General features: G+C 48.1%; 60 protein-coding genes (1 of these 60 running past the window's edge). 57 read left to right on the top strand and 3 right to left on the bottom strand.

What is annotated here, in order from left to right; translation table 11 throughout:
* The 24 genes from srtB to GKG41_RS12245 form a co-directional block, all read left to right on the top strand.
* Positions 1-594 carry the 3' portion of a class B sortase gene (gene srtB / locus GKG41_RS12360; protein ID WP_154259041.1) on the top strand. It extends 195 nt beyond the left edge of the window, so the window shows 594 of its 789 coding nt (coding positions 196-789); the start codon falls outside the window, past its left edge; it ends in the stop codon at positions 592-594.
* Between the two features lie 33 nt (positions 595-627).
* Positions 628-2,430, top strand: a complete 1,803-nt coding sequence (locus tag GKG41_RS12355; protein WP_154259039.1) for a CHAP domain-containing protein — start codon at positions 628-630, stop codon at positions 2,428-2,430.
* A gap of 210 nt (positions 2,431-2,640) precedes the next feature.
* A complete protein-coding gene (locus tag GKG41_RS12350; protein WP_154259037.1) occupies positions 2,641-3,612 on the top strand; it encodes a helix-turn-helix transcriptional regulator in 972 nt (323 codons plus the stop codon).
* Positions 3,613-3,731: 119 nt separating this feature from the next.
* Entirely contained in the window at positions 3,732-4,694 is a 963-nt protein-coding gene (locus GKG41_RS12345; protein ID WP_154259035.1) for an ABC transporter permease, read from the top strand.
* Positions 4,691-5,482 carry an ABC transporter permease gene (locus GKG41_RS12340; RefSeq protein ID WP_154259033.1) on the top strand — a complete coding sequence of 264 codons (792 nt, stop codon included), beginning with the start codon at positions 4,691-4,693 and terminating at the stop codon, positions 5,480-5,482. Before GKG41_RS12345 ends, GKG41_RS12340 begins: the two co-directional genes overlap by 4 nt.
* Positions 5,482-6,276 (top strand): ABC transporter ATP-binding protein, encoded by a 795-nt coding sequence (locus tag GKG41_RS12335; RefSeq protein WP_154259031.1) that lies wholly within the window; start codon positions 5,482-5,484, stop codon positions 6,274-6,276. Before GKG41_RS12340 ends, GKG41_RS12335 begins: the two co-directional genes overlap by 1 nt.
* Positions 6,258-6,956 (top strand): ATP-binding cassette domain-containing protein, encoded by a 699-nt coding sequence (locus GKG41_RS12330; protein ID WP_243133838.1) that lies wholly within the window; start codon positions 6,258-6,260, stop codon positions 6,954-6,956. The genes GKG41_RS12335 and GKG41_RS12330 overlap by 19 nt, the downstream gene beginning before the upstream one ends.
* Before the next feature lie 30 nt (positions 6,957-6,986).
* The gene (locus GKG41_RS12325; RefSeq protein ID WP_154259029.1) at positions 6,987-8,612 is read left to right on the top strand and encodes an ABC transporter substrate-binding protein; all 1,626 of its coding nucleotides are present in this window, start codon (positions 6,987-6,989) and stop codon (positions 8,610-8,612) included.
* A gap of 72 nt (positions 8,613-8,684) precedes the next feature.
* The gene (locus tag GKG41_RS12320; RefSeq protein ID WP_154259100.1) at positions 8,685-10,442 is read left to right on the top strand and encodes an ABC transporter ATP-binding protein; all 1,758 of its coding nucleotides are present in this window, start codon (positions 8,685-8,687) and stop codon (positions 10,440-10,442) included.
* A complete protein-coding gene (locus GKG41_RS12315; RefSeq protein WP_154259027.1) occupies positions 10,439-12,184 on the top strand; it encodes an ABC transporter ATP-binding protein in 1,746 nt (581 codons plus the stop codon). The genes GKG41_RS12320 and GKG41_RS12315 overlap by 4 nt, the downstream gene beginning before the upstream one ends.
* Before the next feature lie 54 nt (positions 12,185-12,238).
* A complete protein-coding gene (locus tag GKG41_RS12310) occupies positions 12,239-12,622 on the top strand; it encodes a metal-dependent transcriptional regulator (RefSeq protein ID WP_149888172.1) in 384 nt (127 codons plus the stop codon).
* A 472-nt stretch (positions 12,623-13,094) separates the two neighbouring features.
* Positions 13,095-13,547: a sigma-70 family RNA polymerase sigma factor gene (locus tag GKG41_RS12305; RefSeq protein ID WP_161213487.1), complete on the top strand. Its 453-nt coding sequence runs from the start codon at positions 13,095-13,097 to the stop codon at positions 13,545-13,547.
* 233 nt (positions 13,548-13,780) lie between these two features.
* On the top strand, positions 13,781-14,455 hold the full coding sequence (locus GKG41_RS12300) for a response regulator transcription factor (protein WP_149889477.1): 675 nt from the start codon (positions 13,781-13,783) through the stop codon (positions 14,453-14,455).
* Positions 14,439-15,803: a HAMP domain-containing sensor histidine kinase gene (locus tag GKG41_RS12295; RefSeq protein ID WP_199884592.1), complete on the top strand. Its 1,365-nt coding sequence runs from the start codon at positions 14,439-14,441 to the stop codon at positions 15,801-15,803. The genes GKG41_RS12300 and GKG41_RS12295 overlap by 17 nt, the downstream gene beginning before the upstream one ends.
* A 308-nt stretch (positions 15,804-16,111) precedes the next feature.
* A complete protein-coding gene (locus tag GKG41_RS12290) occupies positions 16,112-16,501 on the top strand; it encodes a BlaI/MecI/CopY family transcriptional regulator (RefSeq protein ID WP_072849258.1) in 390 nt (129 codons plus the stop codon).
* Positions 16,485-17,450 carry a M56 family metallopeptidase gene (locus tag GKG41_RS12285; protein ID WP_075877483.1) on the top strand — a complete coding sequence of 322 codons (966 nt, stop codon included), beginning with the start codon at positions 16,485-16,487 and terminating at the stop codon, positions 17,448-17,450. Before GKG41_RS12290 ends, GKG41_RS12285 begins: the two co-directional genes overlap by 17 nt.
* 52 nt (positions 17,451-17,502) lie before the next feature.
* Positions 17,503-18,381, top strand: a complete 879-nt coding sequence (locus GKG41_RS12280; protein WP_161213486.1) for an ABC transporter ATP-binding protein — start codon at positions 17,503-17,505, stop codon at positions 18,379-18,381.
* Positions 18,374-19,135 (top strand): hypothetical protein, encoded by a 762-nt coding sequence (locus GKG41_RS12275; RefSeq protein ID WP_149889371.1) that lies wholly within the window; start codon positions 18,374-18,376, stop codon positions 19,133-19,135. Before GKG41_RS12280 ends, GKG41_RS12275 begins: the two co-directional genes overlap by 8 nt.
* Positions 19,132-19,767 carry a hypothetical protein gene (locus GKG41_RS12270; protein WP_154259026.1) on the top strand — a complete coding sequence of 212 codons (636 nt, stop codon included), beginning with the start codon at positions 19,132-19,134 and terminating at the stop codon, positions 19,765-19,767. The genes GKG41_RS12275 and GKG41_RS12270 overlap by 4 nt, the downstream gene beginning before the upstream one ends.
* A 331-nt stretch (positions 19,768-20,098) precedes the next feature.
* A complete protein-coding gene (locus GKG41_RS12265) occupies positions 20,099-21,439 on the top strand; it encodes an FtsX-like permease family protein (protein WP_154259024.1) in 1,341 nt (446 codons plus the stop codon).
* A 15-nt stretch (positions 21,440-21,454) separates the two neighbouring features.
* Positions 21,455-22,717, top strand: a complete 1,263-nt coding sequence (locus tag GKG41_RS12260) for an FtsX-like permease family protein (RefSeq protein ID WP_154259022.1) — start codon at positions 21,455-21,457, stop codon at positions 22,715-22,717.
* A 40-nt stretch (positions 22,718-22,757) separates the two neighbouring features.
* On the top strand, positions 22,758-23,462 hold the full coding sequence (locus GKG41_RS12255) for an ABC transporter ATP-binding protein (protein ID WP_154259020.1): 705 nt from the start codon (positions 22,758-22,760) through the stop codon (positions 23,460-23,462).
* Positions 23,462-23,881 (top strand): hypothetical protein, encoded by a 420-nt coding sequence (locus GKG41_RS12250; RefSeq protein WP_243133836.1) that lies wholly within the window; start codon positions 23,462-23,464, stop codon positions 23,879-23,881. Before GKG41_RS12255 ends, GKG41_RS12250 begins: the two co-directional genes overlap by 1 nt.
* 81 nt (positions 23,882-23,962) lie before the next feature.
* Entirely contained in the window at positions 23,963-24,136 is a 174-nt protein-coding gene (locus tag GKG41_RS12245; protein ID WP_149889430.1) for a cysteine-rich KTR domain-containing protein, read from the top strand.
* Between the two features lie 50 nt (positions 24,137-24,186).
* Here GKG41_RS12245 and GKG41_RS12240 read toward each other — a convergent pair whose 3' ends face one another.
* Complete coding sequence (locus tag GKG41_RS12240) at positions 24,187-24,519, bottom strand: helix-turn-helix transcriptional regulator (protein WP_087168760.1); 333 nt, start codon at positions 24,517-24,519, stop codon at positions 24,187-24,189.
* A gap of 517 nt (positions 24,520-25,036) precedes the next feature.
* Between GKG41_RS12240 and GKG41_RS12235 the strand changes: the two genes are divergently transcribed.
* From GKG41_RS12235 to GKG41_RS12130, 22 genes are all read left to right on the top strand, one after another.
* Positions 25,037-25,489 (top strand): sigma-70 family RNA polymerase sigma factor, encoded by a 453-nt coding sequence (locus GKG41_RS12235; protein ID WP_102269064.1) that lies wholly within the window; start codon positions 25,037-25,039, stop codon positions 25,487-25,489.
* A 154-nt stretch (positions 25,490-25,643) separates the two neighbouring features.
* Positions 25,644-25,832 (top strand): helix-turn-helix domain-containing protein, encoded by a 189-nt coding sequence (locus GKG41_RS12230; RefSeq protein WP_075877473.1) that lies wholly within the window; start codon positions 25,644-25,646, stop codon positions 25,830-25,832.
* Positions 25,825-26,526 (top strand): response regulator transcription factor, encoded by a 702-nt coding sequence (locus GKG41_RS12225; protein WP_154259016.1) that lies wholly within the window; start codon positions 25,825-25,827, stop codon positions 26,524-26,526. Before GKG41_RS12230 ends, GKG41_RS12225 begins: the two co-directional genes overlap by 8 nt.
* 2 nt (positions 26,527-26,528) lie before the next feature.
* A complete protein-coding gene (locus GKG41_RS12220) occupies positions 26,529-27,452 on the top strand; it encodes a HAMP domain-containing sensor histidine kinase (protein ID WP_154259014.1) in 924 nt (307 codons plus the stop codon).
* Between the two features lie 105 nt (positions 27,453-27,557).
* A complete protein-coding gene (locus tag GKG41_RS12215; RefSeq protein ID WP_154259012.1) occupies positions 27,558-28,325 on the top strand; it encodes an ABC transporter permease in 768 nt (255 codons plus the stop codon).
* A 12-nt stretch (positions 28,326-28,337) separates the two neighbouring features.
* Positions 28,338-28,763, top strand: coding sequence for a DUF3887 domain-containing protein (locus GKG41_RS12210; protein ID WP_075877469.1), 426 nt, complete (start codon positions 28,338-28,340; stop codon positions 28,761-28,763).
* A gap of 17 nt (positions 28,764-28,780) precedes the next feature.
* Entirely contained in the window at positions 28,781-29,704 is a 924-nt protein-coding gene (locus GKG41_RS12205; RefSeq protein ID WP_154259010.1) for an ABC transporter ATP-binding protein, read from the top strand.
* Entirely contained in the window at positions 29,697-30,428 is a 732-nt protein-coding gene (locus GKG41_RS12200; protein WP_154259009.1) for an ABC transporter permease, read from the top strand. Before GKG41_RS12205 ends, GKG41_RS12200 begins: the two co-directional genes overlap by 8 nt.
* Before the next feature lie 12 nt (positions 30,429-30,440).
* The gene (locus GKG41_RS12195; RefSeq protein WP_154259006.1) at positions 30,441-31,172 is read left to right on the top strand and encodes an ABC transporter permease; all 732 of its coding nucleotides are present in this window, start codon (positions 30,441-30,443) and stop codon (positions 31,170-31,172) included.
* A 64-nt stretch (positions 31,173-31,236) separates the two neighbouring features.
* Entirely contained in the window at positions 31,237-31,596 is a 360-nt protein-coding gene (locus GKG41_RS12190) for a response regulator (protein ID WP_075877466.1), read from the top strand.
* A 444-nt stretch (positions 31,597-32,040) separates the two neighbouring features.
* Positions 32,041-32,490: a sigma-70 family RNA polymerase sigma factor gene (locus GKG41_RS12185; RefSeq protein WP_161213485.1), complete on the top strand. Its 450-nt coding sequence runs from the start codon at positions 32,041-32,043 to the stop codon at positions 32,488-32,490.
* 611 nt (positions 32,491-33,101) lie between these two features.
* The gene (locus tag GKG41_RS12180) at positions 33,102-33,632 is read left to right on the top strand and encodes a type II toxin-antitoxin system PemK/MazF family toxin (protein ID WP_154259004.1); all 531 of its coding nucleotides are present in this window, start codon (positions 33,102-33,104) and stop codon (positions 33,630-33,632) included.
* 9 nt (positions 33,633-33,641) lie between these two features.
* The gene (locus tag GKG41_RS12175) at positions 33,642-33,878 is read left to right on the top strand and encodes a helix-turn-helix domain-containing protein (protein WP_044933357.1); all 237 of its coding nucleotides are present in this window, start codon (positions 33,642-33,644) and stop codon (positions 33,876-33,878) included.
* Between the two features lie 61 nt (positions 33,879-33,939).
* A complete protein-coding gene (locus GKG41_RS12170; protein WP_154259002.1) occupies positions 33,940-35,172 on the top strand; it encodes a site-specific integrase in 1,233 nt (410 codons plus the stop codon).
* Positions 35,173-35,315: 143 nt separating this feature from the next.
* On the top strand, positions 35,316-36,515 hold the full coding sequence (locus tag GKG41_RS12165) for a site-specific integrase (protein WP_154259000.1): 1,200 nt from the start codon (positions 35,316-35,318) through the stop codon (positions 36,513-36,515).
* A 139-nt stretch (positions 36,516-36,654) separates the two neighbouring features.
* A complete protein-coding gene (locus GKG41_RS12160) occupies positions 36,655-37,323 on the top strand; it encodes an HAD family hydrolase (protein ID WP_154258998.1) in 669 nt (222 codons plus the stop codon).
* Positions 37,316-38,104 carry an HAD family hydrolase gene (locus GKG41_RS12155; RefSeq protein ID WP_154258996.1) on the top strand — a complete coding sequence of 263 codons (789 nt, stop codon included), beginning with the start codon at positions 37,316-37,318 and terminating at the stop codon, positions 38,102-38,104. Before GKG41_RS12160 ends, GKG41_RS12155 begins: the two co-directional genes overlap by 8 nt.
* On the top strand, positions 38,104-38,367 hold the full coding sequence (locus tag GKG41_RS12150) for a glyoxalase (protein WP_154258994.1): 264 nt from the start codon (positions 38,104-38,106) through the stop codon (positions 38,365-38,367). The genes GKG41_RS12155 and GKG41_RS12150 overlap by 1 nt, the downstream gene beginning before the upstream one ends.
* Before the next feature lie 117 nt (positions 38,368-38,484).
* Entirely contained in the window at positions 38,485-39,891 is a 1,407-nt protein-coding gene (locus tag GKG41_RS12145; RefSeq protein WP_154258992.1) for an FAD-dependent protein, read from the top strand.
* A 181-nt stretch (positions 39,892-40,072) separates the two neighbouring features.
* On the top strand, positions 40,073-40,654 hold the full coding sequence (locus tag GKG41_RS12140) for a hypothetical protein (protein WP_154258990.1): 582 nt from the start codon (positions 40,073-40,075) through the stop codon (positions 40,652-40,654).
* A 32-nt stretch (positions 40,655-40,686) separates the two neighbouring features.
* Positions 40,687-41,871, top strand: a complete 1,185-nt coding sequence (locus tag GKG41_RS12135; RefSeq protein ID WP_154258988.1) for an iron-containing alcohol dehydrogenase — start codon at positions 40,687-40,689, stop codon at positions 41,869-41,871.
* Positions 41,872-41,954: 83 nt separating this feature from the next.
* Positions 41,955-43,325, top strand: a complete 1,371-nt coding sequence (locus GKG41_RS12130) for an aldehyde dehydrogenase (RefSeq protein WP_154258986.1) — start codon at positions 41,955-41,957, stop codon at positions 43,323-43,325.
* A gap of 59 nt (positions 43,326-43,384) precedes the next feature.
* Here GKG41_RS12130 and GKG41_RS12125 read toward each other — a convergent pair whose 3' ends face one another.
* Positions 43,385-44,593, bottom strand: coding sequence for a uroporphyrinogen decarboxylase family protein (locus GKG41_RS12125; RefSeq protein WP_154258984.1), 1,209 nt, complete (start codon positions 44,591-44,593; stop codon positions 43,385-43,387).
* A gap of 243 nt (positions 44,594-44,836) precedes the next feature.
* Between GKG41_RS12125 and GKG41_RS12120 the strand changes: the two genes are divergently transcribed.
* The 5 genes from GKG41_RS12120 (at position 44,837) to GKG41_RS12100 (ending at position 50,190) form a co-directional block, all read left to right on the top strand.
* Positions 44,837-45,961 (top strand): sugar diacid recognition domain-containing protein, encoded by a 1,125-nt coding sequence (locus tag GKG41_RS12120; RefSeq protein WP_154258982.1) that lies wholly within the window; start codon positions 44,837-44,839, stop codon positions 45,959-45,961.
* Positions 45,962-46,158: 197 nt separating this feature from the next.
* Positions 46,159-47,241 (top strand): TRAP transporter substrate-binding protein, encoded by a 1,083-nt coding sequence (locus tag GKG41_RS12115; RefSeq protein ID WP_154258980.1) that lies wholly within the window; start codon positions 46,159-46,161, stop codon positions 47,239-47,241.
* A gap of 18 nt (positions 47,242-47,259) precedes the next feature.
* Positions 47,260-47,781, top strand: coding sequence for a TRAP transporter small permease (locus tag GKG41_RS12110; protein ID WP_154258978.1), 522 nt, complete (start codon positions 47,260-47,262; stop codon positions 47,779-47,781).
* Between the two features lie 2 nt (positions 47,782-47,783).
* Positions 47,784-49,067 (top strand): TRAP transporter large permease, encoded by a 1,284-nt coding sequence (locus GKG41_RS12105; protein WP_154258976.1) that lies wholly within the window; start codon positions 47,784-47,786, stop codon positions 49,065-49,067.
* 97 nt (positions 49,068-49,164) lie between these two features.
* Entirely contained in the window at positions 49,165-50,190 is a 1,026-nt protein-coding gene (locus tag GKG41_RS12100; protein ID WP_154258974.1) for an MtaA/CmuA family methyltransferase, read from the top strand.
* Between the two features lie 61 nt (positions 50,191-50,251).
* On the opposite strand, the gene GKG41_RS12095 is transcribed toward GKG41_RS12100, so the two are convergent.
* Positions 50,252-50,944, bottom strand: coding sequence for an HAD-IA family hydrolase (locus GKG41_RS12095; RefSeq protein WP_173015602.1), 693 nt, complete (start codon positions 50,942-50,944; stop codon positions 50,252-50,254).
* Between the two features lie 150 nt (positions 50,945-51,094).
* On the opposite strand from GKG41_RS12095, the gene GKG41_RS12090 reads away from it, so the two are divergent.
* From GKG41_RS12090 to htpG, 6 genes are all read left to right on the top strand, one after another.
* On the top strand, positions 51,095-51,799 hold the full coding sequence (locus GKG41_RS12090) for a lantibiotic protection ABC transporter ATP-binding protein (RefSeq protein WP_154258970.1): 705 nt from the start codon (positions 51,095-51,097) through the stop codon (positions 51,797-51,799).
* A 1-nt stretch (position 51,800) separates the two neighbouring features.
* Positions 51,801-52,538, top strand: coding sequence for a lantibiotic immunity ABC transporter MutE/EpiE family permease subunit (locus GKG41_RS12085; protein WP_154258968.1), 738 nt, complete (start codon positions 51,801-51,803; stop codon positions 52,536-52,538).
* A complete protein-coding gene (locus GKG41_RS12080) occupies positions 52,535-53,290 on the top strand; it encodes a lantibiotic immunity ABC transporter MutG family permease subunit (protein ID WP_173015601.1) in 756 nt (251 codons plus the stop codon). The genes GKG41_RS12085 and GKG41_RS12080 overlap by 4 nt, the downstream gene beginning before the upstream one ends.
* A 56-nt stretch (positions 53,291-53,346) precedes the next feature.
* On the top strand, positions 53,347-54,009 hold the full coding sequence (locus GKG41_RS12075) for a response regulator transcription factor (RefSeq protein WP_154258964.1): 663 nt from the start codon (positions 53,347-53,349) through the stop codon (positions 54,007-54,009).
* Positions 53,997-55,379 carry a HAMP domain-containing sensor histidine kinase gene (locus GKG41_RS12070; protein WP_154258962.1) on the top strand — a complete coding sequence of 461 codons (1,383 nt, stop codon included), beginning with the start codon at positions 53,997-53,999 and terminating at the stop codon, positions 55,377-55,379. The genes GKG41_RS12075 and GKG41_RS12070 overlap by 13 nt, the downstream gene beginning before the upstream one ends.
* Before the next feature lie 134 nt (positions 55,380-55,513).
* Positions 55,514-57,574 (top strand): molecular chaperone HtpG, encoded by a 2,061-nt coding sequence (htpG, locus tag GKG41_RS12065; RefSeq protein ID WP_154258959.1) that lies wholly within the window; start codon positions 55,514-55,516, stop codon positions 57,572-57,574.
* Positions 57,575-57,671 lie beyond the last annotated feature (97 nt).

Below are 57,671 nucleotides of genomic sequence, written 5' to 3'. Positions count from 1 at the left end.
CAGGAGCCGGAAGAACTCACGGCCTTTGAGAAATATGCGGATGTGTACGCCCAGAACAGCGACCTGGTGGGCTGGATTTCCATTCCCGGCACCCGGATTGATTACCCTGTCATGCAGACCAAGGATAACCCCAACTTCTATCTGAAACACGCTTTTGATAAGTCGTACAGCAGCTATGGGGTGCCCTATATGCAGGAAAACTGCGACGTCGGCATTTCCGACAATCTGGTGCTGTACGGCCATCACATGAACAACGGCAGTATGTTCTCCGACCTGTGCAAGTACGAGAGCGAGGATTTCTACCAGGAGCACAAGACCATCCGTTTTGATACCCTGGACAGCTTTGGCGAATATGAGGTAATTGCCGCCTTCAAGACGGTGGCCTATTCGGAGGAAGGGTTCAAGTATTACCACTTCGTCCGGGCCGAGCAGGAAGAAGATTTTGACGAGTTTATTGCCAAGTGCAAAGAACTGGCGCTCTATGATACGGGTGTGACTGCGGAATATGGCGACCAGCTTATCACCCTTTCCACCTGCGAGTATTCCCGGACCAACGGGCGGATGGTGGTTGTGGCCAAGCTGCTGGAGGAATAAGGGCGGCCCCGCCCTGGGAAGGAGGTGAAGCCCATGGGCAAGGGCATTAAAACAAGAGTTTCTGAGAAAAAAGGCATTAAAGCGATTGATAAAGCGGCGGTTGCTTCTGAACGGATGAAGGAGGCGTATATCCGCACCAAGGATAAGGCCGACCACAGCCTGTATGCGGAGGAAAGCTCCCCCGGTGAGTATGCGTCCGACCGTCTTTCCGCTGGGGTGGATAACGTCACCCATGAAGCGGTCCACCAGTTTGATAAACAGGGCCGCAAGGGGGTTCAGACAACCAAGGAGAACATCTCCAAGGTCAAGGAGAAAATCCAAAAGCGGAAAGCCGCAGCCGAACAGCCGAAAAAACAAGCAGAGAAACAGGCGGCTCGGCAGGCTGGTCAGCCTGCCACACGCTGGAGCGGGCGTCAGGCAACAGATACGGTTTCCGAGCCGGCCAAGGCGGTCCGTCAGGAGCGTGGGGCCATCAAGACCCTGGATCGCGGCAAGAAAGGCATTAAAACAGTGGACAGGGGCCGAAAAACCATCAAGCAGGCTTCTTCCACGGCCAAGGGGACCATAAAAACCACCAGCAAATCCATTAAGACGGCGGAAAAGACTGCCAAGGCCAGTATCAAGACCAGTCAGCAGGCGGCCAAAGCCGCCCAGCGCACTGCCCAGGCCACGGCGCGGGCTGCCAGAGCTGCGATCCATGCCGCCCGTGCAGCAGCCATCGCCACTGCTCATGCGATCAAGGCTGCAGCCAAAGCCACCGCCGCGGCGGTGAAGGCCATCATTGCGGCAACCAAGGCGCTGATTGCGGCTATTGCTGCGGGCGGTTGGATTGTCGTGCTGATAATAGTGGTAATTTGCCTCATCGGTATGATTATTGGTTCCTGTTTCGGGATTTTCTTTTCTGGCGAAGATTCCGGCACCGGGCAGACCATGCAGACTGCCGTACAGGAGATCAATACGGATTACCAGGAGAACCTGGATGAGATCAAGGCGTCCCACAGCTATGATGTGCTGGAGATGTCCGGTTCCCGCGCTGTATGGAAAGAGGTATTGGCGGTTTACGCCGTCAAAACCACCACCGACCCGGACAACGCCCAGGAAGTGGCCACCATGGACGATGAGAAGCTGGAGCTTTTGAAGGACATCTTCTGGCAGATGAATGAGATCTCGTCCAGCACGTCCACCCAGACGGAAACGGTGATTGAAACATCCGACGATGGCAACGGCAATATCGTGGAAACGGAAACCACGGTCACGCAAACCTATCTGTATATCACTGTCAGTCACAAGACTGCGGAGGAAATGGCCGACCAGTTCGGCTTTAACGAGGACCAGCGGGAACAGATGGCGGAGCTTCTGGCCGATGAGAATAATTCCCTTTGGTCCCAGGTGCTTTACGGCATTACCGGAGGGGACGGCGAGATCGTCACGGTGGCGCTCTCCCAGGTGGGCAATGTCGGCGGCGAACCGTACTGGAGCTGGTACGGCTTTGGCAGCCGTGTGGAATGGTGCGCCTGCTTTGTAAGCTGGTGCGCCAATGAGTGCGGTTATATCGAAGCCGGCGTGATCCCGAAGTTTGCGGCCTGCGCGTCCCAGGGTGTTCCCTGGTTCCAGGAGCGCGGGCTGTGGCAGTCGGGCAGCTATGAGCCGCGTTCCGGTGACATCATCTTTTTTGATTGGGATGGCGATATGTCAGCCGACCATGTGGGTATTGTGGAAAAAGTCGAGAATGGCCGTGTCTATACCGTAGAGGGCAACTCCGGCGATTCCGTGCGCCAGAACAGCTATCCTATTGGGTATTCTGATGTGCTGGGCTACGGTTGCCCGGCCTATTAACTCCCTCAAAAAAAGAAAAAAACCAGCCGCGTAGTCGGCTGGGTACATAACAGAGATACAAAATTCAAATTTGCACGTCATAATGCGCAGTTCAGCCATAATATGAATATCCATTTATGTTAGCGGTAAAAATAGACTTTCCTCTGTGATTGTGTTAATATGATATTGAGTTATATGCAGCTAACCACTGGAAGGGGGATATTTTCCTAAATGCAGTTAATGGAAAACGCAGAAATAGTAAAGCCAGATGTTTTTGGACCCAAAGCAAAAGTTATGGAAGAAAACGAAAATGAAACTAAATACCAAATGCAATGCGACACACCAAACGGATTTATGCACTGCTACCATCTATTTCCCGGCATTGATTTAGCATATTCCACTTTTGAGGCTTCCTCATGCCGTATGAGAAATAGAGCGATGCCAAACATTTTGGAAATAGCATATTGTCGTGCCGGAAGATTTGAGTGTGAGTATAAGCATGGGTTTGTTACATACTTGGGTGAAGGGGATTTCGCTGTTAGTCTCCTATCTCCCGAACGAGAACCACCAGAATTTCCGATTGGATATTACGATGGAGTTGCGTTTATAATCGACTTAGATATAACCGGATTGATTTTTGAAAATGTTGTGGAGGGTGTTTCAATAAATCTGAAAGAATTGATAGACAAATTCTGTGTCGGACACTGTTGTTCGGTTATTAAGACACCTCCCAATCTACATCATGTGTTTCAAGAGATCTGCGAAGCACGAGATACAGTTCCTATGGGATACTTACGGTTAAAAGTATTGGAAAGTCTATTCCTGCTTTCCCAGATGCTCCCGCAAGAGAATTTTGAGACTGCTGCATACTATTCTGCCAACCAAATCAAAAAGGTTAAAGCACTAAAATGTGAGCTGGCAAACCAATTAGATAGCCGGGAAACATTGAAAAGTATCGCAGATAGATACGGAATGAGCCTTACTGCTTTGAAAGACTGCTTTAAGGCGGTCTACGGGAAACCGATTCACGCATTTCAGCGCGAATACAAAATGCAGACAGCTACCAAACTCTTGGTTACAACAAAGCTGTCAATAGCGGAAATAGCAGGAATGGTCGGATACGAAAATCCCAATAAGTTTTCCGCTGCTTTTAAGGAAATTATAGGGCAGTCTCCCAGCGAATACAGAAAGAGCAGAAATTGATTGGCTTTTTGGATAGATTGAGGCTTCTTGGAGTGGAGCAATAATTGAATATGGGGTATTATAAGCTTTGCGGTTAGCGATGTCTAACTACAAAGCTTATTTTTTTAGGAGGGAAACGAATGAGCAAGGCAACAAGGCGATTTATCGTCAATAAAGTCCTTGAAATGCTTATAACGCTCGTTGTTGTCACGCTGATTTCTTTCCTGCTTGTGCGCCTATCGCCCATTGATCCGGCAGAAGCGTATGCTCGCCGGTCATTTGCCGCATTTAGCTTTACGGATGAGCAGATGGAGGCGCTGCGGGAAGATATGGGCCTCAATGACCCGCTGCCCGTACAGTATGTGACTTGGGTACGGGATGCGCTCCATTTAGATTTTGGGGAATCCTTTGTAAGCGGGCAGCCAGTGTTTGAGAAAGTCACAACAGCTATTGGCATTACCGTAACGATTGTATTGATTTCTGCCATTATTCAAGCAGTTTTCATTCTTCTGTTCGGCTGTCTTTGTTATCTGACAAGAAAAAGAATGATTGGCCATGCGATGATTTTTCTGTGTATTGCAGGAGTGTCCATCCCATCCTTTTTCTTTGCCAGTTCCTACCTCGATATTTTTGCTGTCAAGCTCGGTTTGACATCGGTGGTAGGAAACACGGGACTGATGCGGTACCTCCCGGCAGCGGTCTGTATCGCCATTGGGTGTATCGCCCTGTTTTCGCCCATGCTGGCGAATAACATTCAAAAAGAAATGGAGCAAGACAGTGCTTTCTACGCTCGTTGCAGAGGTTTATCTGAAGGGAAAATCCTGTTACGATACGCACTTCCCAGCGCGGTTGTAACACTTCTACCCAGCTTCTGCCAGATGCTCGGACTTTGTATGGCTGGTTCTGCGATTGTAGAGCGCGTGTTTTCCCTGCCGGGGCTTGGTTACTTAATCATTGACAGCGTGCTGTATCGGGATTCGCCTGTTATCCACGCAACAATTCTGTTCCTTGCGTTTTCGCTGGTAATGTTCAATATTCTTTCGGATATACTACGGCGAATTTTGCAACGGGATGCTTCTGCGAGAGAGGGGGCCAGACTATGAGCCGGACAAAACATATTCTCTCGTATGCAATTCCGATTGTAATATTGCTGTTTTTCCTGTTCGGATCGTTTTTTGCTCCTCACGATCCGACGGCCACAAATATTCGGGACAAATATCTACCCAGCAGCGCAGAATATCCGTTTGGAACAGACGATTTCGGCCGCTGCGAGTTTTCGCGTATCCTTGAAGGAGGGAAAACAACTTTAGGTATTGTGCTGGTCGGATCGGCCATTGTCATTTTACTTGGTATCCTCTTTGGCATCTTACTGGCAAAGACAGGCCGCCGCAGAAATATTCTTGCAGAAAGTATTTTGAACGCAGTTACAGCGATACCGCCGGTGGCTTATCTGATTATCTTCATCGGTATTTGGGGGAACAGTATCCCCACCATGCTGGTGGCACTGACGGCATCTTTAATCCTTCGGATGATTAAGCTGGTCAAAACTTTGATTGAAGTTGAGTATGACAAAGCATACATCATGTGCGCGATTGCCTGCGGTGCAAGCAAGGTGCGGATCATGCTGGTACATATCCTTCCCAATATTATCCGTGACATCGTGCAATTTATCTGCCTCTCCTGCGCAGAAATGATTATTGCGATTTCCGGTTTCTCATTCATCGGCCTTTCTCTGGGCGATGATGTAATTGATTGGGGTGTTATGCTTTCCGATGCAAGGGCATTGGCCGGAACTCATCCGCAGTTGCTCCTTTATCCGATCCTCTTTATCTTTATCAGCTCCCTCTGTTTCAACTACTTGGGGCGGCTTTTGGAAAAGGAGGGTGCCTGATGCTTGAGATCAAAAAACTGACCGTGAAAGTAAAAAATAACGCACCGATTTTAACCGATGTTTCATTGTCTATTGACGAAGGGACTTGTATTGGACTGACTGGAGCCAGCGGCTCCGGAAAAACAACTTTGATTAAATCCATTATGGGGATGAACGGCGGCGATCTGGAAATCCCACAGGGTCAAATTCTCCTGGATGGAGACAATTTGCTGACGCATAGTGCGAAGGAGCGCCGAATGCTTTGCGGGGAAACGATTGGATTTATTCCGCAAAACCCAATGACAGCGTTTTTCCCACACGCAAAGATGGAGCGGCAGATCATTGAAACGCTCCGTATGCACACTGGTTTGGATAAAAAACAGGCCCACGCGCTTGCGGAAAATGTGCTGCGGAAAGTCAACCTGACCGATACGAAGCGAGTGCTGAGTGCATATCCTGGAGAGTTATCCGGTGGTATGCTTCAGCGGATTGCTATGGCGCTGATTTTGGGGACGAAGCCTAAATATGTTTTGGCAGACGAACCGACCAGCGCCCTTGACGAAGCAAATCGGGATTTATTACTGGAGTTACTGAGGGAATATCAAGAAACAGCAGCGATTTTGTTCATCTCCCATGATACTGAGGCAATGAAAGCCCTATGCCCTATCACTCATGTGATGGAACATGGAAAAATTATTGAAACACAGGCGACTGAGCAGCTATTCATTCACCCGCAGCAGCCGTGGACCAAACGATTTGCCGAAGCTGCCTGTCACCGGGAGGAGGTGAACTGGAAATGGACCGCATTGAATTAGATAACCTCACCAGAACCTACTATGATGCGCAGGGGGAAACATTTTGTGCATTGGATCACGCCTCACTGATATGGGAGCAGGGCCATAGCATCGCCATTATGGGCGAAAGCGGCAGCGGAAAAAGCACCCTGGCTCGATTGATGATTGGACTGGAACGCCCCTCTGAGGGACGTGTCCTTATCAATGGCGTTGATACCACAAAATGGGGTCTGCGTGAATGGAGAAAATATCGGGGCAAGATCCAAGCGGTATTTCAGGATGCTGGCGGAACACTAAATCCATCATGGAGTACATCCAAAAATGTAGAGGAAGCCCTTGTAAATCTGACTGATCTTTCTCCGTCGCAGCGAAAAAACCGTATTGCTGAATTGATGGAACAAACCGGTTTATCCAAAAGCCTCCTTGATACTCCGGTCCGAAAACTGTCCGGCGGGGAACAGCGGCGGCTTGCATTGCTGCGCTCCCTGTCTATATCACCGGAATTTCTAATTCTGGACGAAGTAACCGCAGGCCTTGATTTGATTTCAACAGAAGCGGTCCTTCAACTTTTGGAAAAATATGAGCAGGAGCATGACTGCGCCTACTTGGTCATTACCCATGACATTCAAGTTGCCTCGCGGCTCTGCGAGGTCATTTATGAGATCGAACACGGCAAATTTACTAAAAAGGCCGTTCGATAAATATAAAATCACAGAAAGGAACGAAACGAGATGAAACGAACCAAACGTGTTTTGGGCCTCGCTCTTGCCGCTGTTATGTGTATGGGTCTGCTTGCCGGCTGCGGCGGAACCCCCAGCAACAGCGACACCGCAGATGAAACAAGCGGAACGGAAACGAGCGAAAAGGTCTTGAACATCGCCACGATTGGCGAAACAACAACCCTTTCTCCCCTCTATATGATTGCGGATAACCGCCCCACTCAGAAACTGCTTTATGAGGGTCTTGTGAAATATGTGGATGGGGAGATCCAACCGGTGCTGGCGGAAGATTGGGAACTGAGTGAAGATGGCACACAGCTTACCTTTTATCTACGTCAGGGTGTGACCTTCCATGATGGAGAACCTTTTAATGCAGAGGCAGCGATTGCCAATATTGAGTCCTGGCATATCAACCCGTCTTTCGCATCGCTGCCCGGTGTTGTCAACTATACCAATATTGAGGCGGTGGATGAATACACCATCCGTCTGACCTATGACACGCCATACTTTGCATACATCAACGATTTTTGCTGGCCGGATGTCTGCACTATGATTTCTCCGAAACTGATTACCCAGGGAGACTTCCAGACGGTCAACGGTTATGCCGGAACCGGTCCTTATGTCTATGATGAATATGTGGCGGGCCAGTACACCACCTTTGTCCGCAACGAAAACTATTGGGGTGAGCAGCCCTACTACGACAAAATCGTAGCGAAGTACATTCCTGACAATGCCTCCCGTGTGCAGGCATTACAGACCGGTGAGATTGACCTGATTTACGGCTCCGCTGAGTTGAGCTATGAGGACTATAACCAGGCCACCGCCATTGAGGGGATTGAGGGCAAGTTTGCGCCTTCCGGCTCGACGATCCGCAATATCATTTTGAACTTCAATGGGAATCTGGCTGATTTGAGCGTGCGGCAGGCCCTGGCGTATGCCATTGACAAAGGTGCAATTTCCGAGGGCCTAACCTATGGCTATGAGCCTGTGGCTGACACCATTGTACCTGATGGAACTCCCTACTCGGATATTTGCGGCACGATAGATTATACCTACAATGTGGATCGTGCCAATCAGCTTCTTGACGAGGCAGGATGGGCTATGAACGAATCCACCGGAATCCGGGAAAAGGATGGAACACCGCTTCATATAGTCTTTACCTGCCCCACGGATGACAGCACCATCGGCTCCATCGCCACTTTGATCCAGAGCCAGCTTGCAGAAGTTGGAATTGAAGTTGAGATCAAGAGCATGGAAAAGATGGAATGGTACGCAAGCTATATGGAACCCACGGGATGGGATATTACCGCTATGACCGCAGGTTTCTTCAACTATGCTATGCCGCAATGCTGGTTCTCTGCAATGATGGCTCAGATGCCGGAAGATGTTTCCATCCCTCTGTTGGATAATTCCGATGAGTTTATTTCCGCATTGAGCGAGTTTAAGACCTGCAACGATGATACCCGGCTGCGGGAGTTGTTTGAACTGCTCATCAATACAGATCTTGACCAGGTGCTGGATGTTCCTCTCACTCACCAGATGGATATGATCGTCTATAACACGGACAAGATTGCAGATTATAACTTTGCTTCTGATTATGCTTTCCTGGATGTGACACAGATCACTCCGGCAGAATAACACAGCTTGGCGATGCGGGGTGGTCGGGAGGGGCCGACTGCCCCGTATTGCTTTTATGGAGGGTGAGAGATGATGAAACAAACACCATCACCAGTCAAGCGGTTATGGGAGCTGGCTGGCGCACATCGGAGAGCCTACGCGCTCTCCATCATCCTGGCTATCTTAGGTGTGGCTTGCGGGATGGTCCCATACTTCGCCATCGCTTATATCATGCTCTGTCTGATCGATGGCGTGACTGCCCTAAACACTTATGCGCTTTGGTGCGGCATAATATTGCTTGGTTTCACACTAAAACTGTTTTTTTCTACCCTTTCAACAACCGTATCTCATACAGCGACATTCCAGACTTTGAAAGAAGTCCGTATTAAAATTGCCGACAAACTCTCACGGGTGCCGATGGGTTACATCATGGATCAATCCTCTGGCCGGTTCAAGGATGTCATCGTTGATCGGGTAGAGAGCATGGAGCCGATCCTCGCACATCTGGTGCCGGAGATGACATCGAATCTGTTCGTCCCGCTGTGTATTATTGTCTATCTGTTTATTTTAGACTGGCGCATGGCACTGGCTTCTCTTGTGACCCTACCCATTGGTTTTCTGTGCTATATGGGAATGTCACGGGGATATAGCGAACGATTTTCCGGCTTGATGAAACGGGTTCAAAAAATGAACGCCACGATTATTGAGTATGTAGGCGGTATTGAGGTTATCAAGGCATTCAATCAGTCGGCCAACTCTTATCAGAAGTATTCCGACGCGGTCAATGACGATGCCCGTTATGCGGTTGACTGGATGAAGGATACGCAGTTGTTTATGTCTATGAGCAATACGATCTGGCCCAGTGTTTGGTTGGCGGTTCTTCCCATTGGTGCAATTTTGTATCAACATGGAACCCTGTCCGCTCCGGTTTTTCTGACTATTATGATTTTGTCCCTGGGTATTGTCGGCCCGATTTTGGGAGCGATTAAATTTACTGACAATATTTCGCAGCTTGGCACGATTGTTGGAGAGGTTGGAAATCTGCTGGATGCACCGGAAATGGTGCGGCCGGACCACAATGCTGATATTCACGACCTGTCTATTCACTTCCAGGATGTTTCCTTTTCTTATGACCTGAAGGACCCGAAGCCCATATTGGATCATATCAATCTGACAATACAACCTGGAACGATGACAGCTTTAGTAGGGCCTTCCGGTTCTGGCAAGTCAACGATTACTAAATTGATTACCGGCTTTTGGGAGGCAACATCCGGCGTGATTACTCTTGGCGGGGTGGATTTGAAGAAGATTCCCCTGTCGCAGCTTTCCTCTTATGTGTCTTATGTATCGCAGGATAATTACCTCTTTGATGAAAGTATCCGTGAAAACATCCGTATGGGGCGATTGTCGGCCACCGATCAGGAAGTAGAAGATGTTGCCCGAAAGTGCGGTTGTCATGACTTCATCATGGGTCTGGAGCATGGGTATGACACGATTGTGGGCGGTGCAGGCGGCCACTTGTCGGGGGGGGAGCGGCAGCGAATTGCCATCGCCAGAGCCATGCTGAAAGATGCCCCTATTATTATTTTCGATGAGGCAACAGCTTACCTTGACCCTGAGAATGAAAGTCTGGTTCAAGAGGCTATTTCTAAATTGGTACAGGGCAAGACTCTGATTATGGTCGCTCATCGACTTTATACAGTGACAGGCGCAGATCAGCTTGTGGTGGTGAATCAAGGGCGGATCGAGGCAACCGGAACACATGAGGAACTTCTGCAAAATTGCCCGCTTTACAAAGAAATGTGGCAGGCCCATATTGGGAGCCGTGATGAAGGAGGTGCAACGGCATGATTACTGCCTTAAAGAAAATCTATGCTTTTTCTGGCCGCTGGAAAAGGGTTCTGAAAAAGTCAGTGGTGTTCAGCCTGCTGCACTCAATCTTTGATATGTTTCAGATCGGCGCTCTTTTTCTGATCCTCAATGAACTGGTGGAAGGAACCAAAGGGCGGGATATTCTGTTCGCTTTTCTGCTTCTTTTGGCAGGGGTGATTGGAAAAATCGTTTGCAGCTATATTTCAGACTTTTCACAAACAAGAGTTGGCTATTTTATGTGCGCGGATAAGCGCATCCATGTGGGCGACAGGATGAAGTATATGCCGATGGGCTACTTTAACAGCCATAGCCTGGGGGACCTGACCTCCACTGTCACCACGACAATCAGCGATGTGGAGAATAATGCGCCATCGGTTCTAATTACAGTAATCCACGGTTTTATCCATGTAACGGTTATTACCATTGTGATGTTTTTCTTTGACTGGAGGATTGGTCTGCTGGCTTGCCTGGGGATTGCGCTGTTTTTGCTCTGTAACTCCGCACTTCAAAAGAAATCACAGGAAGTATCTCCTAAACGGCAGGCGGCACAGGAGGACTTGGTAGGCGCCACACTGGAATATATCCAGGGGATGGGTATTGTAAAGTCCTTTAATCTCGGTGGCGGATCGAATCAGAAAATGAAACAGGCCATTGAGGAAAGCCGAGCACGCAATACCAAACTGGAAACCGTTTTCGGACCTTACGGAATGGTGCAACTGTTTGTTTTGCGATTGGCGAGTGTGGCAATCATGTTTTGCTCTATCCTGTTCTATCTGCAAAGCAGCATGACACTGGTGTACTGCCTGCTGATGTGTGTTGCCTCCTTCCTGATTTTCAGCGAACTGGAGGCCGCGGGAGGAAAGTCCTTTGCCCTTCGGTTAATCGAAAGTTCCATCGACAAGGTGGACGCTATTGACGATACACCAGTAATGGACTTGTCCGGCAAAGATATTACTCCGAAAGATACCACGATTGAATTGCAGGATGTTGGCTTTTCTTATGGCGATCACCGAATTTTGAACCATGTCAATCTGACGATCCCCGCAAAAACCACTACGGCGATAGTCGGTCCGTCTGGCTCTGGTAAAACGACATTGTGCAGCTTGATTGCTCGTTTTTGGGATGTAGATGAAGGGTGTATCAAACTGGGAGGCACCGACATACGGGAGTATAAGCTGGACAGCTTGCTTTCCAATATCAGCATGGTCTTTCAGAATGTTTTTCTCTTTGCGGATAGCATTGAGAACAACATCAAGTTTGGTAAACCGGATGCCACTCACGAAGAAGTTGTCCGAGCTGCAAAGAGTGCGTGTTGCCATGATTTTATCATGGCACTGCCAAACGGTTATGATACCGTCATTGGCGAGAGCGGCGCTACTCTATCCGGCGGCGAAAAACAACGGATTTCGATTGCGCGGGCTATTTTGAAGGATACCCCTATCATCATTCTGGACGAGGCAACAAGCAGTGTGGACCCGGAAAATGAGGCGGAACTCCAGCAGGCCATTGAGAAACTAACAGAAGATAAGACTGTTATCATTATTGCTCATCGGCTGAAAACGGTTCGCAATGCCCAGCAGATTGTTGTTATTGCAAACGGCGGAATTGTCCAACGAGGTACACATCAGGAGTTGATGGAGCAGCCCGGCATTTATGCCGATTTTGTGAATGTTAGAGAAAAGGCAATCAACTGGAAGCTGTCCGGTGATAAAACACAGTAACAAAAAGGAGCCAATATGTTTTCTTTGCTGGTACGAATGGCATGGGAGGAACACATGGAGAAAAAGCAACATACCACCGCATCCGGTGAAGATTATCTGGAGGCCATCCTTGTTCTCCAAAAAAAATGCGGTCTGGTGCGCTCCGTAGATGTGGCCCGGCACATGGAGGTGTCAAAGCCCAGCGTGTGCCATGCGGTGGCTACCTTGCGGGACGGCGGCTTTCTCACAATGGACGAGGATCACTTTCTCCATCTGACCGATGTGGGTCGCGAGGTTGCCGAAAAAATCTATGAGCGCCATTGCTTTTTTACCGAGCAGCTTATCGCCGCAGGTGTTGACCCCAGGATTGCGGAGGCCGATGCCTGCCGGATTGAACACATTATCAGCGATGAGAGCTTTTCACGGCTGAAAGAGGCAGCCGCACAAGAGCAAGAATAAACCGAATAAGACAAGCTATCCTGCCCCGCTAAACGGGGAAAGAAAAAAACCGTTGCGGGGCAGGTAGCTTCGTGCGCCCATAATGGATTTTCAGGGTACTGCGGCGGTTTTGAGTACATCAAGGCCGCCGTTCCTTATGCCCTCGACAAAGGAGTGACGCCTATACGCTGATACGAACACGACGGCTTTAGGAGGGAGCCGCCGTGGAGGAAAAAGCGTTTCGACATAATGTGACAGAGCGTAAGCCATTAAAAAAGCCTCTTGCTGTTCACAGTGGCTTTATGCCCTTCACGCTGAACTATCATGCCATGATTTACACGAACTAAAAAGAAACGCACTTGCTGTTAGGGCTGTTGTCCCATTCTGCAGGTGTGTTTTTCTATATAGAGGAACCCCATCATTCCCACGTTGTAGGGGGCCGCCCGACCAGTCTGAATTTCTCGCAATTCAGACTGATCGGAGGTAAAACAGCGTGGACGCTGATAAAAAAAGAATATGGATTCGCGGCCAATATGTCGAGGTCACGGATGAAGTGTACCGGGCCTACATGCAGGGCGACCGGAAAATGCGCTATTTTGAGAACGATTTGAAAACCGAGCGGTTCGTTCTCGGAAAGGAGGGCCAAGTGGTGCAGATCATCCCCAGCCGCGAAGATTCTTTGGACCGGCTGGTGGATGAAAATGCCCAGCAATTCTCCGATGAGCAGGAAAGTGTGGAGAGCGTGGTGCTTCACAAGCTGGAAGTGGACAAGCTACATACCGCGCTTTCCCTGCTGACTCCAGAGGAACGTGCGCTGATCCAGGCGCTGTTCTTTGAGGAAAAGACAGAACGGCAATATGCAGATGAACTTGGCGTGTACCGCAATGCTGTTCATGTTCGGAAAATAAAGGTCCTCAAAAAGTTGAAGCTCTTATTGGAGAGTTAAATCTAATGCCCCTCACCTGGATATTGTTGGGTGAGGGGCATTTTTGACTTCCTCAAATAGAAACAGCCTGTCATACAATCTCGTGCTATGAGGATATACAAAATTCAAATTCGCACACTTTTTCTGGCATTGTAGTTCAGGTATAATATGAACAGAGGGATTTTTCAAAAAAAGCCCCCTTCTCCACCTAAACTCCACCTTTGTATGCTACACTATCTTTGGAGGTGCAAGCAATGTCAAAAATGATTTTGATTATAGAGGATGAAGAATCCATTCAGAATATTATCAAGGCGTTCCTGGAGGACGCAGGCTACACGGTGGTCCTGGCTGCTGATGGCCTGGACGGGATCGAACAGTTCCGGGCGAACAATCCCGACCTGGTGCTTCTGGATTTAATGCTCCCGAAAATTGACGGCTTTGCCGTGTGTGAGATCCTGCGGAAGGAGAGCCGGGTTCCCATCATCATGCTCACCGCATTGGATGATGACGACAGCCAGATGAAGGGCTTTGACGCCCTGGCAGATGATTATATCACCAAGCCCTTTTCCATGCCGGTTGTGATGAAGCATATCGAAGCGGTGCTGCGCCGGGCTGAACAGGGCGGCGCTGCGCCCAATAACGTGATCCGCTATAAGGAAATCACGGTGGACACGGACAGCCTTACCGTCCTTGTGGGAACAGAAAGCGTTTCCCTTACCACCAGGGAATTTGAGATTTTGAAGCTCCTTCTGGAGAACCAGGGCCGGGTGGTGTCCAGGGAAAGGCTGCTGGACACGGTTTGGGGCTACGACTATATTGGCGATGAAAAAATCGTGAATACCCACATCAAGAACATCCGTAAAAAGCTGGGTGTGGACTACATAGAAACCATGAGAGGGGCGGGATATAAAATTGAGAAGGAAGATTAGTCAAAGCATTCAGGCCAAAACCTTCCTCAGTATGCTGGCGCTGCTGGTGGTCTGTTGCATTATCATTTACGGCATGGTGATGATTTTCCTGCCGAGAAATTACCATACGGAACTGGAGGGACAGGTCACTTCCGATTTTTATGACTTGGTGGAAGTTCTGGAGCGGAATGGCTGGGAGGCCAGTTCGGACAGTCTGATGGAATTTTCCATGACGAACAACGCCTCGGTGGAAGTCAACGATAATTATGGGAATAATCTGTTCTCCGTGAATTTTGCCGACATGGAGAACATGGACACTTCTGCTCCCTCTATGAGCTGTTCTGCTACATTCCAGCAAGGCGGGCAAACTTACCATGTATTTGCCAATGCCGCCCTTGTCGCGGTGGCGCAGTCCTATGACATCCTGCTGAAGCTCATCCCCTTTATAGCCGTTGTGATTCTGTTGATTTCCGTCATTGGGGCGGTGGTTTGTTCCCGGTACTACTCCAAGCCGCTGGTCAGTATCAGCAACGTGGCAAAGCGGATGACCACCTTGGATATGACCTGGAAGTGTGAAGTCAACCGAAATGACGAGATCGGCGTGCTGGCCGCCAGCCTGAACGAGATGGCGGAGCAGCTCAGCAATGCGCTGGCCAGTTTGCGCTCGGCAAACTGGCAGTTGAAGAAAGATATTGAGCGAGAACGAGAACAGGAAAAGCAGCGCGTGGAATTTTTTACCGCCGTGTCCCATGAGCTGAAAACCCCCATTGCCATCATCAAGGGGCAACTGGAGGGCATGATCTATCAGGTGGGCGAATACAAAGACCGGGATACTTATCTGCGCCGGTGCATGAAAACCACCAATGACATGGAGGCGCTGGTCAAGGAGATTTTGTCGGCGGCGCGGATGGGCGGCAGCGATTTCCATCTGGAGCGCACCGACCTGGACATCAGCCAAATGCTGCGAAAGGTCTGCCAGCAGTTCCGTGGCCGGATGGAAGATAAACAGATCGAGCTTCGCATGGACATCCAGCCGGAATACCACTACCAGGGGGACAGGCGGCTTATGGAGAAGGTGTTCACCAATGTGATCGGAAATGCCGTGGCCTATTCGCCGGTGGGCGCGGTGATTACTGTCATCCAAAAGGACGAGGTGTTTTCCGTGGAGAATACCGGCGTCCACATTGCTGAGGAAGATTTGGAGCGTATCTTCACTCCTTTCTACCGGGTGGACAAATCCCGGAACCGGAACAGCGGCGGCAGTGGCCTGGGGCTGTATATCACTAAAACCATCCTGGACCACCACGAAATCATCCACAACATGGTTAATACGGAAAACGGCGTGAAGTTTACGGCGTTTTTGTGGTGATGGCACTATAAACTCTTATGAAAAAAAGCGTTGGGTGTGTAGCTAACAGTTACCATGCCCAACGTTTTATGGATTTCCCTACAGATTTAGAAGCGCTCTCTGGCGAGGATTAGATAATCTGTCCTGCCTTGTCCATCGACCATGCCGGGAAACCCCGAAATAGCGGGCTTTTCAGTGGCTTAAATGCGTAGACAGGCATAATTTTCCGTTTAATTTTACGTATAGATATTCTATGCAATGGTTGACACTATGTAGTTCCAATGCTATAATAGAATAAACTACACAGCATCAATCAAAGGAGGCGCTTTATGGAGCAGCAACTTTCTATTTCAGAGTCAGAGTGGCGAGTAATGAAGATTGTTTGGAGTAATTCTCCACAAACACTTCCCGAAATATTAGACAGGTTAAAAGAAACAGGTTGGAGCAAGACGACTATTCAAACATACCTTGCCCGTTTGGTAAAAAAAGGAGCATTGACTACAAAACGTCAAGGAAAGGGATACTTATATTATCCAGCAGTATCAGAAAGTGAATGCCAGCTTGCGGAAAGCCGCAGTTTTCTAAGCCGCGTATATGATGGTTCCCTGTCTAAGATGGTAATGGGATTTGTCAAAAACGGCAATCTTTCGTCTGATGAATTGCATGAGCTAAAGAGCTTGATCGAGCAGCAGGAGAAAACAGATGCAGATACTCGGTAACATTTTCAATGCGATTATTTTTGTATCTGCTATTGGCGGTATATTTTGTGTTTTATCTCTTTTTATCAATCACATTCTGCGTTGTACGCTGCCGCTATGGTTTCCGCTTTGCGGTATGATCCTTTTTTGCGTTCCATTCCTTTCACCGGATGTGTTTCTCATATCACCAGAAACACAGGAATGGTTAAATGGATTTTATATTGCCTGTTGGGTATGGGTGTGTGGGTGCGGTATTCTTTTCGTCTATGATACGATACGCTCTATAATGGCAAAGCGGGCATTGAAAGGATACCAGATATGTAGCACTGAGCGTCTAAATGCTCTTTGCTTACAATGTGCGGAAATTGTCGGCTTAAAAAAAGTGCCTGCACTATATTGGGGGACTTTGGATAACCCCATTTGCGTTACCGGCGCAATCCGCCCAGCAATTATCATGAGCAAAACAGTTATAGAAAAGCTGACCGATGGCGAATTATCCGCTGTCTTTATCCATGAGTTGACCCATATTAAGCGGAAACATATTCTTTTGGAGCGTATCTATGATTATGTTTGCATATTAAACTGGCTCAACCCTTTTGCGTGGATTGCTAAAGGAGATTTTTCACTACATTGTGAAACGGATTGCGATTGCAATGCCTTAAAATTTTCGCAGGGAAAAGTCACAGAAACAGAATATGCTGCGGCTATTATCCGACTGCTGGAACTGTCTACGGTTCAAGCTACAAAACCCGGTAAAGGGATTGGCGCACTCAGTTTTGTGTTGACAAAACGTAGAATCAAACGGATCACCACAAAATCATCAAAGATCAGGGACAGGATGATAACGGCTATTCTGGCTGTTTCTCTGATACTTACGGTTGCTTTTTCCGTACAATTCAGCAGAGAACATTTCTATCCTTATCCGGCCTATAATACTGGTACAGAATATGGTGCGGGTTACAATGAGTAACCCGTATCATTAAAGTCTATAAATCTACGATTGTAGTTAAATGGAGGAGCGTATGAATACAAACATTGAGATTAGTCACATTACTAAAAAATACAAGAGCGGCGTGACCGCCCTTGATGATGTCAGCTTTCGTGTTGGCAGCGGTGTTTTTGGCCTGTTGGGACACAATGGTGCCGGAAAAACTACGCTGATGAAGGCATTGGTTACGGTATTAACCCCATCAGCAGGCATAATCCGCATTTGCGGTTTTGATACCGTGAAACAGGGAAATGAGGTCAGAGCAAGGATTGGGTATTTGCCACAGGAACTTGCCATGTACCCCTCTCTTTCTGTATTTGACTTTGTAAATTACATGGCAGAACTCAAAGGCATTCATAACAAAAAAGCTGTCAGTAGCGTGTTGGAGCAAGTTGAAATGCTGGAATTTTCCAAACGCAAAATAGGGCAGCTTTCCGGCGGCATGAAACGGAGGGTTGGCATCGCGCAGGCGCTGATTGGCAATCCTCAAATTCTTGTTGTTGACGAACCGACAGCCGGTCTTGATCCAGAAGAACGGGTGAGGTTCCGCGGCCTATTGTCAAGATATGCAAGAGAGGGCCGCACCGTTTTGCTCTCTACGCATATTGTCGAAGATATTCACCAGCTATGCGAAGAACTTGCTGTTCTGCGGAAAGGGCATCTATTTTATGCAGGTACATCTGCCGCCCTATTAGAACGGGTAAAAGATAAGGTAAAAATCCTACATTTAGAAAATGAAAACCAGCTTATCGAGCTTCAAAAGAAATCTGTAGTATTGTCGACGACATACGAGAGCCACGGATTGACTGCGCGAATAATGGACGAAAGCGGGCTTTTCTCACAGGCCACACCTGTCACGGCGACTTTGGAAGATGCTTATGTGTATTGTATGGGAGGGAAAGCCCATGCGTAAAATGTTTTCTGTTCTCCATTATGAATATAAAATGCAGTTCAAGCGTCTGGTTACATGGGGTGTACTTCTTGTAGCGACGGCACTTTCTTTACTTGACAATTTCCCCTCTGCTGGGAATTTAGCTCGGTTGGAGTTTTTGAATGAGCCAGCATACTTTGTTTATCGGATTGTGAGCCTCGACAGCCTTGTTTTATTGTTCGGTCTGATGTTCTTATTGGCAGGACGTATTCCGATAGATACTAAGACAGGAATGAAATCTTTGCTGATGTCATCGGCCTTACGAAAATGGCAATATGTGTTGGGAAAGCTGTTGGGCGGATTTCTACATGTTTTCTCCATGCAGTGTATTTTTCTTTTACTTAACACGACAATTTATTTTATTGCTGCGCCGTTTGAAATTTCCCGGATTGAATGTATTGTCCCGTTGGTAAAAGCAATCTTTGTTTCTTTAGTTCCAGTGAGCTTATTTGTCAGCTTTTGCTCGATTGCCTTGCCGGGGATGATTGACATTCGCTTATTCTATATTCTGGCTGCAATATTGTTTGGGTTTAATGCCACCTATGTAGGCTCGGCAGAGGCAATGCCGTTTTACTTGATTACTTCCGGCGATTTAGTCCGTTTGATATGGGTGCATCCGAGATGGCCGTTTGTTGATATGGGAAGCGTTATTGCAAATGGATTTTTCCTTGTAGGAAGCGGTCTTGTGTGTGGTAGCCTGCTGTTTTTGAAACACAAGTTTTGGAGGTCAGAATGATAGCGCAAATTGAAAGCGAAGTAAAAATTTTCGGGATAAATTTCTTTATTGTATCAGTGACCTTTACGGTTGCGATGATTGTTCTTTCTATCATAGCCGGAGATCTGCTTGATTTTTACCCGGTCAGCTTTGAAGTGGTATTCCCGTTTTTTGTGACAATCGTTGTTGGTGAATGGGGAAAGACAAGAGCAGACAGTAATTTTGATATTATTGCCGCACAAAGTAAATCTCTTTTCAAATGGGTATTGTTACGTTACATAATCGCTTTCGCAATATCCAGCTTATTCGCGGTTTTTAGCATGGCAGGCGCGTCAGTTGTGCGATACGAAATGCCAATATGGGAATTGATTGTGCTGTATTTCCCACCAACATTCTTTTTATCGTCGCTGTGTGCCTTGTTAGGAATTATATGTAGGCAAGAACATATTGCAACATTAGTTTGTGGGGTTATATGGCTGATAATCTTATTGACACGAAGCCTGTTAAGATTTCCTGGGTTAGAATATGTCTACTTGTTTATCCGATTTGCCGGAGATCAAAATAATATTTGGCTATGGAACAAAGGAATTATTACTTTGGCAGGTCTATTTTTATGGTGTGTTATTTACTGGAAATGCAAAAGGATTGATTGAGGTGTAAGAAAAATAAATATCGTTTTTATCTGCCCCGCCAGACGGGAAAAGAAAAAAGCCGTTGCTCAGCAGGTAATCGTCACGTCCTACGTTTGACTATACGGCGGCTTTGAATAAATCAAGGCCGCCGATTTTTTTACACCTTATCGCCAACTCCACCTAAAAAATATCTCAACTCCACCTCAACTCCACCTTCGTAGTGTACCATAAGGGTGTTCCCAGCAGACGGGAGCACCACCGGGGCGGTAACACGGCCCCGGCGAAAAACTACGTTAGGAGGTACACAAGTGAACCCACTGGTTTTACTCGAAGGAAATGAGGTGGCTCAGACATGAACTTGTGCAAACGGGCCTGCCTGTATTCCATCCGCAAAAAGGGCAAGACCCTCACATTGCTGGCGTTTCTGCTGGTCATGGCCACGCTGATGCTGACCTGCCTTTCCATCCAATCGGCCACGGAAACAGCCAACGCCAATATTAAAAAAGCCCTGCTGGGCTATTTCACCATCAACGCCAAGACGCTGGAAAACGGCATCCCGGAGGATACGGTGAGCCAGATTCTTGATGTGGATGGCTTGAGCGGCAGGTACACCCTGCGCTCCTATACCTATGCTACTTATTTTGACGCAGACGGGAACGGTCTTACGATCAACACCGAGGGCGCTGCCCAGGTGCCGGATGGCTATGAGAACGCCGGACGGGTAGTGGCAAACTCCAATTCCCAGGAGGACAGCTATTTCACCGATGGCGGCTTTGAGATGGTGGAGGGCAGCCCCATCACTACCGAAACCGGCAGCCAGGTGTTGATCCACGAGAAATTCGCCCAGCGCAACGGCTTGTCTGTGGGCGACACCATGCTGCTGGGGAATGTGGAGGACAAAGATAAGACTATCCCCGTGACGGTGGCCGGGATCTTCACCAATACCGAGGAACAGGATTCCATCGGCATGGCCCCGTCCTATGACCTTTACGACAATATCGTTTTCACCGACCTCTCCACCGCCTCTTTCCTGCTCTACGGCACCGAGGGAACCACCAATGTCCAATACGGGGATTTTTATGTGAACGACCCGGACGAACTGGAGCGCATTATGACCGATGTGCAGGAACTGGAAGGCGTGGATTGGGAAAGCTGCACCCTGACCCGCTACGACAACGACTATCAAAACGCCAAGGAATCCCTGGAGGGCTTGCAGAACATCGTCTTTATCGCCATCGCTGTGGTATCGGTGATCTGTTTCCTGGTGCTGGCCCTGTTCCTGACGCTGCGGCTCCGTGGGCGAATCCATGAAACCGGCGTCTATCTGGCCATGGGCATTTCCAAAGGCTCGGTGCTGCTGCAATACCTGCTGGAAGTGATCCTTGTGGCGGCCATCGCCCTGGTGATTTCCTTTGGAACCAGCACAGCCATTTCCCATCAGATCGGGAGCAGCCTGCTCTCCCAGGTGACAAGCGAAACCTATGAAACGGTGAACTTGACCGGGGAAAGCGAAGCTGCGGAAGAAGAACCCACCGAGGATTTGGGCCTTGCCGAGATTGAGGTGGCTGTTTCCGCCGAGGATTACGCACTGGTGTGGGCTTTCGGCATGGTGCTGTGTGTGGCCTCTACCGCACTGGCGGCCTACCCGATCATGAAGATGAAGCCCAAGAGTATTTTATCGCAGATGAGTTAAGGAGGTGCAGGCGATATGAATTTAGGAATACGGGCGATTTTTTATAGCGCACGAAAGTGGAAAAAGACACTGCTGGTGTTCTGTTTGCTCCTGGCCATTACCACTTTGGTGCTGTCCGGCCTTGCCATAGCTGACGCACAGGAAGAACAGGCTGAGGAAGTCCGGGGAACCACCGGGGCCAGCTTCACGGTGGAGCGAGACATCTCTACGGGCGGCTGGAACGGTAATTACAGCACACAGGAATTTATGTCCGAGGACATGATCCAGCAGATTGCCGCAGTGGATGGCATTGCGGGGTATGACGCCACTTTGATTACCCTGCCCCGTATCTTCAATGATAAGGGCGAGGAACTGGCCCATGAGAATTACAGCTTCTACAACTACGGCTCCTACAATTCCCAATACCATGAGCTGTTTCTGTCGGGCCGGTTTGAACTGGTGGAAGGCACCCACATCACCGATGATATGACCAATAGCATTATTATCAGCCGGGAACTAGCTGAGTGGAACGGGCTGAAGGTTGGGGACACCTTGACAGGCGTTTACTACCCGGAGAATAACACCCCGGAAGTGGATATGGAGATTGTGGGTATCTTCGATGTGGTGGCGGATAAGAACGACCAAGTGAATATGTATGATGATGCGTCCTATTACGCCTATTCCAGCTATGTTTTTTGCAGCATGGACGCAGCCGAGGGCCTGATTAAGGGCTGGGGCGAAGATGGCGAGGGCATTTCCGAAGCCTACTACTATGTCACGGACGCCGCCCAATTAGAGAATGTGATTCAGGAAGTGCAGAGCATTTCCTCTATCAACTGGAACAACTACAAAATCACCGCCAATGACGAGGTGTATCAGAATATTTCCAGCGCCCTTTCTGACACCGGCACCCTGATTACCACCCTCATCATTGTCATTACCGCTGTGAGCATGGTTTTGATTATCCTCATTCTCTCCATGTCCATCCGCAGCCGGAAACGGGAAACCGGCATTTTACTGGCGGTGGGTATCGCCAAGCCTGCGGTCATTCTCCAGTATGTATTGGAAACCCTGCTGATTGCGGTGGTGGCTTTCCCGCTGGCCTACCTCTCCAGCAAGCAAGTAGCTGGCACCCTGGGTACGCTGTTCGGCAAGGCGGCGGAGAATGTCATCGTTACGCCGGAGCACTTTATGCTGGTAGCTATCGTGGGCGGCATTTTGCTGGTGGCGGCAGTGCTGGTGTCCAGCATTTCGACCCTGCGGTTGAAGCCCAAGCAGATTTTGTCTCAGATGGAGTAAGAACATCCACCCCCTAAAATAACGAAATGAGGTAATCACTATGAGTATTATGGAAATCAAACAAGTGGGATATTCCTACGATAATAAAAAGAAAGTCTTAAAAGGCGTCAACGCCGAAATGGAACAGGGCAAACTCTACGCCATCCTTGGGCCTTCCGGCTGCGGCAAAACCACCCTGCTCTCCCTGATCGGCGGCCTGGACAGCCCCGGCAGCGGCCAGATTTACTTCGATGGGCAGGACATTGCCAAGACGGGGCTTTCCGACCACCGGAAAAACCATGTGGCGTTTATTTTCCAGGCGTACAACCTGATCGACTACTTGACCCCCGCAGAGAATGTGTCGCTGACTTCCAAGCTGCCGCCGCTGCCAATTCTGGAGCGTCTGGGCCTGACGAAAGAGGAAGCCAAGCGCAATGTGCTAAAACTCTCCGGCGGCCAGCAGCAGCGTGTGGCCATCGCCCGTGCCCTGGCAAGCGAGGCCCCGGTGATTCTTGCGGACGAGCCTACCGGCAATCTGGACGAGGACACCGCCCAGGACATCACGGAAATTCTTAAAGAGAGCGCCCACAAGATGAACAAGTGTGTGGTGGTCGTTACTCACTCCAACGAGCTGGCGAAGCAGGCTGATGTGGTATTCCGGCTGAAAAAGGGTGAGCTGCAGGTGCTGGAGCGCGTTCAAGATGGAGCCGCCCAGTCCCAATCCCGCAGAAACAACGCTCCCCGCAGTGAAAGGAGGGCGCATTGATGGAGATGGACAGCAATCCAATCACAAAGCCCTCGAAAAAAGGGGCTATCCTTTCCGCAGTATTTTATGTGCTTGCGGTGGTGCTGCTGATTACGGCTTTTGTTTCCCTGGCAGCCTGCCACCAAAACATTTCCCGGCAGCTTGAGCAGGGTGTCCCTGTGCAGGGAAATGAACTGGCCATTGTGAATCTCTATCTTGCAAGCTGTGTGCAGTATTTCTCCTTTGCCGCCGCCATGGTGTTTTGCGGCAAGGCTGCCCGCAGGGTGCTGGCGATTCAGAGCGAAGCGCCGGTACAGGTCGCGCCTTATATGCTCAATCCCCCGGCAGAGGCCACCGGCTCCACTTTTACGGAAGAGGTGGAACCGGAGGAGGACGATACAGATTTTGAGGCTTGGGGATTCCGGGAAAAGGGAGAATAAATAAAAAAGACACGCCGGCGGGCTTGCAGAGCAGCAAGCCCTCGGCCATGTCTTGAAAACAGGAGAATGGAGGTGATTCCCATGCAGCAAACAGAGTGGGTTTATTGTCCCGTCTGCGGGAATAAAACCCGTGATCGAATCAGGGAGGATACGGTTTTAGTCAATTATCCTCTCTACTGCCCAAAGTGCAAACGAGAGAGCTTAATCCAGGCGAAACAATTACATATCGTTGTCATCAAAGAGCCAGACGCATAGACGCAGAGCCGATGAACCTGTGAGAATTTCCCACGGACATCGGCTCTTTTTTACTCTTTGGGCTGGCTGTCCAAGGCTGCCCTAACTGTCGCCTTGATGATCTGCATAGAACGCTCATCGCAGTTATACAGCATACGGACAAGGCTTTCCATTTCAGAATCCTCAATCTGCTTTTCTGGGAAGAAAATCTGATCGGGTAAAATGGACAGCTCCCGAATCAGCTTGTAGAGGATGTCATAGCTGGGCTTTTTGCCTTCGTTCTCAATACGATATATAAATCTTTCGCCTACTCCGACTTTGGCGGCCAGATCTTCGACCGTAATATCTGCTTTTATGCGGGCATTCTTGATGATCTCACCAAGCGTTTCATGTTTACTCTGCACCTACAGTTCACCTCTCTTTCTATTTTACAGATTTATGCCAGATTTATAATGGCATAGCAGTTCAAATTTTAGAGAACTGACAGTGCAGAGAAAAGTGAACTGATCCGAATTGCATAGATGGCCCTGCCAATAAAAAAAACGAGGTTTTGGCAGGGTGGTTTGTCATGCCATCCCTCCAGACCACGTTTTGGCCTGGAGGGATATTTCATGCGTTGGTCATCCTGCGCACCGCTGCTCATTAGAAGCAGCGAGTATGATTCTATGTCGTAGGCCGCCTGTTTGACGGTGTACGGTCAAAAAAACTTCCCGTTTTTCAACGGGATATTATGCCTTTCATACTGAACCATCATGCCATGATTTACACGAACTAAAAGGAAACGCACTTGCTGTTGGGGCTGTTGTCCCATTCTGCAGGTGCGTTTTTCTATATAGCGGAACCCCATCATTTCCACGTTGTAGGGGGCCGCCTGACCAGTCTGAATTTCTCGCAATTCAGACTGATCGGAGGTAAAACAGCGTGGACGCTGATAAAAAGAGAATATGGATTCGCGGCCAATATGTTGAGGTCACGGATGAAGTGTACCGGGCCTATATGCAGGGCGACCGGAAAATGCGCTATTTTGAGAACGATTTGAAAACCGAGCGGTTCGTTCTCGGAAGGGAGGGCCAAGTGGTGCAGATCATCCCCAGCCGCGAAGATTCTTTGGACCGGCTGGTGGATGAAAATGCCCAGCAATTCTCCGACGAGCAGGAAAGTGTGGAGAGCGTGGTGCTTCACAAGCTGGAAGTGGACAGGCTACATACCGCGCTTTCCCTGCTGACTCCAGAGGAACGTGCGCTGATCCAGGCGCTGTTCTTTGAGGAAAAGACAGAACGGCAATATGCAGACGAGCTTGGCGTGTACCGCAATGCTGTTCATGTTCGGAAAATGAAGGTCCTTAAAAAGTTGAAGCTCTTATTGGAGGGCTAAATTAAACCAAATGAGGAACCTCTTGCTTTGATAACGCAAGAGGTTCCTTTTATATCGTTTATACTTATTTTTCATATTCTTATTTAGGCGTTCATGTTTCTTGGCTTGTATTCTTCGAAAGAGCGAAGTATAATAGGTGCTGGAGGTATGTGCAATGGATTATATGACTTTAAGAGAAGCCGGCGAGAAATGGGGAATTTCTCCACGGCAGATCAATTATTATTGCTCCGAGGGACGCATTCCGGGAGCTGAAAAAATGGGAACGGTTTGGCTAATCCCCAAAGATGCAAAAAAGCCGGTGGACGGCAGGACAAAGCAAGGGAGGGCATTGAAACATGAATAGTGTTTTGATTATAGACGATGATAAGGAGCTTTGTGCCTTGATGAAGAAATGCGTGGAACAGGAAAATTTGTCTGCGGTGGTGGCGCATGGCGGTTTAGAGGGCTTGCGGCTGCTGGAAGAAAACAAAGACACCTGTTCCCTGATTATTCTGGATGTGATGATGCCGGATATGGACGGCTTTCAGGTATTACAGAAAATTCGGGAGAAGAATAATGTGCCGGTGCTGATGCTGACCGCCAAAAGCGATGAGGAAGATAAAGTTTCTGGCCTGCGGCTGGGGGCGGACGATTACCTGACAAAACCTTTCAGCATTAACGAGCTGATGGCTCGCGTCAATTCCCTGATCCGGCGCTATACCACCTTAAATCCCGTGGCCGGGAACGAGGCCGCTACTATGCTGCTGAAAGATATGGTGATTGATAAAGTCAATCGGACGGTGACAGTTCAAAATCTCCCGGTAGAGCTGACCGGCAAGGAATTTGACCTGCTTCTGTTTCTGGCGTCCAACAAAGGCCGGGTGTTTACCAAGAAGCAGATTTACACGCAGGTATGGGCGGAGGAATATGCCTTTGACGACAGCAACATCATGTCTTTTATCAGCAAACTGCGGAAGAAAATCGAGCCAAATCCAGAACAGCCGTTTTATATCCAGACTGTCCGGGGTGTGGGGTATCGGTTCAATAAGGAGGCATGAGCATGGAGATGAACCTTTATCTGCTGCTGGCCTTATTGATTGCCCTGCTGGTGATTGCTTACCTTTTGGCAAAACTTCACCGCGTCCGGGGCCAGCTTTCCCTTATTAAAGATGCCCTGACGGATATAAAGAACGGGAACCTGAACCGCCGTGTACTGGCGCGGAAAAGCGACCTGACGAAGCAGATCTGTTATGACATCAACGAGATCGCCATGAGCAGCCAATCCCGGCTTATCCAGCAAAAACAATCCGAGCAGGCTTATAAGCGGCTTATGACAAGCCTTTCCCATGATGTGAAAACCCCTCTTGCCTCTCTGGTAGGCTATTTGGAGGCCGTGGAAAGCAAGATGGTAACAGGAGCCGAGCAGGAAGAATATATTCGTGTGGCTACGGAAAAAGCCCATCATCTGAAAGACTTTGTGACCGCCCTGTTTGAATGGGTGAAGCTGGATGCCGGGGAGCAGATTTTTCATTTTGAAGTCTGCGACCTGAACGAGCTTTCCCGCAACATTATGGCTGACTGGGTGCCGTTACTGGAAAACCACGACCTTACCTACGAGATAGAGATACCTGAAACAGAATACATGACAAGGGTTGACCCCACCGCCTACACCCGTATTCTCAATAACCTGCTGCAAAATATCCTGACGCACAGCGACGCAAGGCAAGTGTCCCTGACCATAACCGAAACGGAGCAGCAGGCAAAAATCATGTTAGCCGATAACGGGAAAGGGATTTCCGCCGCTGATCTTCCCCATATCTTTGAACGGATGTATCAATGCGACCATTCCCGGTCTGCCAAAGGGAACGGGCTGGGCCTCTCCATTGCTAAGGAACTGGTGAGCGTCCATAAAGGAACCATCACGGCAACCAGTGTCCCCGGAGCTGGTACAACCTTTACCATCATACTTCCGAAAGCCCTGTGACCGCGCAGGGCTTTCTTGCGTTCAAAGCAAGGTTAAAACAAGATTTCGGCAAGGTTATGGCAAGGTTCGTCCCTTATAATAGGAACCATGAAAGGAGGAAACCGCATGACGATCATTGCAACTGAAATCCAGAAATGGAAGCGGAATAAGATTGTCTGGTGTATTTTGGCCCTGACGCTGCTGTTTGGGGCGTTTGCGATTGAGCGGGCTTGCAGCATTGCAAGGAGCAGCCCCTACATGGATAGCTTTGGCGACCTCTATACACTGGCGTTTAAGAACCTGTCCAGCCTGTTCCTGCCGATTGTGCTGGGAATGTTCGCCACAACCTTATTTTTTGACGAACACAAGAACGATACGCTGAAAGAACTGCTCATCATTCCTATCACAAAAGCGCAGCTATACTTTTCAAAAGTCGCTGTGGTGATCCTGATGTCTGTGGGGCTGTGCCTGATTACCTTTCTTTTATGTGTTGTCGGCGGGCTGATTGCCGGGGGCTTTCCCGACCTGAACGCCCAAACACTGATGGATGCTGGCCTGTTGTATCTGACGGGCGGGCTTCTGATCCCCATAGCCATGCTTCCGATTGTGTTTCTTGCCACGCTGTCAAAAGGATATATTCTGCCGATTGGCGCGACGCTGCTTTATCTGGTTCCCGTAGTCATTGCCCCTGCCTATCTTACGGGAATACACCCGCTGGCAAGCGTGATGGGGATTTATCCCCATATTTCCGAAGCAGCCGCCGCTATGGTAGAAAGCCTGATGCAAGGCGTTTTGCCCCATACTTCGCCGCTTGTTTGTGCCGGTTCTCTGCTCCTGATCGGTGCAGCATTTGCCGTCGCATCCGTTGTGGCTCTAAAAAAGCAATCTTACTGAAAGGAAAGACCTATGAAACGATTGATTAGTTTATTCCTCTGTGTTCTGTTCGCTTTTTCGCTTTGCGCCTGCCAGCAGGCCGCCCCATCTTCCAGCGAGGCTCCCGACCAACAGGCTATTACAGAGGAAGCTACCGAATACTTTAACCAGATGATGGATGGAGATTTTGAAACTTTCTTCAATGCGCTGCCGCAGGGCGTACAAGACAACACTTCTGCGGAGGCAATACAGGAAACATGGAAGGAAGAAGCCGATAAGCTGGGCGGGCTGCCGGAGAACGCTTCCCCGGAGGTGTCCTGCTATGTGCCGGAACACTCCGACCAAATCCGTGTTGAGTTTGTCATTCCCTGTGAAAAGGGCGATTTCAAAGTATTTATCAACTACTCCCCGGATGGCAGCCTTTACAACTATGTCATTTGGAAAAATGAAGCAGAATAAGAAAGAGAGGCATATTTATGAGTGACTTTGTGATTGAAACCAAAAAGCTGACGAAGATTTACGGCGAGCAAACCGCCGTCAGCTCTGTGGATATTCATGTGAAGCCGGGCCGGATTTACGGGCTTTTGGGCCGGAATGGAGCCGGTAAAACCACCATTATGAAAATGATTTTGGGCCTTACTCCAATCACTTCCGGCGAAGTGGATGTATTCGGCCAGAACATCAAAGGCCATGAGAAGCGCATTTATCCCCGCATTGGGGCCATCATCGAAACCCCCGGCTTTTACCCCAACCTGACCGGCACAGAAAATCTTGAAATCTTTGCGAAGCTGCGCGGGACGCCCCGGCCCAACGCCGTCAAGAACGCACTGGAAGTCGTGGGGCTTCCTTACCGGGACAAAAAGCTGTTCAGCAAATATTCTCTCGGTATGAAACAGCGCCTCGGCATTGCCAACGCCATCCTGCATGACCCGGAGCTTTTGATCCTCGACGAACCGACCAACGGGCTTGATCCCATCGGCATTGCCGAAGTGCGGAACTTTATCAAGGATTTAAGCGTGGATCGCGGCAAAACCATTCTGATTTCCAGCCACATTCTTTCTGAAATTGCGCTTCTGGCAGACGATATTGGAATTATCGACCACGGCGTACTGCTGGAAGAAAGCAGCATGGAGGATTTGGAAAAGAAAAATCGGAAATACATTCAGCTTCAGGTGTCGGATGTCCCCAAAGCCTCTCTGATTTTGGAACGGCAGTTCCATGTGATGGATTATGCGGTGCAGGACGAACATAACCTGCGACTCTATGACACCGCACTGGATATGGCGGCAATCAACAAGGCCCTTGTGGTGCAGGATGTGGCTGTTATCAGCTCCCAAATCTGCAATGATACCCTTGAGGACTATTTCAAGCAGATTACGGGGGGAGAGGGCATTGCTTAAACTGATACAGGTTGAATTTCTAAAGCTGCGCCGGAGAACATTTATCTGGCTCATGCTGCTGGCAGCTCTGTTTATGCCGCTGGCCGCCGTGTTCTACTTCGCAAGTGTTAAGGGAACCGGCGTGGAACCCATCGAGTTTTACAAATGGACGGCGTTCAGCTATACCCCGTGGATTATCCTGCCGGTGGTGCTGGGGATGCTGTGTACCATGCTGATGTATAACGAAAACCAATATGATATGCTCAAACAGCTCTGGATTGTGCCGGTCAATAAGATGGCGTACTTTTTCAGCAAATTTGCTGTGGTGCTGGTGTACTCGGTCTGCTTCATGCTGATTACCGCAGCCGCGTCCATCCTTACCGGCGTCCTGCCCGGCTATATTGCTTTTGACACCGGGAGCGTCCTTTATCTTCTGCGGAAGTGTATGGAAATCTCTCTGCTGACCGCCTTTGCGGTGCTGCCAATACTGGCGGCTGCCGCAGCGCAGAAGGGGTATATTCTTCCCGTCTGCCTGACGCTGGTTTATACATTCCTCGGCTTTATCCTCTTGATGGTGAATATGTACCTGCATCCGCTGTCCAGCATGACCGCCATTGTTATGCGGGATATTCCGGGTGTCGTAATTACCCAGCCACTCAACATTCCGGGGGCGTTCCTCTGCATAGGCGTGTGGGGCGTTGCTTCTGTCCTGCTGGCTGGGGCTGCTTTGAAAAAGAGAAAGTGAGGTGCATTTGAAATGGAGCTTTTACTTTGGGCGGAGCGCCGGAAACTCCGCCGTTCTAAAATCTTGTGGATTGCCGGTTTTGCAACGGTCATGGTGGCGTTGATTGTCTTTGCACAGGGTCAGTTCACGTTCTATGAAAGCCGCTATATTGACGGTGCCGGATGGTTTATGACAGCGGCCCAATCCCTTGCCACCTTTTATGTGTTGCCTGCGGTCATTGCCCTGCTGGGCAGCTATATGATCTGCCGGGAGGAACAGGAGGACACCCTAAAATCCCTGCGGCTCATTCCCGTGGATGAAGTGAAGCTGACGCTTACCAAAATGGTGCTGGCCCTTGTGTTCAGCGTCCTGATCTATCTTCTGCTTTTTGCTATTACCTTTCTCATTGAGGCTGTTTTACACTTTGAAGCTCTATCCATTGGCCTTGTTTTGGGAAACTTGAAAACATATCTTCTGGACGGGATCGGCGTGTTTTTTGCCATTTCTCCGATTATCGCTTTGGTGGCCCGGATGAAGAAGGGTTACTGGCTGGCGCTGGTATTTGCTGAAATTTATTCGTTCGCCGGGCTGTTCGCAAGTATGTCCAACCAGCTAAAGACAGTATATCCCATGACAGCCGTTTTCAATATCTCCGGCTATTACGATGCAAGCATAACCCAGGTTTTCATCGGTGTTGTGGTTCTGCTGGCCTGTGCTGTTCTGGCGCTGTTCATTCTGAAAGGGCTGAACAGGAAAGCAAAATAATTCTGATTTTCTAACCACCAATCAGATAAGAACATAATAAGGAGCTGATAGAAGGGGGAAGTTAATGAGAAAATTGCTTGTCATAGACGACAATTTGGGTTTTTTAGGTTTTTTGACCTCTGCTTTAGAAAAATATTTTGAGGTTTATACAGCAACAGGGGTAAAAGATGCGTTGCGATTGCTGGAACATCAAAAAGTCGAAGCAATCTGTTCTGATTATAATATGCGGGATGGCACAGGACTGGATTTGCTCGAAGAAATTCGTCAAAAAGGGATCACTGTCCCTTTCCTGCTTATGTCTGGCGACGATGATTTCCTGATTGAACAACAGACAAAATTTTATGGCGGCGTTTTCTGCTGCAAAACCGACTGTGATTTCATTGCGAAAGTAAAGGCATTAGTAAATCCTGAACCTAAAACATAATATTTTCATTATCTGCCGGACGATGGCAAAAGAAAAAAAGCCGTCGTGCAGCAGACTTATTGACACGCCCATATTACTTTTTCGGCGGCTTTGAGAAAATCAAGGCCGCCGTTCTTTATGCCCTCATACTGACGACGCCCTGACGCTGGCGGGATCGGCGGCTTACGGAGGGAGCCGCCATGGAGGAAAAAGCGTTTCGACATAATGCGACAGAGCGCAGGCTGTCAAAAAATCGCTTGCTGTTCACCGTGGCTTTACGCCTTTCATACTGAACCATCATGCCATGATTTACACGAACTAAAAGGAAACGCACTTGCTGTTGGGGCTGTTGTCCCATTCTGCAGGTGCGTTTTTCAATATAGAGGAACCCCATTCCCACGTTGTAGGGGGCCGCCCGACCAGTCTGAATTTCTCGCAATTCAGACTGATCGGAGGTAAAACAGCGTGGACGCTGATAAAAAAAGAATATGGATTCGCGGCCAATATGTTGAGGTTACGGATGAAGTGTACCGGGCCTACATGCAGGGCGACCGGAAAATGCGCTATTTTGAGAACGATTTGAAAACCGAGCGGTTCGTTCTCGGAGAGGAGGGCCAAGTGGTGCAGATCATCCCCAGCCGCGAAGATTCTTTGGACCTGCTGGTGGATGAAAATGCCCAGCAATTCTCCGATGAGCAGGAAAGCGTGGAGAGCGTAGTGCTTCACAAGCTGGAAGTGGACAGGCTACATACTGCGCTTTCCCTGCTGACTCCAGAAGAACGTGCGCTGATCCAGGCGCTGTTCTTTGAGGAAAAGACGGAACGGCAATATGCAGACGAGCTTGGCGTATTCCGCAATGCTGTTCATGTTCGGAAAATGAAGGTCCTCAAAAAACTTAAAAAATTTTTGGAATAATCGTTGTGCAACCTCTCACCCTCAACGGCAAATAGGGTGAGAGGTTCTTTTTATGGCCTCACGGCACCTTGAAAACTGCATACCCATTCATCAAGCACATTCCCGCTGCTTTGGCGAAAGCCAAAGCCCAGGTAGCGGCTGCGCGGCGATCTGCCGGGAGAAAACAACGAGACACCACCGCAAAAAGAAATTGTAGGTCTTTGGTTTGTTCTTCCCGGCAAGGAGCGAGAAACAGCAGGCTGCCAGTACCGGGCGGCTCCCGGTACGGCCATGACCAGCAGCGGAGCGATACTCCCGTCCAGCCTAACGTCCGAGCGTTGAAGCGGTTTGCCACCGTGATCCGTCGCAGGCAATGGGGGCGGTTGCGTGAGAACCACGCGAGGGGTGAGATTCCCCGTGGAGCTGGTGAGCTGCCAGCCGTTTGATGACTTCCCGCAGTGTTCCGGGGTGTCGAGGACAAATAGGAACGCTTTGAAATATGAGCCGTACAGCAGGACGGGCCAATGAAAACAAGAGGATTGTTTTATCTCTCCCCGGCCTTCATTCTGTTCTGCTGTCCGGTTCTACATAGGCGGCAGCAGCCGCCTGCATTTCAAAGGGAGGTCATAAGCATGAACAGAACATATCATCGCGGCGATATGTACTATGCCGATTTGGGCCGGGGAATCGGCTCCGAGCAGGAAGGTTATCGCCCGGTCCTGATTATTCAGAATGATACTGGAAACAAGCACAGCCCCACGGTCATTGTGGCAGCCATATCCAGCAAAGTGGACGCCAAGGCCAAGCTGCCTACCCATTACCTTCTCAAAGCAGAGAACGGCCTGGAGCTGCCTTCTCTGGTGCTGATGGAGCAGCTCCGCACCATTGATAAAAGGCGGCTGGAAACGTACATCGGACATCTGGAGGAACAGCATATTCGCCGGCTCAACCGCGCCCTGGCTGTCAGCGTGGGATTGATCGAAGAAACACCCCCAAATTTAATCATGTGCCTTTGTCCGGCCTGTGCCAACAACTTCTACGGCACAGGCTCTTATTATTTGCGCAGGGTTCACCCTGGCCGGGTGGAAAAGGACATCTGCACTTACTGCGGCCAGCGGCCCGGTTTTGACTATGAAGTGGTAAAAAAGAAGGAAAGGAAGTGAAGATTGGATATGGAAAAGCTGATTACTCGTAAGGAGGCAGCAAAACTGTTAGGAATCAGCCTTGCCACCTTGGATGAAGCCAGAAACAGCGGTTTGATTTCCTATATTCAGTATGTGCCGAATGGATGCGTATATTTCACTTCTGCCTACCTTCAGGAATATGTCGCTAAATGCACCTATCGGGCAAAACCTGTGGAAAAGAAAGCGACCTACCGAAATGTGCGAGGAAACAAATCGCACCTTTGAGCAAATCGTGCGGTTTTGGTAAAACAAAGATACAACACTGATTGCATTTGGAGGTAGAAAAATGGCAGCAAAAAGAAAACGAATTCCCAGGTACAGCAAAGTCCAGATAAATGGGCATGAGTATTACAAAACAGATATTGAGGACGCAGATGGCAAACGGGTGATTCTTTACGGAAAAACCCGCGAGGAAGTTTACGACAAGGAAATGGCGGCTCTTGAGCAAATCGATAACGCCACATTCCGGCGTAAATCCCCCACGGTTGCCGAGTATTGTGAAAAGTGGCTTCTGATGCAGTCTGTCCATATCCGTGCCACCACATTGATCGATTATACATCCAAGGTGCGGCGGCATATTATCAAGGAGCTGGGTGAGAAACGAATGGCCGATGTAACCCTGGATGACATCCAGGTTGCCCTTGTGCCAGTCTCTAAAAAGTCGGCTTCAGTTTATAAGTCCGTGGTAATCCTCTACAAGTCTATTTTCCGGGCGGCCAAGGAGAGCCATGTGATTGATACAAACCCGACGATATACCTTGAGGCAAAAGGCGGAGGCGTTCCGCAGGAGGAGCGGCAGGCTTTGACGGATGAACAGGTAGAACGGCTTTTGGACGCCATTCGCGGGTTGCCGCCCTATGTATTTGTGATGATTGGTCTGTATGCTGGGCTGCGGCGGGAAGAAATCCTTGCGCTGCAATGGGATTCGGTATATCTGGATACAGATGCGCCGTATTTGACGGTTCGGCGGGCGTGGCATACGGAACATAACAGGCCGGTCATTCTCACAGAGTTAAAAACGAAGGCTGCGGAGCGGAATATCCCTCTCCCGGATCGTTTGGCAGAGTGCTTGAGAGAGGCAAAGAAAAAATCGACATCAGACTATGTAATTGCTAACCAGGATGGGGAGCCGTTGTCTTATACGCAGTTTAAGCGGCTTTGGCAGTATATCGTGACACGGACAGCAAAACCGAGGATAGCCCGCAAACTTGTGGACGGGAAATATGTGAAGTATATGCTTTACCCGAAGCTGGGTGAAAAAGCACGGAACAACGGTCATGTGGTATATAGCCTGGATTTTGACGTTACGCCACACATGCTTCGTCATACCTACATCACAAATTTGATTCACGCTTCAGTAGACCCGAAAACAGTTCAATACTTGGCTGGCCATGAGAGCAGTAAGATCACGATGGACATTTATGCGAAGGTAAAGTACAACAAGCCGGAGCAACTGGCAGGAGTTTTAAGCGGAGCCTTTGCAGAATGGGATGGCGGTGAATACGAAGCGGCACAATAATTTGACGGAAAACGTACAAAGGGCGGGGAGTGTTCCCCGTCCTTTACGTTTTCCAGAATCGCACCTTTGATAGAGCCATGGTTTTTCAGTATAAAGAAGGTATCGGCGCTGAAATACATATTAAATAGAAAGGAACTGAAATCATGGCGAAAAAACAAGAAAATGTTCCCCGGTATGGCACTACCATGCGGAGGGGGATTCAATATTACAGGACTCGGATCACCGATGCCGATGGAAAGAGAGTGGACTTGTATGCTGAAACCTGCGAGGAACTCCAGCTAAAGGAGATGGAGGCCCGACGCCAGGTAGAGGAGGCGGTTTTCCGCAGAAAACATCCAACGGTGGCAGAGTATTGCGAGAAGTGGCTGCTCATGCAGTCGGCAAAGGTATCTTCCGGCACGTTGAGAGGATATACCCAGACCATGAACAACTATATTGTCAAGCCCTTGGGAGAAATGTATCTGTCAGATGTAACAGCAGACGATATTCGGCTTGCGATGATTCCATTGGCTTCAAAATCTGCTGGATTGTATAGTACGGTCAATATGCTCCTGAAATGTGTCTTTTATTCGGCAGAGCGAAGCCAACTACTTGACTATAATCCCTGTGAGGGACTTTCAGCCAAAGGAGGAAAACCGGGGAAAAAGAAAAATGCTTTGACGGATGAGCAAGTGAAGCTGCTTTTGGATACTGTCAAAGGACTTCCGCCCTACACATTTATAATGATCGCTTTATATTCCGGCCTGCGTCGTGAAGAAATTCTGGGACTGCAATGGGACTGCGTATTTCTGGATGTTCCTACGCCGTACATCTCTGTACGGAGGGCATGGCGCTCAGAACATAACAGGCCGGTGATTTCCACAACGCTGAAAACGAAGGCGGCCCGGAGAGATGTTCCCATTCCCAAATGCTTGGTTGCTTGTCTGCGCGAAGTCAAGGAAACAGCCGTATCTGAATATGTGATTGCAGACCGTACTGGGCAGCCACTTTCGTATTCGCAGTTCCAGCGAGTTTGGAAGTATGTAACCGTTCGCTCTACGAAACCCCATAACTATTATAAGTATGTAAATGGCCAGTGCATCAAATGCACCGTAACACCCACCCCTGGGGAACACCAGAAAAACAATCCTAAGTTGGTGTATGCCATTGACTTTGATGTGACCCCACATCAACTTCGCCACACCTATATTACTAACCTGCTGTACGCTGGCGTTGATCCAAAAACTGTCCAATATCTTGCTGGGCATGAAAACAGCAAAACAACGATGGACATTTACGCGCAGGTAAAGTATAATAAACCTGAAGAACTTGTAGGTGTGGTAAATGACGCCTTTCGACAATAGAATCAAAGTATCCTGTGTCCCCATTTTATGATTAAATAGTGGGGCAACATTTGAGGGCAGGGGCTAAAAAGCCCGGAATATCAAGGAAAATCGGACGAAAGAACGGTTAAGGCAGGGTTTCCTGGGGGAGGGTTCTCCCATGTATAAATTGTGCATATTTGATTTGGACGGTACACTGGCGGATACGGTAGAGTCTATTGCCAGAGTAGGGAATATGGTACTGGAACACTTTGGCCTGACTCCTCAGCCGGTGAGGGATTATAATTATTTTGCCGGAGATGGTGTGGATATGGCACTAAAAAGAGCTCTGGCAGCAGCCGGGGATACTGCAGGGGTGCACTACAGGGAGGGGAAAACTCTTTTTCGAAAGTGGTTTGCCATGGATCCCTTATATCATGTAAAGCCTATGCCGGGGATTTGCCCGGTTTTGGAGACTGTGAAGAGTATGGGGATAGAGACAGCCGTATTTTCCAACAAACCCCACCTGGAAGCGGTTCATGTGGTGGAGACAATATTCGGAAAGAATTTCTTTTCTATGATACAGGGCCAGACAGAAGAAATTCCCAGAAAGCCGTCGCCGGACGGTGCATTGTATCTTGCTAAGAAGCTGGGTGTAAAGCCTGGGGAATGTCTGTATCTGGGAGATACGAATACAGATATGGATACGGGAAGAGCTGCAGGAATGGATACCGTGGGGGTGACCTGGGGATTCCGGCCCGCAGAGGAATTAAGGGAACATCACGCCAGGTTTTTGATAGACTATCCGGAGCAGATTTTGGAGATCCTGGAGGATGGAAAGTATGCTTAAGATGATAGCCAGCGATTTGGACGGCACTCTTTTGCAGGACGGGAAACGTGATCTGGAACCGGAGATGTGGGAACTGGTGCACCGGCTCACGCAAATGGGAATCTTGTTTGTAGCTGCCAGCGGCAGACAGATTCCGAATCTGGAGCGACTGTTTGCACCTGTGAGGGGAGAGATCGCCTATATTGCGGAAAATGGGTGTCTCTCACAGTATAAGAATAAAATATTACATAAAGATATCCTGCCCAGAGAATTAGGACAGGAGATCATGCATACCATATGGAATAAGGACAATGCAGAGATTCTGTTATCCGGGGAACGTACTTGTTATATTCAGCCGAAGAGCCCCGCATATTATTATCACATGGTCAATGTTGTCAAAAATCATGTAACCGTTGTGGACGACATTTTCGCAGTAGAAGAAGAGTATATGAAGATCTCGGTGTATGACGAAAGGGGGATTGCTCAGTCAGAAGATTATTGGAAGGAAACCTTCGGATCAAAAGTAACTGTAGTCACATCCGGCAATGTCTGGCTGGATATGACTCCTGTGGGGGCGAATAAAGGCAGCGCCATAAAACGGCTGCAGAGACAGCTGGGGATCCGGCCGGAGGAATGTATGGCATTTGGAGACCACTATAATGATGTGGAAATGCTGCAGGCGGTAAAGTACAGTTACGCTATGACCAATGCCCAGGAAGGGGTAAGACAAATCTGCAGATATTCTGCAGAGAGAGTAGAACCTGTGTTAAAGAAAATTATAGAAAAAGGAGGCAGAGTATAATGGAAGAGTACAGTGATGAGTGTTTGGCGTATTTCTTAAGTCATCAGGATCAGTTATTTGACGAACCAGTGGCAGAGACCTTGGAAGAAGCGGAGGCGTTTCTGGAAGACTGCATGGCTGTTGTGGTGGATTCCATGGAGGAAGTCCGGGCATATTTTGACGAGAGCGGGATGGATGTAGAAACCATGAGCAATGATGAGCTGGAGGAAGCCAGCGAAGTATTCAAACTGCCCAACGGGCAGTATCTGATTGTAGAAGGCTGAGAGGCGTTTTACATGGAACAGACAGAGCAGCAGTAAGCTGCCCGTCAGGACGGCCTTTCGAAGGGCAGACTGTCGGGCAGCTTACTGCTGTGAGAGACAGAAAAAGGAGAGACACAAATGGGATGCAACAAATATGATGTAATTATTATCGGGGCAGGACCATCCGGTATCTTCTGCGCATATGAGCTGATTCGGCAGAAACCGGATATGAAAATTCTTATGATTGAGAAGGGGCGCTCTATAGAAAAAAGGCAGTGTCCCAAACGGAAAACGAATAAGTGTATGGGATGTCAGCCCTGTGCCATTACCACAGGTTTTGCGGGAGCAGGAGCATTTTCAGACGGGAAATTGTCTTTATCTCCTGATGTGGGGGGGAATCTTCCTGAGATTCTGGGATATGAGGAAACTGTGAAACTGTTGAAAGAATCCGACAATGTTTATCTGAAATTCGGGGCAGACACAAAGGTGTACGGTGTGGACAAGGAGGCAGAGATCCGAGAGATACGCAGAAAAGCAATTATGGCTAATCTCAAGCTGGTAGAGTGTCCCATCCGCCATCTGGGTACGGAAGAGGGATACAAGATCTATCACCGTCTCCAGGACTTTCTGCTGGAACAAGGAATTGTAATGAAATTCAATACCATGGTGACGGATATTGAGATTACAGACAATCAGGCAAGAGCAGTAGTGACAGACAATGGGGAGCGCTATGAAGGTACAGAATTTGTGGCCGCCGTGGGAAGGGAAGGAGCGGACTGGTTCAGCCATATCTGCCGGGACCACGGAATAGAGACTAATGTGGGAACCGTAGACATTGGAGTCCGTGTGGAGGTGCGGGACGAGGTGATGGATTTTCTGAATAAGAACCTCTACGAGGCAAAGCTGGTATACCACACACCTACCTTTGACGATAAAGTGCGTACCTTCTGCACCAACCCTTCCGGTGAGGTTGCCACGGAATACTACGAAAACGGATTGGCGGTGGTCAATGGACATGCCTACAAATCTCAGGAATATAAGACTAATAACACCAACTTTGCTCTGCTGGTGTCTAAAAACTTTACGAAGCCTTTCAAGACACCCATCGAGTACGGCAAACAGATCGCCCAGCTGAGCAACATGCTCTGCGATGGTAAAATCATGGTGCAGACCTTCGGAGACTTCCGCAGGGGCAGGCGTACGACAGAAGAGCGGCTGTGCAGAAACAACCTGATTCCAACCCTGAAAGATGCAGTACCGGGAGATTTGTCCCTGGTATTTCCCCACAGAATCATGGTAGATATCGCTGAGATGATCGATGCCTTGGATAAAGTAACGCCCGGAATCGCAAGCGATGAAACCCTTCTGTACGGAGTAGAAGTAAAATTCTATTCCAATAAAGTAGTAGTGGACAGAGAATTTCAGACCAGCATCAAAGGACTGCGGGCAGTGGGGGACGGTGCATCCGTCACCAGAGGACTGCAGCAGGCATCCGCAAACGGAATCAGCGTTGCCAGAAGTATTTTGGGGACGTGTTCTTTTTAGAAAGAACACGTCCCCAAATCAGGGCAGGGGTGTCCCATTTTCAACTTCCCCTGTCCCCTTTTTACTTCAAATATTTTGTGTTTCAAAATAATTGAAGTACAAATGAAAATATGATATACTTCCAACAGATACCAATAAAGAAATATTCTGCAAACGGAATGAGGATAAAGGTGATGGCTCTATGAGCGATATGAGTATGAAAAAGAAATGGAGCAACCGGATAAAGAAGAGAATAGAAGGAATTGTCCTTTATGTTCTCTACGGAGGGCTGTTTGAATTATATAAAAGGGATTCCCGGATACAGAGAGAGGTTGACAGCTGGAAACATGGAATGACCTATTGTCTGCAGTGTCATAAGAATGGCCCGAGTCTATATATCAGAAAGACTGGCAGGGGATTGGAGCGGTTGGATCCCAGGGTACAGTCTGACTATGATACCTGTTTTCAGTTTAAAAGTGTTGACAGTGCCTTTCTGGTTTTCACAGGACAGATGGGAATCGCGGGGGCCTATGCTGCCCACGGATTTACCATGAAGGGGGATATTGGGACCGCCATGTCTTTTTCAAGAAGTGTGGATCTGGTGGAAGCTTACCTGTTTCCCAAATTTATCACCCGAAGAATTCTAAAGGAGATCCCGGAAAAAGAGATGAGTGCCCTGGGCTTGTACATCCGCATTGCAGGGGGGATTCTGTCAGGACGCTACCGGATGACAAGAGAGAATAAGATTACCTATACTGCCAGAACGGCCGGCGGGGCCAGCTGACTGTCCATCAGAGAAAGGAAAAAGATAGAACTATGATACCAGAATATTATGAATTTCAGAGCTCTGCGAAGATTCTTTCGGGAGCTTTTGCTTTGGAAAATATACCTGTTGAACTGGATAACCTGGGCTGCCTGCGGCCTCTGATTTTGTCGGATCAGATGCTCGAAAAGATTGGAACCCTCCAGGTGGTATTGGATGCCCTTCTCTCAGGAGGAACAGAGATTGGGGGGATCTATACAGATATCCCTGCAGATTCTTCCTTGGAAATCGTTAACCGTATCGGAAGCTATTATAAGGAAAATAACTGCGACGGCATCGTAGCGGTGGGCGGCGGATCCGTGATCGATACCGCAAAAGGCGCAAGGATGATTCTTTCCCAGCATGCAGTGGACATTATGGAAATTCTCGGATGTGAAAGTATGAAAAGAGGAGAGCAGATCCCCTTCGTCGCTATCCCCACAACATCCGGGACCGGTTCAGAGTCCACTCTGGTGGCTGTAATAAGGAATGAGGCAAGAAAGCTTAAAATGGAATTCATCTCTTACTATCTTCAGCCGGATGCGGCGGTTCTGGATGTCCGTATGACAGAGACATTACCTCCCAGGATGACTGCCTCCACAGGGATGGACGCCCTCTGTCATGCCATTGAGGCATACAGCTGTCTTCAGAAAAATCCTCTCAGCGACGCCTATGCCATATCTGCCGTAAAGATGATAGGCACGTATCTGGAGGAAGCCGTGGCAAACGGAAAAAATAAAGAGGCAAGGCTGGCAATGGCAAATGCATCTATGATGGCAGGCGCTGCTTTTTCCAACTCCATGGTAGGCATTGTCCATGCGGTAGGGCATGCCCTTGGGGGTGTCTGCCATATACCTCACGGTGACGCTATGACGGTACTCCTGCCTTACGGAATGGAATATAACCTGGAAAAATGCAGAAAAGAGTACGGAGAACTGCTGCTGTACCTGGCGGGGGACAACCTCTATAGCAGAACACCTGCGGCGGAGAGGGCAGAGCAGCTCATAAGGGAGATACGTAATATGGAAAACAGACTCCACAACGCCTGCGGTCTTCCCCTTACCTTGAAGGAATTAGGTGTAAAGACAGAGGATTTTCTGCAGGCAGCGAATACGGCGGTCAATGACGGAGCAATGATTGTAAATCCCCGGCAGGCGGGTGTAGAAGATGTTCTGGAGCTTCTAAAACAAGCGTACTAAATTGACAGGCCCTGAAAGTTGGAGTATACTTACGGTTACCAAATCAGACCAGGCATAAATGCAGAAGGTTCAGGGAGGTATTTATGGAGATTGAAGAATTAGTAAAAAAGCAAAGAGCATATTTCTATACAGGAAAGACCAGAAGCTGCGGGTTCCGGATGAAGGCACTGGAACGGCTGGAAGCTTCCATCAAAAGGAACGAACAGGAGATTCAAAGGGCTTTATCCTTGGATCTGAATAAATCTACCTTTGAATCCTTTATGACAGAGGTAGGGCTTACTTTGAGTGAGCTTTCTTATGCAAGAAAGCATCTGGCAAAATGGATGAGAGAACAGAGAGTTCTGACACCATTGTCTCAGTTCCACTCGAGAAGCTATGTAATCCCGGAACCGTATGGGGTGGCCCTTGTTATGTCACCCTGGAATTATCCGTTTATGCTGTGCCTGGAACCATTGATCGGCGCAGTTGCCGCCGGCAACTGCTGTGTCCTGAAGCCCTCTGCTTATTCCCCGGCAACCTCAGAGGTAATTAAAAAGATTATAAGTGAAGCTTTCCCGGAAGAGTATGTTGCTGTGGTTTTGGGGGGCCGCAGGGAGAATACCCAGCTTCTGGAGCAGCGGTTTGATTATATATTCTTTACCGGCGGCGTTCAGGTGGGAAAAATGGTAATGGAAAAGGCATCCAGGAATCTTACGCCGGTTACCCTGGAGCTGGGAGGAAAAAGCCCGTGCATCGTAGATGAGACCGCTGACCTGAAGCTGGCGGCCAAACGGCTGGTGTTCGGCAAATATCTGAACAGCGGGCAGACCTGTGTGGCGCCTGACTATCTGTTGGTGCACCGTTCTGTCAAAACCGAACTGCTTGGATATGTTCGGCACTGGATCACCGCAATGCTGGGGAAAGAGCCTCTGAAAAACCCTGATTACCCCAAGATGGTCAATGAAAAGCACTACCGCAGAGTTCTGGGACTTATTCAGGGGGAGGAGATTCTGGAGGGCGGATACGGCTGTGAAAAGACTCTGCAGATAGCGCCAACGGTGTTGGATCACATTACCGGGGAGTCTCCTGTAATGCAGGAAGAGATTTTCGGACCGGTTCTCCCAGTCCTCACCTATGAAACGTTGGAAGAGGCTGTCTCTTTTGTCCGGGAGAGAGAAAAGCCTCTGGCCCTCTATCTGTTTACAAGGAGCAGGGAGACGGAAAAAAAGATCCTGGGCAGTCTTTCCTTTGGAGGGGGGTGTGTGAATGACACCATCATCCATCTGGCTACCTCCCGGATGGGCTTCGGAGGAGTGGGAGGCAGCGGTATGGGAAGTTACCATGGGAAACTTAGTTTTGATACCTTCAGCCATAAAAAAAGCATGGTAAAAAAATACAACTGGATCGATCTTCCCATCCGGTATCAGCCGTATACATCTGGAAAAGAAAAGCTTTTGAGGATGTTTTTAAAATAATTCGGAGAAATACAAGGCACAAATCTCAGATGGTTTCAGAGATTTGTGCCTTTTTGTATTCATAAGGAAGGCATTACAGCACCAAATTCTCGGGCTTTTTTCTGAAGATAAAGAATCCGTTCAAACTTAGCGGCAGGGGGTACAGTGTCTGCTACAGACAAAATCAAGTGATCTCCCCGTCCCAGATTTTCAAATTTCTGATCTATAAATCTCTGAAACGTCACATCATCCATAGAATCCTCCAATACAGAAATAGAGGGTATTCCTCCCCAGATGGTACACGTTCCGTCAAAGATGCGCCGGGTATCCTCCAGTGAGATTTTTGTCATGGGTGCAGGGCAGATAGAATCAGCAAGATCAAAACCAGACCGTTTGTATAATTCCAGAAGTCCTGTATTTTCTCCATCCGTATGAGTTGCGATGAATTTTCCTCTGCTATGGGCGATTTCCGACTGGCGCCTTAGCGTTGGAAGAATATATTCCTCGTACATTGCGGGTGCGGTAAATGATGCGTCATAATTGGCTCCTGACAGAATAATTTCCGCCGGACTATTGATTGCCGCATCAAAAAGCTTCTGGCAAAAGGGAGTGATTTGCTGTATAAAAGCATCCATCTCCTCCGGATTGTCGTACTGCTCATAATAATACGTATCAAAAGCCATCAGTTCCTTAATCAGATAATGACCGGGGGAGGCCCACATGGCAGATAAGGCAACCGCTACCCCCCGATCACCGATGTATTCCTGCTGAAACTGTGTGTAATTGCTGTAATCAGGGATTACTTCCATATTTTCAAAAATATATGCCATAGCAGCATAGTCTTCCGGGGACTTGACGGCATGTTCACGGATTACATACAGTGTAATCCCGTTTTTTTTCATCTCTTTATTGTGCACAACTGTGGTGGTGATATCCCCTTTTGGCGTCTCATACCGGACCTTTAGAATACCATCTCCGGTTCGCTGATGGGTGCGTCTGACATTGTGGAGCTTTATCCGGTAGGGGTGATTCTTTAGATGATAGATACCTATGCCTACATCCAAATCTCCGTCCTCGGGGTTTATAAAATCCTTAAAATCCGGAATGATTGCATGGTATCCCAAATCCAGGTCATCGGTGATATCTTTTAGTGTGGCATGCCTGTAAGGGGCCGGCAGAGTACCATTTCTGGAATTCGCATTGTACCATATATCCAGGCGAGGGACAAATGGCAAAGCATCCGTGGGCTCCCCCTTCAGAGTAGCCAGAATACGTTCTTTGATAGTCATAGAGTCCTCCTTTTGAATCCACTGCGGGGGAAATGGATCTATTTGATTTTGTTGAGTATATCACAGCCAGGGAATATTCTCATGGGTTAAGAAACCAAATATTGATAGATAAATTGTATTGATGCAATAGAAAATACTGTAAAAAAATGCCAGATTTATAATCTGCTAGACATTAAAAAAGTGTGATGTTATCATGAAAAGAACTAAAATATATAGAAAATGTAAAACGAAGGAGATGTTACATTGCTGGATAATTTTTTGGCAGAAAAGTTTATTGAAAAGGCAGGGGAGTCTACGGAATATAATATTAATATTATGGATGAGAGAGGCGTTATTATAGCCAGCAAAGATGCCGAGCGGATTGGAGATTTTCATGAAGTGGCTTATTGGATTATCCACGGGGATGAGGAGATCATTGAGGTTCCGGATGGGGGGAAATATTTGGGAGTGCGTCCAGGGGTTATGCTGCCGGTGATTCAAAAGGGAAAACGGATAGGTGCTATCGGTGTCACAGGTGAACCTGGGAAAGTCCGGGAGATAGGTAAAGTGATGCAGTTTGCCATTGAGACTATGTACGAGTTTGAACTGCAGCACAGGCAGAGCGCACAGAGAAAAAGTATGAAAGAACGCTTTATCTATGGAATTCTTACGAATGAAGTGGCAGATATAGAAAAACTGCGGGAAGATGCAGTGACTCTGGGATGGGAGGAACAGTATATCCGTCTTCCTATCTATCTTCTGCTGGACGATATGGCAGATGTCCCAACGGTACAGAGAAAACTGAAGGATAGTGCATTGTACAGCAGGCAGGATATTATATCAGTAGTGCGGGATAAGGAACTGGTAATCTTTAAGAGCTTTAAGCCTGCATCGGAGAGTTTATCCAACTATAAAGAGACGGTGGCGGAGTATATATCGTACTGTAAAAATTATCTGGATATGGCAGGCGCAGGATATCAGTTTTGCGTCGGGACCTTCCAGGATAGGTATGAAAAGTACAGGACAGGCTACCAGCACTGTATCTGGCTGAAAAACAATGCAAAGGAAAAGGTGGCATATTTCTACGAACACGTAAATGAATACATGAAAAATTTAATCGCCATGGTTGAATACAGGGATATTTATGGGGTATATGACAAAATGATGGATGAGAAGACCAGGGAAAACTTTCTGGAGATTACAGAAATCCTGCAAAAGAATAACTATAATTTTAATATTAGCAGCAAAGAACTTTATGTACACAAAAACACCCTGGTATTCCGCTTTAACAAAATAAGAGAATTATTAGGGGTTAATCCCATGCAGCAGGTTTCGGACAGGGAGTTTTTGGAATATCTTCATTACTTTATGAAAAACAATAAAAAATAGGTATTTGATTCATTTCTTATGTTGACAGCACAAAAAACAAAAACATTTTTATGTTATCGCGCGATAGCCGAATGGAACATATTATTATACAATAACAATACCGAAACTCATAAAAAGAGAAAACAATTTTTGTGCACTTCTTCTGCGGGGGCGAAGAGGAGAGGTGAGTTCTCTTAGAACGAAAGGAGAGGTAAGAAATGAAGATGAAAAAAATAATTGCGTTAACATTGGGTACGATTTTAACATGCAGCTGCTTGTTGGCAGGCTGCAATAAGGCACCGGAGAACCAGGAGTCAGAGACAAAAGAAACCAAAGAAGACAGCGGTACAGAAGAAACCGCCGAAAAGGAGACACCGGCCTCAGGAGATACCGTAGTGCTGAAGCTGGCGCACCACACGGCCATAGACAGCGCCTATGATGTTGCCATAAAGCATTATGCAGACCTGATTTATGAGAGAACAGACGGAAGAGTCAAGATCGAAGTCTATCCTGCCGCACAGCTGGGAGGGGAAAGAGATGTGCTGGAAGGCCTAAAGCTTGGAACCATAGATATGACTTTGAATACATCTGCACTTATTATGAATATAACTCCGGAATTCGGCTTGCTGGATCTGCCGTTTTTATTTGAGGATTACGATCACGCCAGGGCCAGCCTGGACGGAGAACCGGGTCAGATACTGGCAGACAAACTGCTGGAACAGAACGGAATCCGCATGATGGCCGGATGGTGTTCCGGGTTCCGGGTGATGATGACAACCAACAAAAAAATTGAAAAGCTGGAAGACTTCCAGGGGGTCAAGATGCGTGCGCCCGAGACGCCGGTCTATATCGATATGTTCACCGCGCTTGGAGCCAATCCCACGCCTATCCCTTACAGCGAAGTGTATACTGCTATGCAGACAGGCGTGGTAGAGGGGGTTGAAGTAGCTGCAGAGCCCATGTATACCAGTAAGTTTCATGAGGTAGGCAAATACATTGTAAGAACCAATCATATCTTCAGCACTATCTGTCCCCTCATCAATGAACAGAAATTCCAATCCCTTCCGGAGGACGTGCAGCAGATTATGCTGGATACCATGAAAGAGGCCACTGATTTTGAATGGGAGAAATTCCTGGAGGCAGACGAGGCGGCCCTGCAGGCAATGGTAGATTCCGGATGCGAGCTGAATGAAATCGATCGCCAGCCGCTTATGGATGCCTGTGCCTCTGTGCAGGAAAAATATGTGAAGGAACTAAATGCCCAGGAGTTTATGGACAGTATTCAAAAGCTGAAAGAGTAAAACAGATGAGGTATACATATGGATGAAAAAGCAATTCCGCACAGAATTTATTTCCGATTTATCTATATACTTGAGAAAATAATAGAATGGATTTCCGCAGTTACCTTCCTGGGGATACTGGCAGCTACTCTGCTTCAGGTACTCTTTCGGTATGTATTCAACAAACCGCTTCTCTGGACAGAGGAGATTGCCAGATATCTTGGAATCTTTGCTATCATGATGGCCAGCTCCATTGCTCTGAAGCATGATCAGCATATCGGAATCGATTTTCTCTCTTCCAAACTTCCCGCGCCTATGCAGAGATGGGCGAAAGCCTTCTATGCGCTGGTTATTATGGGGGTTATGGGATACCTGGGATTTTATACAGCCATATTGATGGGACAGACATTTTTTACCCCCACTCCAGCCATGCGCATACCCATTGGGATCCCCTATCTTGGAATGTTTCTCGGGTATCTCTGTTCCTTTGTGTTTGGGGCCTGCATACTCTATGAAATCTGCTTTCACATTGAGATCCCGGCACCGGAAGAGGAGGCGTGAATATGAAGGTAATACTTGTATTAATTATCCTGTTTTTTGTATTGATGTTTACAGGAATGCCCATTGCCGTGGCCATCGGAGCGTCTTCTATCATCGCTTTGCTGGTACAGGGAAATCTGCCGGGAATCGTGGCGCCTCAGCGAATCTTTGTAATGCTGGACTCCTTCTCCATGATGGCAGTGCCTCTCTTTATCCTGGCGGGGGAGGTGATGACCCGAGGGGGGATCACGAAGAAACTGGTACGGTTCTCATCTGCGCTGGTGGGACATTTTAAGGGAAGCCATGCGCAGGTTACCATTTTATCCAGTATGCTTATGGCAGGGGTGTCCGGTTCAGCGTCCGCAGACTGTTCAGCCATTGGATCCATTCTCATTCCATCTATGCTGGATGAGGGATATGACAAAGACTATGCAGTGGCAGTACTGGCCTCTGCGTCTACCATTGGGCCTATCATCCCCCCGAGTATCATGATGGTAATCTATGGCTCTATGACCAGTGTATCCGTAGGTCAGATGTTTATCGGAGGCATTATACCTGGACTTATGTTTGGAATTTCACTGATGGTTCTTTCCTATTATGTGGCGGCGAAAAGGGGCTACCCCACCCACAGGCGTTCCAGCATGAGAGAAATCTGGATTGCCTTTAAGGATGCGTTCTGGGCGCTTCTGATGCCTATTATAATCATAGTTGGCCTTCTTTCCGGCATTTTTACGCCTACAGAGGCAGGGGCCATTGCGTCCGCGTACGCATTTATCGTGGGATTTGCCAGCGGGAATATTAAGTTTCGGGACATCAAAGACATTCTGTATAAGGCTGCAGTTGCCACTACAATCCCAATGCTGATCATAGGGATCGCCTCTGTGTTCGGCTGGCTTTTGACTATTAATAATTTCCCTGCACAGATTGGAGCCGTACTCCATGGGATCACTGCAGATCCAAATGTCTTTATCATTATTATTGTAGTATTTTTGCTTATCATCGGCCTTTTTATGGAATCCAACGCAGCTTTGATTATCATGGTGCCTGTCCTTGCCCCTATGGCTGCCGCTTATGGGTTCAGCCCGGTACATTTCGGCGTTATCACAGTGGTTACTCTGCTTATCGGGGCAGTGACACCTCCTGTGGGGATTCTTCTGTTCATCTCCTCCAGCCTTGCGAAGGCTAAGATCGGGGAGGTTATGAGACTGGTCTGGCCATATGTTCTGGTGCTCAGCATATTAACCTTTATTATTGCACTGGTACCGGAGCTGGTAACATGGCTGCCCGGTATCCTGATGCCTACATAAAGCACAGACTGTTTTCTGCCGCAGTCCGCTATACAGGGGAACGGCAGAGAAATATCTGCTTACAGGATGAAAGAAACAGCAAGGAGGAATCAGTTACATGGAAATGTCATCAAAAGAGAGAGTTATGGCAGCTTTTGCACGCAAGCCGGTGGACAGAGCGCCGGTCATTAACCCTACATCAGTAATCACCATGGACAGTATGAGAGCATACGGCTTAAAATTTCCGGATGTGCATCTGGACGGGGAAAAGATGGCTTTAGCGGCTGCTGCCGGAAGAGAACTTCTGGGATTTGACTCCGTTATGCCGAAGTTCAGTGTGGTGCATTCCGCCGCAGCGTTAGGTGCAGAGGTAGAGTGGGGAAAAGAGGATGCTATGCCTGTGATACGGCGTCATCCCATCCAGGATCCGTCCCAGGTTAAGATACCGGCTGATTTTTTGGACAGGCGGCCGGTTAAGGTAGTACTGGATGCCATTCGTCTTCTGAAAAAACGGTATGGGGATGAAGTGGCAATCATCGGAAAAGTATTTGGCCCATGGACAACGGCCTATAATATGTGCGGTACCGAGCAGTTTTTATTGGAAACTGCTCTGGACCCAGAGAAGGCGTCTGCCTATCTGGAGGCGTTTGCACCTGTCTCTGTCATGTTTGCAGAAGCCCAGTTTGAGGCCGGCGCGGATATTATCCTGTGGGGAGATCATGTAAGCGGGGATCTCTGCAGCCCCAAAGCCTATGAAAAGTTCCTGCTGCCAATCCATAAGAGGATTAATCATGGGTGGCTGAAAAAATCAGGCCCTGTGATTATGCACGCCTGCGGAAAGACCTTAGACCGCATTGCCCTCATCAGCGAATCAGGGTTTGAAGCCTTTCATTTTGATTCCAGAAATGATGCGGGGGAGATGCTGAAGCTCGCCGGGGATAAGATATTGCTTACAGGAGGGGTGAACAATCAGAAGCTTCTGTTTAAAGGAACTCCGGAGGAGATAAAAAAGCAGGTATTTGATCTGCTGGATACAGGCATCGTACTGATTTCTCCGGAATGCGCAGTGCCTGTGCTGACACCAAATCAAAATCTCATTGCTATTGTAGATGCGGTAAAAGAGTATAGTAAGATCCATAAATAGAAGATGTACCTATAAAATACGGCAAGACCGCCAAAACATCGGGTCTGGCCGTATTTTTCTGTTACCGGAAACCGGGAATGGTTAAGAGCTGGGTGAGGGTGTCCAGGCAATGGTCAGCATCCGGGTGTTCTCCCCGGTGGACCAGTATACCGGGAATCTTCATCTGGCGTGCGCCTTGTATATCAGCAACAGGGTTATCTCCTACCATGTAGCAGACTTCGGGAAAGTCAGCAGTCTCTAGGGCAATCTGAAAGATTTCCCTTCTGGGTTTGTCATATCCCACCAGCCCTGAGACGATAATTTCATCAAAAAAAGAGGTAAGTCCCAGATCTTCGGCCATTTCCGGCAGTTCCGGATAATTATTGGATAAGATGTAATTGTGATACCCCAGTATCCGGCAGGCACCAAGGACAGAAAGCGTGTCCTCATACAGATGGTATTTTTCTTTTTGAAGGATCTTTTCCCTGATGTGGGTACTTGCCTGCTGTGCAGTATCCAAAGGAACCCCTGCCTTCACATACTTTTCAGAGAACCTTCCTTCCATGTGCTTCCACCAGCGGCTTCCTGTGATCTGTGTAAAATCCTCATCCGGGGTATCCCAGGGATAGAGATCAAAGGTCAAAGCCCGTATCTCCTCAAAAGTAACCGGCGTGTCAGGAATATAGTGCAGAAGAGTTTCATAGATCGCATTGCTCCAAAGGTGCTGAGAGTGGACTAATGTTCCGTCAAAGTCCCAGAAAATAGCCTTATTCATGTATGTACCTCGCTTAAATTTGATTGATAAGTTTATTGCATAGTATACCATAAGCGGCCGGGAAGAAAAAGGGATTCTGTCTTCAGCATTTCTTCATATTTAACTGTTATGTTTATATTTGAAGTTAGACAATGAATGGAGGATTTTATTATGAGGGAAATTTTAGAAACCAGAAATCTGACGAAGCGCTTTGGGCAGCAGACCGCGGTGGACCACCTATCCCTGAAAATACAGGAAAACTCTATCTATGGTCTCCTGGGGCCGAACGGGGCTGGAAAGTCAACGGTGCTGAAGATGATTGCAGGGATGCTTCACCCAAGTGAGGGGGATATATTGTTCCGCGGTCATCCCTGGAGCAGAAAGGATCTGGGGCAGATAGGCGCTCTGATTGAGACGCCCCCTGTGTACCAAAATCTTACAGCGTGGGAAAACCTGAAGGTCAGGACAACAATTTTGGGACTGCCTGACACTTGCATCGCCCCAGTGCTGCATACCGTAGAACTTGAAAATACGGGTAAGAAAAGAGCAGGACATTTTTCACTGGGAATGAAACAGCGGCTGGGGATTGCCCTTGCTCTTTTAAATGACCCCAAGTTACTGATTTTAGACGAGCCGACAAACGGTCTGGATCCCATAGGAATCCAGGAGCTCAGAGAGCTGATTACTTCCTTTCCGGAGAAAGGAATCACAGTCATATTATCCAGCCATATCCTCTCGGAGGTAGTGCAGACAGCAGACCATATTGGGATTATGGCCGGGGGCGTGCTGGGTTACTGCGGAAGAATTCAGCCTGGGGAGGATCTCGAGGGCCTGTTTATGGATGTAGTGAAGGAAAATAGGAGGGGAGGCGTATAATATGTGGAGTTTAACAAAAACAGAACACCTAAAATTAAAGCATACCATTGGCAGTAAACTGCCGGTGGTGACTCCGGCGATTACCCTTCTCCTCGTACTGTCTCTGACAGGCGGTATTGAGAATGCCCTCCCCGCCGGTACATGGAATTGGTGGTATACTATGCTGCTTCCTGGCATGATGGCCATACTCTGTTACCTGTGCATACAGAAGGACAAAGAACTCAACTTCAGTACGATGCTGTCACTTGGCATTCCGGCAGGAGCCGGCTGGATGGGAAAAATAATATACTGCAGTGTATGTCTTCTCCTGTCAAACATCCTTATTTTTGGGGGTACACTTGTAGGAGGAATGGTATTTGGAACCACAATATCTCCTGAGGAAGGCATTTTTGGGGCTCTGCTGCTTAGCATATCCTATCTCTGGGCCATACCGCTTTATTTGTTTTTGAGTGCTAGGTTTGGGCTGTTCGCCTGTGTTTTTTCCGGCATGGCACTGTCTGCTGGGGGAGTGGCGGCTCTTGCGGATACAAAGATCTGGTGGATTTGTCCTTCCGCTATTCCTGTGCGCCTGATGTGTCCGGTGCTGGGAATTCAGCCCAACGGCCTGCCTGTTCCAAAAGGAAGCCCGCTCTCAGGTATGGGGGTGATTGTTCCCGGCGTTCTTCTATCACTCCTGTGGCTTGTGGTCCTGACCTTTTTTACAGTCCGATGGTTTGCTGGAAGGGAGGGAGAAGCATGAGACAGCTGGTTCGGTATATAAAAGCTGATGTAATGAAAACAAGGCGGCTGGGAGTGCGGGGGGCACATGGATTAGTTCCGGCAGGAACAGCAGCTGTCTTTTTGACATATTACGCATTTGCGCCCTGGAATCCTGTCTCTAAGTTAGAGGCCTATTTTCAGGTTTTGGGAGTTGCTCTTCCCATTCTTCTGGGAGTGTTTTCCGCGATAGCCGCAGAACAGGAAACTGCTTCCGGGGTCCTGCAGAATATGCTGTCCGTCCCCTGCCGGGCAGTGTCTTTCATTAGCAAACTGCTGCAGCTTCTTGTGTTTGAAGCGGCAGCAATATTCATGGCCAGCGGAATGTTCGGAGCCGGAAATATCTGTCTGCTGGGAAGAACTGAGGCAGGGTTTTGGGTTTACTGGAAGGCGGGGATGGTGCTGTTTGTGAGCAGTATTTCATTATACACTTGGCATTTGCTTCTAAGCCTGCGGTTTGGCAAAGGAATTTCTGTAGGACTGGGGATCGTAGAAAGCCTGGTGTCCGCCCTTTTGCTTACCGGATTGGGGACTTATATCTGGATGTATGTGCCGTGTGCGTGGATTTCCAGGTTTCCGGGTCTGTATCTGCAGAAATATCTGGGCATACTGGATCCTCTCTCTGCAGTCCGGGGAAAGACTGCCGCTGCAGTATGCGTAGGATTTACCATCCTGTCCCTGCTTGCGGGAGTACTCTGGTTTTCCAGGTGGGACGGACGTAAAATTAATGATTAACCTATACTTGTGAGTTACTTGAGGGTATAATTTTTATAAAAGGAGAATAGATAGAGATGGCAAATATTTTAGCAGTAGATGATGAAACCGCAATTTTAACAATGATACAGAAAATATTGTCCAGGGACGGGCACCAGGTGACCGTCGTCTCCGATTCTCAGATGCTTGAAGCCGTACAGTTAGAGCAATTTGATTTGATATTATTGGATATCATGATGCCAGGGAAGGATGGGTTTACCGTGTGTAATGAAATTCGGGGCAAGACAGACTGTCCGATTTTGTTTCTTACAGCTAAGACGCAGGAGCAGAGTCTTGTGTACGGGCTGCAGACCGGAGCCGACGATTACATCTGCAAACCTTTTGGTGCAAATGAGCTTCGGGCCAGGATAGGAGCGCATCTGCGCAGGGAACACCGTGAACATTATGTACGGCTTTCAGTTCCCAACGCACAGTTTAATCTGTCATCCAAAGAGCTGACGGTGAACGGCACGGTTATGCAGCTGACACCTGCCGAATATGAAATATGCGAATTTCTGGCCCGCAGCAAAGGTCAGGTGTTTTCCAGAGAACAGATATATGAAAATGTATTTGGATATGACGGGGAAAGCAATGACTCTACTATTATTACGCATATTAAAAATATTCGAATAAAATTAGAACAGGCAGAGTATTCGCCTATCAAAACAGTATGGGGGATCGGATATAAATGGGAAGTATAAAGCAAAAAAGAGCAGTCTCCCTAAGCCTGTTCTTTTTAAAATATTTCATGTATCTCTGTGCGGGGGCACTGCTGACCGCCTTCTGTGCCGTCTGTATATTTAATACTCTTGTTTTTAACCAGATGGTCTATGCTGCTGATTATGCACAGAAGGAGGCTGACCGGGCCTGCGGCCAGATAGCCGCTGCAGGACAGGTAACTAAGGAGGACATTCCGGAATTGTGCCAGTATGCGGTGTTTGATCCGGATGGAACCATGCGTGAGGGAAGCATCGGAAAAAGAGAGAGCGGATATGCATGGAGCGCTGTCCGGGGAAAGAGTGCGGACAGGCTGGGAAATTACTATAAAGTTGCTCCGGTAGCTGACGGGTATTGTGTACTGAGATTTCAAATAATGCCCCAGTTTAAGTCAGCGAAACTTAGAAGGTATCTTCCCAATCCACAAAATCTGATCCTGACAGCAGTGCTTGTGATTCTGCTCTCCTACACGTGTTTTATCTCTGTCTGCTTTGGCCGTTCTCTGAAGAAAAAGCTGCATCCTTTGATATCGGCGGCCGGAAAGATACAAAACCGGGAATTGGAATTCTCTATGATGACAAGCAGCATTAAAGAGATCAATACGGTACTTAATGCCATGGAGCAGATGCGCATAGCTTTGAAAGAGTCTCTGGAGAGGCAGTGGAAGCTGGAGCAGTCAAGGAAGGAACAGATGGCTTCGCTGGCTCATGACCTGAAAACGCCTCTCACGATTATCAGGGGCAATACTGATTTGCTTCATGAGTCAGAACTGACAGAGGAACAGGAGGAGTACTGCGGATATATCCAGAGCAGCATACAGACCATGCAGGATTATGTGAAAGCACTCATAGATATCTCTCAGACAGAGAGCGGTGCTCCCATAGAGATCCGCTGTGTGGACACCCGGGCATTTCTGGAGGAACTGTATGTTACGGTAGAAGGGCTGCTGACGGCTAAGGAAATAGAACTGCGCTGGGACACAGGTGAACTGCCCGCAACCCTCCACATCCATCAGGGGCTGTTACACAGAGCTCTGTTAAATGTGTTTTCTAATGCCGCAGACTTTACCCCCCAAGGAGGCACCATAGCATTCTATGCTGCTGTAAAGGACCGCACGGCAGTGTTCCGTGTAAGCGATTCCGGACCTGGCTTCTCTCCTAAAGCTCTCACAAACGCAGCAAAAGAATTTTATATGGATGACGAAAGCCGTTCTTCTAATCTGCACTATGGCATGGGGTTATATATTGCCAGTATGGTGGCAAAAAGACATGGAGGCGAACTAATTCTTACGAACGCAGACTATCTTAAAGGCGCAGAGGTTACAATTAAAATTCCTGAATCAATGGTTTGTTAGCACTCAATCAAAATGAGTGCTAATTTTCTCTTGACTTTTCCATAGGAGGGTATTAAAATAAATTCCAGATAAACAAATCAGAGGAAAAGCGAAAGAACATAGAAATTCAGCAGAAAAGGAGAGTGACCACTATCATGGATAATAAACGTGGTAATTTATCAATTAACAGTGAAAACATTTTTCCAATCATTAAGAAATGGTTGTATTCCGATCATGATATCTTCTTCCGTGAGATGATTTCCAACGGATGTGACGCCATAACAAAGTTAAAGAAATTAGAGATTATGGGAGAATACAGTTTCCCGGAGGACTATAAGAGCAAGATAGAGGTTATCGTTAATCCGGATGAGAAGACTTTGAAGTTCATAGACACCGGTATCGGTATGGAGGCCGATGAGGTAGAAGAGTATATTACGCAGATTGCATTTTCCGGTGCCACTGAATTCTTAGAGAAATATAAGGACAAGACCAACGACGATCAGATTATCGGACACTTTGGTCTGGGCTTTTACTCAGCATTCATGGTTGCTGATGAGGTTCATATTGATACGCTTTCTTATAAAGAAGGGGCGGTTCCCGTTCACTGGGAGTGTGACGGAGGAACCGAGTATGAAATCGGAGAAGGAAATAAGACAACTGTGGGAACAGAGATTACTTTGTTCCTGAATGAGGAGAGCCTGGAGTTTGCCAACGAGTACCGGGCACGGGAAGTTATAGAAAAGTACTGCTCCTTTATGCCGGTAGAAATCTTCCTGTCCAAAGCCAATGCAGAGCAGGAATTTGAGACCATTGATGAACAGGACTTAAGAGATGACGATGTTGTTGTAGAGCATATTCATGAGGAAGCAAAAACAGAGGAGAAAGAGAACGAAAACGGGGAAAAAGAAGTCGTAGAGGTTTCCCCTGCCAGAGATAAAGTGAAAATTCACAAACGTCCGGTATCTTTAAGTGACACGAATCCTCTGTGGATGAAGCATCCCAACGACTGCTCTGAGGAGGACTACAAGAGCTTTTACCGAAAAGTATTTATGGATTACAAAGAGCCCCTGTTCTGGATTCATCTGAACATGGATTATCCCTTTAACTTAAAAGGTATTCTTTACTTCCCCAAAATTAACACGGAGTATGATTCCATCGAGGGTACCATAAAGCTTTATAATAACCAGGTATTTATCGCGGACAATATTAAAGAAGTAATTCCTGAATTCCTTATGCTTCTGAAGGGTGTCATTGACTGTCCGGATCTGCCGCTGAATGTCTCCAGAAGCGCGCTTCAGAACGATGGATTTGTAAAGAAAATCTCCGACTATATCAGCAAAAAGGTTGCTGATAAGTTAACAGGTATGTGCAAGACGGACAGAGAGTCTTACGAGAAATACTGGGACGACATCAGCCCATTTATCAAATTCGGATGTCTGAAGGATCAGAAGTTCTCAGAGAAGATGATGGACTATATTCTCTATAAAAACATCGACGGAAAATATCTGACGCTGGAGGACTGCATCAAAGAAAACAAGACAGAGGAAGAGGAAGCGCCAAAGGAAAGTACGGAGGCAGCGGAGACCTCTGACGATGGGGAGGAAAAGAAAGAGCCGGAGAAAACCACGGTATATTATGTGACAGACGAGATCCAGCAGAGCCAGTATATCAATATGTTCAGGGAAGAGGGACTGGACGCAGTGATTCTGAAGCACAACATTGATGCGCCGTTCATCTCCCATGTGGAGCAGTTGAAAGAAGAAGTTAAGTTCCAGAGAATAGATTCTGAGCTGGATGCATCCGTAAAAGAGGACAGCCAGGCTGAGCTGGAGGAAGAGACAAAGACACTCACAGAAGTATTCCGAAAGGCTCTGGACAACGAAAAGCTGGAAGTAAAGGTAGAAAAGCTGAAAAATGAGAATATTTCTTCTATGATGACCTTATCCGAGGAAAGCAGAAGAATGCAGGATATGATGAAAATGTACAATATGTACGGCATGGATCCTGGTATGTTTGGAAGCAGTGAGACCTTAATACTGAATGCTAATAACAAGCTGGTACAGTACGTATTGGACCATAAAGAGGGTGACAATGTCAAACTGTTCTGTGAACAGCTCTACGATCTGGCGATGCTCAGCCATAAACAGCTGGCACCGGAGGCAATGACAAAGTTCATTGCAAGAAGCAATGAGATTATGATGCTTCTGGCCAAATAAAAGAGGATAAAAGGTAAGGAGGGGCTGTCGGGAAATAGATAGCCCTACACAGGGGCAGGCGTGATTCATACGAATCACGCCTGCCCCTGAAAATTAT

This window comes from Lactonifactor sp. BIOML-A5, from assembly GCF_009677585.1.
Classification (GTDB): domain Bacteria; phylum Bacillota; class Clostridia; order Lachnospirales; family Lachnospiraceae; genus Lactonifactor.
This window is presented reverse-complemented; position numbering and strand designations above follow the sequence as displayed.

What these genes read in the sequence shown, in the direction of transcription:
- GKG41_RS12355 (WP_154259039.1), top strand. Translation starts at nt 628, where the DNA reads ATGGGCAAGGGCATTAAAACAAGAGTTTCTGAGAAAAAAGGCATTAAA.
- GKG41_RS12075 (WP_154258964.1), top strand. Translation starts at nt 53,347, where the DNA reads ATGGCAAATATTTTAGCAGTAGATGATGAAACCGCAATTTTAACAATG.
- GKG41_RS12210 (WP_075877469.1), top strand. Translation starts at nt 28,338, where the DNA reads ATGAAACGATTGATTAGTTTATTCCTCTGTGTTCTGTTCGCTTTTTCG.
- GKG41_RS12340 (WP_154259033.1), top strand. Translation starts at nt 4,691, where the DNA reads ATGAGCCGGACAAAACATATTCTCTCGTATGCAATTCCGATTGTAATA.
- GKG41_RS12335 (WP_154259031.1), top strand. Translation starts at nt 5,482, where the DNA reads ATGCTTGAGATCAAAAAACTGACCGTGAAAGTAAAAAATAACGCACCG.
- GKG41_RS12170 (WP_154259002.1), top strand. Translation starts at nt 33,940, where the DNA reads ATGGCAGCAAAAAGAAAACGAATTCCCAGGTACAGCAAAGTCCAGATA.
- GKG41_RS12140 (WP_154258990.1), top strand. Translation starts at nt 40,073, where the DNA reads ATGAGCGATATGAGTATGAAAAAGAAATGGAGCAACCGGATAAAGAAG.
- GKG41_RS12215 (WP_154259012.1), top strand. Translation starts at nt 27,558, where the DNA reads ATGACGATCATTGCAACTGAAATCCAGAAATGGAAGCGGAATAAGATT.
- GKG41_RS12135 (WP_154258988.1), top strand. Translation starts at nt 40,687, where the DNA reads ATGATACCAGAATATTATGAATTTCAGAGCTCTGCGAAGATTCTTTCG.
- GKG41_RS12270 (WP_154259026.1), top strand. Translation starts at nt 19,132, where the DNA reads ATGATAGCGCAAATTGAAAGCGAAGTAAAAATTTTCGGGATAAATTTC.
- GKG41_RS12125 (WP_154258984.1), bottom strand. Translation starts at nt 44,593, where the DNA reads ATGACTATCAAAGAACGTATTCTGGCTACTCTGAAGGGGGAGCCCACG.
- GKG41_RS12265 (WP_154259024.1), top strand. Translation starts at nt 20,099, where the DNA reads ATGAACTTGTGCAAACGGGCCTGCCTGTATTCCATCCGCAAAAAGGGC.
- GKG41_RS12190 (WP_075877466.1), top strand. Translation starts at nt 31,237, where the DNA reads ATGAGAAAATTGCTTGTCATAGACGACAATTTGGGTTTTTTAGGTTTT.
- GKG41_RS12175 (WP_044933357.1), top strand. Translation starts at nt 33,642, where the DNA reads ATGGAAAAGCTGATTACTCGTAAGGAGGCAGCAAAACTGTTAGGAATC.
- GKG41_RS12155 (WP_154258996.1), top strand. Translation starts at nt 37,316, where the DNA reads ATGCTTAAGATGATAGCCAGCGATTTGGACGGCACTCTTTTGCAGGAC.
- GKG41_RS12290 (WP_072849258.1), top strand. Translation starts at nt 16,112, where the DNA reads ATGGAGCAGCAACTTTCTATTTCAGAGTCAGAGTGGCGAGTAATGAAG.
- htpG (WP_154258959.1), top strand. Translation starts at nt 55,514, where the DNA reads ATGGATAATAAACGTGGTAATTTATCAATTAACAGTGAAAACATTTTT.
- GKG41_RS12205 (WP_154259010.1), top strand. Translation starts at nt 28,781, where the DNA reads ATGAGTGACTTTGTGATTGAAACCAAAAAGCTGACGAAGATTTACGGC.
- GKG41_RS12325 (WP_154259029.1), top strand. Translation starts at nt 6,987, where the DNA reads ATGAAACGAACCAAACGTGTTTTGGGCCTCGCTCTTGCCGCTGTTATG.
- GKG41_RS12275 (WP_149889371.1), top strand. Translation starts at nt 18,374, where the DNA reads ATGCGTAAAATGTTTTCTGTTCTCCATTATGAATATAAAATGCAGTTC.
- GKG41_RS12250 (WP_243133836.1), top strand. Translation starts at nt 23,462, where the DNA reads ATGGAGATGGACAGCAATCCAATCACAAAGCCCTCGAAAAAAGGGGCT.
- GKG41_RS12080 (WP_173015601.1), top strand. Translation starts at nt 52,535, where the DNA reads ATGAGACAGCTGGTTCGGTATATAAAAGCTGATGTAATGAAAACAAGG.
- GKG41_RS12160 (WP_154258998.1), top strand. Translation starts at nt 36,655, where the DNA reads ATGTATAAATTGTGCATATTTGATTTGGACGGTACACTGGCGGATACG.
- GKG41_RS12230 (WP_075877473.1), top strand. Translation starts at nt 25,644, where the DNA reads ATGGATTATATGACTTTAAGAGAAGCCGGCGAGAAATGGGGAATTTCT.
- GKG41_RS12260 (WP_154259022.1), top strand. Translation starts at nt 21,455, where the DNA reads ATGAATTTAGGAATACGGGCGATTTTTTATAGCGCACGAAAGTGGAAA.
- GKG41_RS12130 (WP_154258986.1), top strand. Translation starts at nt 41,955, where the DNA reads ATGGAGATTGAAGAATTAGTAAAAAAGCAAAGAGCATATTTCTATACA.
- GKG41_RS12345 (WP_154259035.1), top strand. Translation starts at nt 3,732, where the DNA reads ATGAGCAAGGCAACAAGGCGATTTATCGTCAATAAAGTCCTTGAAATG.
- GKG41_RS12315 (WP_154259027.1), top strand. Translation starts at nt 10,439, where the DNA reads ATGATTACTGCCTTAAAGAAAATCTATGCTTTTTCTGGCCGCTGGAAA.
- GKG41_RS12195 (WP_154259006.1), top strand. Translation starts at nt 30,441, where the DNA reads ATGGAGCTTTTACTTTGGGCGGAGCGCCGGAAACTCCGCCGTTCTAAA.
- GKG41_RS12310 (WP_149888172.1), top strand. Translation starts at nt 12,239, where the DNA reads ATGGAGAAAAAGCAACATACCACCGCATCCGGTGAAGATTATCTGGAG.
- GKG41_RS12150 (WP_154258994.1), top strand. Translation starts at nt 38,104, where the DNA reads ATGGAAGAGTACAGTGATGAGTGTTTGGCGTATTTCTTAAGTCATCAG.
- GKG41_RS12220 (WP_154259014.1), top strand. Translation starts at nt 26,529, where the DNA reads ATGGAGATGAACCTTTATCTGCTGCTGGCCTTATTGATTGCCCTGCTG.
- GKG41_RS12285 (WP_075877483.1), top strand. Translation starts at nt 16,485, where the DNA reads ATGCAGATACTCGGTAACATTTTCAATGCGATTATTTTTGTATCTGCT.
- GKG41_RS12070 (WP_154258962.1), top strand. Translation starts at nt 53,997, where the DNA reads ATGGGAAGTATAAAGCAAAAAAGAGCAGTCTCCCTAAGCCTGTTCTTT.
- GKG41_RS12300 (WP_149889477.1), top strand. Translation starts at nt 13,781, where the DNA reads ATGTCAAAAATGATTTTGATTATAGAGGATGAAGAATCCATTCAGAAT.
- GKG41_RS12350 (WP_154259037.1), top strand. Translation starts at nt 2,641, where the DNA reads ATGCAGTTAATGGAAAACGCAGAAATAGTAAAGCCAGATGTTTTTGGA.
- GKG41_RS12330 (WP_243133838.1), top strand. Translation starts at nt 6,258, where the DNA reads ATGGACCGCATTGAATTAGATAACCTCACCAGAACCTACTATGATGCG.
- GKG41_RS12100 (WP_154258974.1), top strand. Translation starts at nt 49,165, where the DNA reads ATGGAAATGTCATCAAAAGAGAGAGTTATGGCAGCTTTTGCACGCAAG.
- GKG41_RS12145 (WP_154258992.1), top strand. Translation starts at nt 38,485, where the DNA reads ATGGGATGCAACAAATATGATGTAATTATTATCGGGGCAGGACCATCC.
- GKG41_RS12115 (WP_154258980.1), top strand. Translation starts at nt 46,159, where the DNA reads ATGAAGATGAAAAAAATAATTGCGTTAACATTGGGTACGATTTTAACA.
- GKG41_RS12180 (WP_154259004.1), top strand. Translation starts at nt 33,102, where the DNA reads ATGAACAGAACATATCATCGCGGCGATATGTACTATGCCGATTTGGGC.
- GKG41_RS12280 (WP_161213486.1), top strand. Translation starts at nt 17,503, where the DNA reads ATGAATACAAACATTGAGATTAGTCACATTACTAAAAAATACAAGAGC.
- GKG41_RS12110 (WP_154258978.1), top strand. Translation starts at nt 47,260, where the DNA reads ATGGATGAAAAAGCAATTCCGCACAGAATTTATTTCCGATTTATCTAT.
- GKG41_RS12105 (WP_154258976.1), top strand. Translation starts at nt 47,784, where the DNA reads ATGAAGGTAATACTTGTATTAATTATCCTGTTTTTTGTATTGATGTTT.
- GKG41_RS12165 (WP_154259000.1), top strand. Translation starts at nt 35,316, where the DNA reads ATGGCGAAAAAACAAGAAAATGTTCCCCGGTATGGCACTACCATGCGG.
- GKG41_RS12225 (WP_154259016.1), top strand. Translation starts at nt 25,825, where the DNA reads ATGAATAGTGTTTTGATTATAGACGATGATAAGGAGCTTTGTGCCTTG.
- GKG41_RS12255 (WP_154259020.1), top strand. Translation starts at nt 22,758, where the DNA reads ATGAGTATTATGGAAATCAAACAAGTGGGATATTCCTACGATAATAAA.
- GKG41_RS12090 (WP_154258970.1), top strand. Translation starts at nt 51,095, where the DNA reads ATGAGGGAAATTTTAGAAACCAGAAATCTGACGAAGCGCTTTGGGCAG.
- GKG41_RS12245 (WP_149889430.1), top strand. Translation starts at nt 23,963, where the DNA reads ATGCAGCAAACAGAGTGGGTTTATTGTCCCGTCTGCGGGAATAAAACC.
- GKG41_RS12095 (WP_173015602.1), bottom strand. Translation starts at nt 50,944, where the DNA reads ATGAATAAGGCTATTTTCTGGGACTTTGACGGAACATTAGTCCACTCT.
- GKG41_RS12320 (WP_154259100.1), top strand. Translation starts at nt 8,685, where the DNA reads ATGAAACAAACACCATCACCAGTCAAGCGGTTATGGGAGCTGGCTGGC.
- GKG41_RS12085 (WP_154258968.1), top strand. Translation starts at nt 51,801, where the DNA reads ATGTGGAGTTTAACAAAAACAGAACACCTAAAATTAAAGCATACCATT.